General features: G+C 67.4%; 56 protein-coding genes. 26 read left to right on the forward strand and 30 right to left on the reverse strand.

Annotation, left to right across the window (positions count from 1 at the left end; genetic code table 11):
• The first annotated feature begins 2 nt into the window (after positions 1–2).
• Both coaBC and dut read left to right on the forward strand, forming a co-directional pair.
• A complete protein-coding gene (coaBC, locus tag VFY73_RS14295; RefSeq protein ID WP_329719831.1) occupies positions 3–1187 on the forward strand; it encodes a bifunctional phosphopantothenoylcysteine decarboxylase/phosphopantothenate--cysteine ligase CoaBC in 1185 nt (394 codons plus the stop codon).
• Entirely contained in the window at positions 1184–1636 is a 453-nt protein-coding gene (gene dut / locus VFY73_RS14300) for a dUTP diphosphatase (RefSeq protein ID WP_329719833.1), read from the forward strand. Before coaBC ends, dut begins: the two co-directional genes overlap by 4 nt.
• Before the next feature lie 116 nt (positions 1637–1752).
• On the opposite strand, the gene VFY73_RS14305 is transcribed toward dut, so the two are convergent.
• Entirely contained in the window at positions 1753–2274 is a 522-nt protein-coding gene (locus VFY73_RS14305; RefSeq protein WP_329719835.1) for a peptidylprolyl isomerase, read from the reverse strand.
• Between the two features lie 51 nt (positions 2275–2325).
• Here VFY73_RS14305 and VFY73_RS14310 point away from each other — a divergent pair, with 51 nt between their 5' ends.
• The 3 genes from VFY73_RS14310 to VFY73_RS14320 all read left to right on the forward strand — a co-directional run bounded on the left by VFY73_RS14310 (position 2326) and on the right by VFY73_RS14320 (position 4325).
• Positions 2326–3459 carry a cupin domain-containing protein gene (locus tag VFY73_RS14310; RefSeq protein ID WP_329719837.1) on the forward strand — a complete coding sequence of 378 codons (1134 nt, stop codon included), beginning with the start codon at positions 2326–2328 and terminating at the stop codon, positions 3457–3459.
• Positions 3443–3958, forward strand: a complete 516-nt coding sequence (locus VFY73_RS14315) for a hypothetical protein (RefSeq protein ID WP_329719839.1) — start codon at positions 3443–3445, stop codon at positions 3956–3958. Before VFY73_RS14310 ends, VFY73_RS14315 begins: the two co-directional genes overlap by 17 nt.
• Positions 3959–4124: 166 nt before the next feature.
• Positions 4125–4325, forward strand: coding sequence for a hypothetical protein (locus tag VFY73_RS14320; protein WP_329719841.1), 201 nt, complete (start codon positions 4125–4127; stop codon positions 4323–4325).
• 193 nt (positions 4326–4518) lie between these two features.
• On the opposite strand, the gene bamC is transcribed toward VFY73_RS14320, so the two are convergent.
• The 5 genes from bamC to VFY73_RS14345 form a co-directional block, all read right to left on the reverse strand.
• Positions 4519–5673, reverse strand: a complete 1155-nt coding sequence (gene bamC / locus VFY73_RS14325) for an outer membrane protein assembly factor BamC (protein WP_329719843.1) — start codon at positions 5671–5673, stop codon at positions 4519–4521.
• Between the two features lie 120 nt (positions 5674–5793).
• Positions 5794–6675, reverse strand: coding sequence for a 4-hydroxy-tetrahydrodipicolinate synthase (gene dapA, locus VFY73_RS14330; RefSeq protein WP_329719845.1), 882 nt, complete (start codon positions 6673–6675; stop codon positions 5794–5796).
• 25 nt (positions 6676–6700) lie between these two features.
• Complete coding sequence (locus VFY73_RS14335) at positions 6701–7267, reverse strand: class I SAM-dependent methyltransferase (RefSeq protein WP_329719847.1); 567 nt, start codon at positions 7265–7267, stop codon at positions 6701–6703.
• Between the two features lie 11 nt (positions 7268–7278).
• Positions 7279–7419 carry a hypothetical protein gene (locus VFY73_RS14340; protein ID WP_329719849.1) on the reverse strand — a complete coding sequence of 47 codons (141 nt, stop codon included), beginning with the start codon at positions 7417–7419 and terminating at the stop codon, positions 7279–7281.
• Entirely contained in the window at positions 7416–8648 is a 1233-nt protein-coding gene (locus VFY73_RS14345; protein ID WP_329719851.1) for an MFS transporter, read from the reverse strand. The genes VFY73_RS14340 and VFY73_RS14345 overlap by 4 nt, the downstream gene beginning before the upstream one ends.
• 92 nt (positions 8649–8740) lie before the next feature.
• Here VFY73_RS14345 and VFY73_RS14350 point away from each other — a divergent pair, with 92 nt between their 5' ends.
• From VFY73_RS14350 to parC, 5 genes are all read left to right on the forward strand, one after another.
• On the forward strand, positions 8741–9997 hold the full coding sequence (locus tag VFY73_RS14350; RefSeq protein WP_329719853.1) for a D-amino acid dehydrogenase: 1257 nt from the start codon (positions 8741–8743) through the stop codon (positions 9995–9997).
• Between the two features lie 128 nt (positions 9998–10125).
• On the forward strand, positions 10126–12096 hold the full coding sequence (locus VFY73_RS14355) for a DNA topoisomerase IV subunit B (RefSeq protein WP_329719855.1): 1971 nt from the start codon (positions 10126–10128) through the stop codon (positions 12094–12096).
• Between the two features lie 205 nt (positions 12097–12301).
• Positions 12302–12847, forward strand: a complete 546-nt coding sequence (locus VFY73_RS14360; RefSeq protein ID WP_329719857.1) for a GNAT family protein — start codon at positions 12302–12304, stop codon at positions 12845–12847.
• A 146-nt stretch (positions 12848–12993) separates the two neighbouring features.
• Positions 12994–13692 (forward strand): lytic transglycosylase domain-containing protein, encoded by a 699-nt coding sequence (locus VFY73_RS14365; RefSeq protein WP_329719859.1) that lies wholly within the window; start codon positions 12994–12996, stop codon positions 13690–13692.
• Between the two features lie 57 nt (positions 13693–13749).
• On the forward strand, positions 13750–16071 hold the full coding sequence (gene parC, locus VFY73_RS14370) for a DNA topoisomerase IV subunit A (RefSeq protein WP_329719861.1): 2322 nt from the start codon (positions 13750–13752) through the stop codon (positions 16069–16071).
• A 24-nt stretch (positions 16072–16095) separates the two neighbouring features.
• Here parC and VFY73_RS14375 read toward each other — a convergent pair whose 3' ends face one another.
• The 5 genes from VFY73_RS14375 to VFY73_RS14395 all read right to left on the reverse strand — a co-directional run bounded on the left by VFY73_RS14375 (position 16096) and on the right by VFY73_RS14395 (position 18978).
• Positions 16096–16572 carry a DUF2269 domain-containing protein gene (locus VFY73_RS14375; protein ID WP_329719863.1) on the reverse strand — a complete coding sequence of 159 codons (477 nt, stop codon included), beginning with the start codon at positions 16570–16572 and terminating at the stop codon, positions 16096–16098.
• Positions 16551–17477: an NAD-dependent epimerase/dehydratase family protein gene (locus VFY73_RS14380; RefSeq protein ID WP_329719865.1), complete on the reverse strand. Its 927-nt coding sequence runs from the start codon at positions 17475–17477 to the stop codon at positions 16551–16553. Before VFY73_RS14380 ends, VFY73_RS14375 begins: the two co-directional genes overlap by 22 nt.
• Positions 17474–17860 (reverse strand): hypothetical protein, encoded by a 387-nt coding sequence (locus VFY73_RS14385; protein ID WP_329719867.1) that lies wholly within the window; start codon positions 17858–17860, stop codon positions 17474–17476. The genes VFY73_RS14380 and VFY73_RS14385 overlap by 4 nt, the downstream gene beginning before the upstream one ends.
• A gap of 20 nt (positions 17861–17880) precedes the next feature.
• Positions 17881–18336 carry a DUF393 domain-containing protein gene (locus VFY73_RS14390; protein ID WP_329719868.1) on the reverse strand — a complete coding sequence of 152 codons (456 nt, stop codon included), beginning with the start codon at positions 18334–18336 and terminating at the stop codon, positions 17881–17883.
• Between the two features lie 66 nt (positions 18337–18402).
• On the reverse strand, positions 18403–18978 hold the full coding sequence (locus VFY73_RS14395) for a GbsR/MarR family transcriptional regulator (RefSeq protein ID WP_329719870.1): 576 nt from the start codon (positions 18976–18978) through the stop codon (positions 18403–18405).
• A gap of 623 nt (positions 18979–19601) precedes the next feature.
• Here VFY73_RS14395 and VFY73_RS14400 point away from each other — a divergent pair.
• The 3 genes from VFY73_RS14400 (at position 19602) to VFY73_RS14410 (ending at position 24503) form a co-directional block, all read left to right on the forward strand.
• On the forward strand, positions 19602–21437 hold the full coding sequence (locus VFY73_RS14400; protein ID WP_329719872.1) for an FAD-dependent oxidoreductase: 1836 nt from the start codon (positions 19602–19604) through the stop codon (positions 21435–21437).
• A gap of 166 nt (positions 21438–21603) precedes the next feature.
• The gene (locus VFY73_RS14405; RefSeq protein ID WP_329719874.1) at positions 21604–23451 is read left to right on the forward strand and encodes a 2-oxoacid:acceptor oxidoreductase subunit alpha; all 1848 of its coding nucleotides are present in this window, start codon (positions 21604–21606) and stop codon (positions 23449–23451) included.
• Positions 23448–24503, forward strand: coding sequence for a 2-oxoacid:ferredoxin oxidoreductase subunit beta (locus VFY73_RS14410; RefSeq protein WP_329719876.1), 1056 nt, complete (start codon positions 23448–23450; stop codon positions 24501–24503). The genes VFY73_RS14405 and VFY73_RS14410 overlap by 4 nt, the downstream gene beginning before the upstream one ends.
• Before the next feature lie 25 nt (positions 24504–24528).
• Here the strand turns inward: VFY73_RS14410 and VFY73_RS14415 are convergent, their stop codons facing one another.
• From VFY73_RS14415 to lexA, 7 genes are all read right to left on the reverse strand, one after another.
• The gene (locus VFY73_RS14415; RefSeq protein ID WP_329719878.1) at positions 24529–24999 is read right to left on the reverse strand and encodes a nuclear transport factor 2 family protein; all 471 of its coding nucleotides are present in this window, start codon (positions 24997–24999) and stop codon (positions 24529–24531) included.
• A gap of 39 nt (positions 25000–25038) precedes the next feature.
• Positions 25039–25500 (reverse strand): nuclear transport factor 2 family protein, encoded by a 462-nt coding sequence (locus VFY73_RS14420; protein WP_329719880.1) that lies wholly within the window; start codon positions 25498–25500, stop codon positions 25039–25041.
• Between the two features lie 91 nt (positions 25501–25591).
• Positions 25592–26134 carry a DUF1697 domain-containing protein gene (locus tag VFY73_RS14425; RefSeq protein WP_329719882.1) on the reverse strand — a complete coding sequence of 181 codons (543 nt, stop codon included), beginning with the start codon at positions 26132–26134 and terminating at the stop codon, positions 25592–25594.
• 136 nt (positions 26135–26270) lie between these two features.
• Positions 26271–26552, reverse strand: coding sequence for a hypothetical protein (locus VFY73_RS14430; RefSeq protein ID WP_414654460.1), 282 nt, complete (start codon positions 26550–26552; stop codon positions 26271–26273).
• Complete coding sequence (locus VFY73_RS14435) at positions 26549–27145, reverse strand: hypothetical protein (protein WP_329719884.1); 597 nt, start codon at positions 27143–27145, stop codon at positions 26549–26551. The genes VFY73_RS14430 and VFY73_RS14435 overlap by 4 nt, the downstream gene beginning before the upstream one ends.
• Before the next feature lie 376 nt (positions 27146–27521).
• A complete protein-coding gene (locus tag VFY73_RS14440; RefSeq protein ID WP_329719886.1) occupies positions 27522–27863 on the reverse strand; it encodes a helix-hairpin-helix domain-containing protein in 342 nt (113 codons plus the stop codon).
• Between the two features lie 11 nt (positions 27864–27874).
• Complete coding sequence (gene lexA / locus VFY73_RS14445; RefSeq protein WP_329719888.1) at positions 27875–28552, reverse strand: transcriptional repressor LexA; 678 nt, start codon at positions 28550–28552, stop codon at positions 27875–27877.
• A gap of 103 nt (positions 28553–28655) precedes the next feature.
• On the opposite strand from lexA, the gene VFY73_RS14450 reads away from it, so the two are divergent.
• Entirely contained in the window at positions 28656–29618 is a 963-nt protein-coding gene (locus VFY73_RS14450) for an asparaginase (protein ID WP_329719890.1), read from the forward strand.
• Between the two features lie 22 nt (positions 29619–29640).
• On the opposite strand, the gene VFY73_RS14455 is transcribed toward VFY73_RS14450, so the two are convergent.
• The 7 genes from VFY73_RS14455 to VFY73_RS14485 form a co-directional block, all read right to left on the reverse strand.
• The gene (locus tag VFY73_RS14455) at positions 29641–30999 is read right to left on the reverse strand and encodes an esterase-like activity of phytase family protein (protein WP_329719892.1); all 1359 of its coding nucleotides are present in this window, start codon (positions 30997–30999) and stop codon (positions 29641–29643) included.
• A 103-nt stretch (positions 31000–31102) separates the two neighbouring features.
• Positions 31103–31528, reverse strand: a complete 426-nt coding sequence (locus tag VFY73_RS14460) for an organic hydroperoxide resistance protein (protein ID WP_329719894.1) — start codon at positions 31526–31528, stop codon at positions 31103–31105.
• A 43-nt stretch (positions 31529–31571) separates the two neighbouring features.
• Positions 31572–32045, reverse strand: coding sequence for a MarR family transcriptional regulator (locus VFY73_RS14465; protein ID WP_329719896.1), 474 nt, complete (start codon positions 32043–32045; stop codon positions 31572–31574).
• A 128-nt stretch (positions 32046–32173) separates the two neighbouring features.
• Positions 32174–32599 carry a hypothetical protein gene (locus tag VFY73_RS14470; protein ID WP_329719898.1) on the reverse strand — a complete coding sequence of 142 codons (426 nt, stop codon included), beginning with the start codon at positions 32597–32599 and terminating at the stop codon, positions 32174–32176.
• Between the two features lie 94 nt (positions 32600–32693).
• A complete protein-coding gene (locus VFY73_RS14475; RefSeq protein ID WP_329719900.1) occupies positions 32694–32981 on the reverse strand; it encodes a hypothetical protein in 288 nt (95 codons plus the stop codon).
• Positions 32982–32988: 7 nt separating this feature from the next.
• The gene (locus VFY73_RS14480; protein WP_414654461.1) at positions 32989–34227 is read right to left on the reverse strand and encodes a CaiB/BaiF CoA transferase family protein; all 1239 of its coding nucleotides are present in this window, start codon (positions 34225–34227) and stop codon (positions 32989–32991) included.
• Entirely contained in the window at positions 34228–35208 is a 981-nt protein-coding gene (locus VFY73_RS14485; protein WP_329719902.1) for a hydroxymethylglutaryl-CoA lyase, read from the reverse strand.
• 65 nt (positions 35209–35273) lie between these two features.
• Between VFY73_RS14485 and VFY73_RS14490 the strand changes: the two genes are divergently transcribed.
• From VFY73_RS14490 to VFY73_RS14500, 3 genes are all read left to right on the forward strand, one after another.
• Positions 35274–36008, forward strand: coding sequence for an IclR family transcriptional regulator (locus VFY73_RS14490; RefSeq protein WP_329719904.1), 735 nt, complete (start codon positions 35274–35276; stop codon positions 36006–36008).
• Between the two features lie 75 nt (positions 36009–36083).
• The gene (locus VFY73_RS14495; RefSeq protein WP_329719906.1) at positions 36084–36599 is read left to right on the forward strand and encodes a DUF1269 domain-containing protein; all 516 of its coding nucleotides are present in this window, start codon (positions 36084–36086) and stop codon (positions 36597–36599) included.
• Positions 36600–36844: 245 nt separating this feature from the next.
• Positions 36845–37642, forward strand: a complete 798-nt coding sequence (locus VFY73_RS14500; RefSeq protein ID WP_329719908.1) for a beta/gamma crystallin-related protein — start codon at positions 36845–36847, stop codon at positions 37640–37642.
• Between the two features lie 80 nt (positions 37643–37722).
• Here the strand turns inward: VFY73_RS14500 and VFY73_RS14505 are convergent, their stop codons facing one another.
• A complete protein-coding gene (locus VFY73_RS14505; protein ID WP_329719910.1) occupies positions 37723–38211 on the reverse strand; it encodes a disulfide bond formation protein B in 489 nt (162 codons plus the stop codon).
• Between the two features lie 11 nt (positions 38212–38222).
• A complete protein-coding gene (locus tag VFY73_RS14510) occupies positions 38223–38687 on the reverse strand; it encodes a RidA family protein (protein WP_329719912.1) in 465 nt (154 codons plus the stop codon).
• 60 nt (positions 38688–38747) lie between these two features.
• On the opposite strand from VFY73_RS14510, the gene VFY73_RS14515 reads away from it, so the two are divergent.
• The 7 genes from VFY73_RS14515 to VFY73_RS14540 all read left to right on the forward strand — a co-directional run bounded on the left by VFY73_RS14515 (position 38748) and on the right by VFY73_RS14540 (position 51422).
• Positions 38748–41192, forward strand: a complete 2445-nt coding sequence (locus VFY73_RS14515) for a DNA internalization-related competence protein ComEC/Rec2 (RefSeq protein WP_329719914.1) — start codon at positions 38748–38750, stop codon at positions 41190–41192.
• Between the two features lie 16 nt (positions 41193–41208).
• On the forward strand, positions 41209–42726 hold the full coding sequence (locus tag VFY73_RS14520; RefSeq protein WP_329719916.1) for a circularly permuted type 2 ATP-grasp protein: 1518 nt from the start codon (positions 41209–41211) through the stop codon (positions 42724–42726).
• A gap of 15 nt (positions 42727–42741) precedes the next feature.
• Positions 42742–42888 carry an alpha-E domain-containing protein gene (locus tag VFY73_RS30450; protein WP_414654462.1) on the forward strand — a complete coding sequence of 49 codons (147 nt, stop codon included), beginning with the start codon at positions 42742–42744 and terminating at the stop codon, positions 42886–42888.
• Positions 42888–43847 carry an alpha-E domain-containing protein gene (locus VFY73_RS14525; protein WP_329719918.1) on the forward strand — a complete coding sequence of 320 codons (960 nt, stop codon included), beginning with the start codon at positions 42888–42890 and terminating at the stop codon, positions 43845–43847. The genes VFY73_RS30450 and VFY73_RS14525 overlap by 1 nt, the downstream gene beginning before the upstream one ends.
• A 248-nt stretch (positions 43848–44095) precedes the next feature.
• On the forward strand, positions 44096–47596 hold the full coding sequence (locus VFY73_RS14530) for a transglutaminase family protein (protein ID WP_329719920.1): 3501 nt from the start codon (positions 44096–44098) through the stop codon (positions 47594–47596).
• A 119-nt stretch (positions 47597–47715) separates the two neighbouring features.
• Positions 47716–50391: a circularly permuted type 2 ATP-grasp protein gene (locus VFY73_RS14535; protein WP_329719922.1), complete on the forward strand. Its 2676-nt coding sequence runs from the start codon at positions 47716–47718 to the stop codon at positions 50389–50391.
• 23 nt (positions 50392–50414) lie between these two features.
• Positions 50415–51422 (forward strand): transglutaminase family protein, encoded by a 1008-nt coding sequence (locus VFY73_RS14540; RefSeq protein ID WP_329719924.1) that lies wholly within the window; start codon positions 50415–50417, stop codon positions 51420–51422.
• Between the two features lie 128 nt (positions 51423–51550).
• Here the strand turns inward: VFY73_RS14540 and VFY73_RS14545 are convergent, their stop codons facing one another.
• The gene (locus VFY73_RS14545; RefSeq protein WP_329719926.1) at positions 51551–52486 is read right to left on the reverse strand and encodes a hypothetical protein; all 936 of its coding nucleotides are present in this window, start codon (positions 52484–52486) and stop codon (positions 51551–51553) included.
• A 336-nt stretch (positions 52487–52822) separates the two neighbouring features.
• Complete coding sequence (locus VFY73_RS14550) at positions 52823–54022, reverse strand: choice-of-anchor tandem repeat GloVer-containing protein (RefSeq protein ID WP_329719928.1); 1200 nt, start codon at positions 54020–54022, stop codon at positions 52823–52825.
• 78 nt (positions 54023–54100) lie between these two features.
• Between VFY73_RS14550 and VFY73_RS14555 the strand changes: the two genes are divergently transcribed.
• Positions 54101–54595 carry a DUF2059 domain-containing protein gene (locus tag VFY73_RS14555; RefSeq protein ID WP_329719930.1) on the forward strand — a complete coding sequence of 165 codons (495 nt, stop codon included), beginning with the start codon at positions 54101–54103 and terminating at the stop codon, positions 54593–54595.
• Positions 54596–54709: 114 nt separating this feature from the next.
• On the opposite strand, the gene VFY73_RS14560 is transcribed toward VFY73_RS14555, so the two are convergent.
• Entirely contained in the window at positions 54710–55093 is a 384-nt protein-coding gene (locus VFY73_RS14560; protein ID WP_329719932.1) for a hypothetical protein, read from the reverse strand.
• A gap of 48 nt (positions 55094–55141) precedes the next feature.
• Here VFY73_RS14560 and VFY73_RS14565 point away from each other — a divergent pair, with 48 nt between their 5' ends.
• Positions 55142–55522, forward strand: coding sequence for a hypothetical protein (locus tag VFY73_RS14565; RefSeq protein ID WP_329719934.1), 381 nt, complete (start codon positions 55142–55144; stop codon positions 55520–55522).
• Positions 55523–55936: the final 414 nt, after the last annotated feature.

Here is a 55936-nt window from a genome sequence, read left to right on the forward strand (position 1 = left end):
CGGTGCAGGTGGTGATGACCGAGGCCGCCGAGGTCTTCATCACCGCGGTGACGCTTCAGGCCTTGTCGAATCGGCCCGTCTATACCAGCCAGTGGGATACGCGCGAGCCGAACAACATGGCCCACATCAACCTCACTCGACAGCGCCCCCCGGCCGACGCGGTGCGTCGGCTGCCCCCCGAGGGGGGCGAGAAAGCTAGGGGCGGCCCGTCGCTTTCTCAAGAGGCCGATGCGGTGCTGGTGGCGCCGGCGAGCGCCGATTTCATGGCCAAGCTGGTGCAAGGGCGCGCGGACGACTTGCTGTCGCTGATGTGCCTGGCGCGGCCGATCGAACGCTGCCCGCTACTGATCGCGCCAGCGATGAACCGCGAGATGTGGGCCCACCCGGCCACACAGCGCAACGCGGCGCAACTGCGGGCCGACGGCACCACGTTGCTGGGCCCGGACGCTGGCGACCAGGCTTGCGGCGAGATCGGTGATGGCCGCATGCTCGAGCCAGAGACGCTGGCCGAGGAGCTGATCGCCTTCTTCCAGCCCAAGCGGCTGGCCGGCAAGCGGGTGCTGATCACTGCGGGTCCGACCTTCGAGGCGATCGACCCGGTGCGCGGCATCACCAATCGGTCCAGCGGCAAGATGGGCTTTGCGCTCGCCCGTGCCGCGCGCGAGGCGGGGGCCCAGGTCACGCTGGTGGCCGGCCCGGTCGCGCTGCCGACGCCGCGCGGCGTGATGCGTACCGACGTGCAAAGCGCGCAGCAGATGCAAGATGCGGTGCTGCCGGTGGCCGGTGCGCACGACGTGTTCATCGCCACCGCAGCGGTCGCCGACTGGCGGCCTGCGGCGCCACATGAACACAAGATCAAGAAGGACGGCAGCGGCCGCCCTCCGGCCATCGAGATGGTCGAGAACCCCGACATCCTGGCCGCTGTCGCGCGGTTGCCGAAGCCGCCTTACTGCGTCGGCTTTGCGGCCGAGAGCCATGATCTGCTGGTCCATGCGCAGGCCAAGCGGTTGCGCAAAGGCGTGCCGTTGATCGCCGGCAACCTGGGGCCGGCCACCTTCGGCCAGGACGACAACACGCTGCTGCTGGTGGACGCGCAGGGCCACCGTGAACTGCCAACAGCCAGCAAGCTGCAACTCGCGCGCGAGCTGGTGCGCGAGATCGCCGAACGACTCAAGACTTTCAAGTGAACACGACCATCGACATCAAGGTGCTGGACGAGCGCATGGCCAGCCAGCTGCCGGCCTATGCGACCCCCGGCAGCGCGGGCCTGGACCTACGGGCCTGTCTCGACGACGCGGTCGAATTGGCCCCCGGCCAGACTGCGCTGATCCCGACGGGCCTCGCGATCCACATCGAAGACGCCGGGCTGGCGGCGATGATCCTGCCGCGCTCGGGCCTGGGCCACAAGCACGGCATCGTGCTGGGCAATCTGGTCGGCCTGATCGACAGCGACTACCAGGGCCAACTGATGGTCAGCTGCTGGAACCGCGGCCAGACCGCCTTCACCATCCAGCCGATGGAGCGCATCGCGCAGATGGTCATCGTGCCGGTCGTGCAGGCCACCTTCCGCCGCGTTGACAGCTTCGAAGAGACTGACCGCGGCGAAGGCGGCTTCGGCTCCAGCGGCAGAAGTTGACCTAACAGGCGCGCGCAGCGCAGCTCATCAGTGGCGTGCACGGATCCGGCTCCGCCGGTCCGCTGCGCGAGCCCCTTTGGGGGGCAGCCCGCCGGAGCGGGCGTGGGGGCCTCAATTCAGTGCAGTGGTTCGTCGGGCGGTGCGCCGTTCAGCACCGACAGCGGCGAATCGCCCACCGTGCCCGCGCCCACTTCGGCCTCGGTCGCCTCACGCACGTCCATCACCTTGAGCTGGATGCGCAGCGCCATACCGGCGAGCGGGTGGTTGGCGTCCAGCACGACGTGCGAGGGATAGACCTCGGTGACTGTGTAGACCAGGTCGTCGGGCATGCCCTCGGTGGTGGCGCCTTCGGGCAGGCCCTCGATCTGCATGCCGGGCTCGATGGCGTCGGGGAACAACGTTCGCTCTTCATAGCAGACCAGGTCGGCGTCGTAGTCGCCGAACGCCTGCTCGGGCTCGAGGTGCAGCTGGGCTTCGAAGCCCACCGACTGGTCGGCCAACGCCTCTTCGACCTTGGGCAGCAGATCGTCGCCGCCATAAAGAAACTCGACCGGCTCGTTGAGCTCGTCGATGAGCTGGCCCTGAGCGTCCGACAGCGTCCAGATCAACGTGACGACGCAGGGAGAAGTGATATCCATCGAAGAATGATCGCACATGGCGTGCCGGGTTCGGCAAGCGACAATCCTTCGATGGATGTAGACCAGAAACTCACGCTGCTCGGTGACCTGTCGCCGCAGCAGTTCATGCGCCGATATTGGCAAAAGAAGCCCTGCCTGATCCGCCAGGCGGTGCCTGATGTGCAAGCGCCGATCGCACGCGCCGAGCTGTTCGGGTTGGCCGGCCGCGACGATGTCGAATCGCGATTGGTGTCGAGCGGGAAGGGCGGCTGGAAGCTGCGCCACGGCCCGTTCAACCGCCGCCAACTGCCCCCGCTGAGCCAAGCAGGTTGGACGTTGCTGGTGCAAGGGTTGGACCTGCATGTGCCCGCGGCGCACGAGTTGCTGTCGCGCTTTCGCTTCGTGCCCGAGGCGCGGCTGGACGACCTGATGATCAGCTACGCCAGCGATGGCGGCGGCGTCGGCCCGCACCTTGATTCGTACGACGTCTTTCTGCTCCAGGTCCATGGCCGGCGGCGTTGGCGCGTCGGGCCGGTGAGAGACTCAAGCCTGGTCGATGGCGTGCCGGTCAAGCTGTTGGCGAACTTCGAGCTCACCGACGAGTGGCTGCTGGAGCCGGGCGACATGTTGTATGTGCCGCCAGGTTGGGGCCACGACGGGGTCGCCGTCGGCGCCGATTGCATGACCTGCTCGATCGGCTTTCGCACGCCCATGCCGACCGAATTGGCGCGCGAGGTGCTGCAGCGCATGACCGATGCGCTCGAACCGCTCGCCGACGAGCGTCACTACAAAGACCCGGCCGGTAGCGCAACGGCCACGCCGGGTCGCATCCCTGAAGCACTGCAGACTTTCGCGGCCAAGGCGGTGATCGATGCGCTGAATGACGCCAACAGCCTGGCGTGTGCTTTGGGCGAGTCGCTGACCGAACCCAAGTCCATCGTCTGGTTCGATGGCGGCGGCGCGCTGCCTGACGGGCAGGGTGTTCGCCTGGATGCGCGCACGCGCATGATGTACGACACTCGGCATGTCTTCATCAATGGCGAATCCTTCCAGGCCTCGGGCCGCGACGCCAGGCTGATGCAGTCGCTGGCCGACATGCGGCATCTCGATGCGCGCTCGGTGGCCAAGCTCAGCGGACCCGCGCGCGAGTTGTTGGAGGACTGGGTGGAAGCCGGTTGGGCCCATGGCGATGAACAGCAGCACTGACGATCAACGCAAGCACTTTCCGGCAGGGCCGATTGCGGCGCGGGCCGAGTTTCAGGCGGCCGTGCGCGGCTTCATCCTGAATGCATCGACCGCTGGCGTGCGGCACCTGTGGTGGGTGTCACCCGACTATGCGGACTGGCCGCTTGACGAGCCGGAACTGATCGATGCCTTGACGCATTGGGCTCGCACGCCGGGTGCGCACATCACCTGGATCGGGCATGACTTCGAGCGTGTGCGGCGGGCCATGCCGCGCTTGACACGCTGGCGTCAGAACTTCTCGCATGTGCTCTCGTGCCGCTCGCCGCAAGAGATGGCGGGGCCCGACATGCCGACGCTGTTGCTGGCCGATCACCTGGCCGTGCTGAGGTTGCTGGACCTCGAACGGATGCGCGGTTACGTGCGCGTCGACGGCCCCGATGTGCAGCGCGCGCACGAGGAGGTCGATGTAATTTTGCAACGATCGTCCGAGGCCTTCCCCGCCGTCACACTGGGACTCTAGGGATCCCCCCTAGCGTGGCTATAATGTAAGGCTAGGCACAGAAGACTTCAGCTTGAGTGTCTCGAGCGCTCGAGTGTTTTCTGGTCTGTCTCGAGGAGGAGGCGCGCACGAACAGCGAGCTTCCAAAATTACCGGTAATTGTTCGAATCATAGTTTGAGGACATTCATGAACAAGTCGCTCCTGTTGGCTTCCCTCGTCGCTGTTGCTGCTCTGGTCGCTTGCGGCAAGAAGGAAGAGGCTCCCGCTCCGGTGGTCGCTCCGGCCCCGGTCGCTACCTCGGCTGTGGAAGCCGCTTCGGCCGCCATGCCCGCCGCTTCGGAAGTGCCGGCTGCTGCCGCGCCCGCTTCGGAAGCCGCCAGCAAGTAATTGGAGCCAGCACCCGGGCTTTGCGGCCGGGGTTCTGCAAACAACAAAGCCGCCCTCGGGCGGCTTTGTTGTTTGTGGAGAGTTCTTCCTGGGTGCGCGTCGCGCCGCCGCCAATCAAGTGGCGTGCGCGGGGCCGGCTTGGCCGGTCCGCTGCGCGGCCTGCAAGGCAGCCCCCGAGAGGGGGCGCGGGAACTCACAATTTCAGCTCGTCTGCGAGCAGCGACACGATCTTCTGCGCGTTGGCCGAGTTGTCGGGCTCACCCTTGTAGTTCAGCACCGTGACCTGCGTGCCATTGCCCTCAGCCTTGACCTGGATGCGGTAACGGTTCAACGCCTTGGCGGCCTGGTCGTCGCCGCTGAACCAGCGGGTGAAGAAGTTGGGCTCGTCTTTCGCTGCTTCCTTGGTGTCGACGAAGCGCACGAAGTACAGGCCCTGGTTGCGGTCGCGGTCTTCGACGGTGAAACCGCCGCGGTCCAACGCCAGGCCGATGCGGCGCCAGGCGCGTTCCAGGGCGTCGTCCACTTCCAGCGTGGCGCCGGGCTTGCCGCTGACCACGCGGGCCTTCGGCGCCGGGGCTGTGCCGCTGGCGGCGGCAACTTCGGCGCGCGCCACCTCGTCCTTGGCGCCCAGGCTGATCATCAGCCGGGTCAGCATCTCACGTTCGAGTTGCGGGTCAGCCGGGCGGGCAGACCATTTCACTTCTTCGCTGGCGTTGCGGCCCATCACCTTTTCTTCGATGCCGTGGTGGGCGATGTAGATCTCGGTGCCGTTGGTGCCGCGCTCCATGCGCATCATGAAGCGATCACGCTCGCCGGTGTCGAACAGGCCGCTGACGACCGAGCCGATCGTGCGGCGGACGATGTCGTTCGGCAGCTTGGCGCGGTTCTCGGCCCAGCCTGTTTCGAGCGTCCCGGCTTCGGCGTCTTCGCGCGCAATCGTGAAACCGCGGTCCAGCCAGAACTGGCGAACCCTGGGCCACAGCTGGTCGGGCGTTTGCGGGCTGACGATCCAGCGCTGGTCGCCGGCGCGCTCCAGGTGCACGTCGCCCGCCTTCTGGATCGCGACCGACGGTGCGCCAGCATCGACCGCAGGGCGTGCCGTGCCGCTGGCCAGGGCCGATGCGCTGACCGAGCCGCTTTGGGGCAGGTAGCGGCCATCGCGTGCCAGCGGGGTCAGGTCGGGCGGCACTTCGAGCGTCGGCGTCTTGGTGGCGCCACTGCGGTAATCCAGCGAGTCGTTGCCGGGCGTGGTGTCGCTCAGCAGGGAACAGCCGCCCAGGCCGAAAGCCAGCAGGAGCACACCGGCACGCAGCGGCGTGATCACGAAGTCAGGTTTCTTGCAATGCATGTCGTGTCGCCAGCCACCGCGCGCAGCGGCTGTTCCAGAGGTTTTCGGTTTGAGGGGAGCGGGCGAGTGTCCTGTCCCGCAAGTAACTGTCATTGCGACGGGCGGGACAGGCCACCAGGATCAGACAAGGCCACATTCGCGCAGCGCGCTGCCCACCAGAGCCTGGCCGGCCCCGGTGAGTTCCGTCAGCGGCAGGCGGACGTCGGCGCGGCAGCGGCCCATTTGGGACAGCGCCCATTTGGCGGGCGCCGGGCTGGGTTCGCAGAACAGCTGGCGATGCAGTGCCAGCAGGCCAAGGTGAATCTCGCGGGCGCGCTTCACATCGCCCGCGATCGCAGCCATGCACATCTCGTGCATCTGGCGCGGGGCTACGTTGGCGGTGACGCTGACATTGCCTTGACCACCCAGCAGCATCAAGGCCACCGCGGTGCCGTCGTCGCCTGAATAGACCGAGAAGCCCTTCGGCACATGCTTGATCAGCCACGCGGCGCGCTCGATGTTGCCGGTGGCTTCTTTGATGCCGATGATGCGGGGCAGCTGGGCCAGGCGCAGCACGGTGTCGTGCTGCATATCGGCCACCGTGCGCCCCGGCACGTTGTAAAGCACCATCGGGATGTCCACCGCCTCGGAGATCGCTTTGAAGTGGCGGTAGATGCCTTCCTGCGAAGGCTTGTTGTAGTAGGGCACGACCTGCAGCGTGCAATCGGCGCCGACCTCTTTCGCATAGCGCGACAGGTTGATCGCCTCGGCGGTCGAGTTTGCGCCCGCGCCAGCCATGATGGGCACGCGGCCGGCCGCGTGCTCGACGGCAACGCGGATGATCTCGCAGTGCTCCTCCACCGACACGGTGGCCGATTCACCGGTGGTGCCGACCACGCCAATGCAGTCGGTGCCTTCGGCAATGTGCCAGTCGATCAGGGCGCGCAACGCGGCGTAGTCGACGCTGCCGTCCTCGTGCATCGGCGTCACCAGGGCGACGATGCTGCCAACAATCGGTTTCATCAGGGTTCCTTGCAACCGGCCGATTTTAGCCACCTGGCGGGCGGCTCCCGGCCAGCAGCGGCGCGGCAGCCTCGCGGCCCGCGCCGGGGCGCTGGGCGACCATGCGCTGCACGATGCGCGGCGGGTCGGCCAACTGGCCACTTTCGTAGGCCACCACGCGCAGGCCCAGCCCGTCGCCGACGCGCAGCAGCTCACCGGGTTGCAACAGAAAGTCAGGCCGCGACGGCCGGCCCAGCCGCTCATGGCCGGCGGCAAAGGTTTCGTAAAGCAGCCACCCGCCAGGCGCCACCACCGCGCCGATCGCCGGCCAGAGCGGGCGCCAGAGGTAGTTGGTGACCAGCACGGCATCGAACGAACGTCCGGCCAAGGGCCAGGGGCCGCCTTCGATGTCGGCGACGATCACCTCGGCCACCGGACGCAAGGGCTCGACCGCCGCAGCGTCGCGGTCGACCGCCGTCACCCGAAAACCTTGGCTGGCCAACCAGTGCACATGACGACCGCTGCCGCAAGCCAGGTCCAGCACCGTGCCACCGGCCGGCAGCAGCGGGGCCCAGCGGAGCAGCCAGTCGCTGGGCTGGCCGGTACCGTGCATCGTCGGTGCGCTCAAAAGCAGGCCCAGACCCGGTTCGCCAGGTCGACCACCGTGTGCGGGCTCTGGTAGGCCATGAACACCAGCGCCAGCAGCAGCCCGGCGCCCGCCAACGCGGCGCGACGTAGCCAAGGGCGACAACGGTCAGGGTTCATGCGGCAACGGGCTCCAACGGGGCGGCCCGCACGATCGGCGTTTCGCGCACCGGCAGGTTGGCCAGGGCCGCGAACACGCCCAGCGCGATCGCCAGGTACCAGACGATGTCGTAGCTGCCGGTGGTGTCGTACAGCCGGCCACCCAGCCACACGCCCATGAACGAGCCGACCTGGTGGCTGAAAAAGACCAGGCCGCCGAGCATCGACATGTACTGCACGCCGAAGATCTGCGCGACCACTGCGTTGGTTGGCGGCACCGTCGACAGCCACAGGAAACCCATCACCGACGCGAAGACGTAGACGCTGGCCGGACTGATCGGCACCGCCAGGAACGCGACGATGGCCACCGAGCGCGCCAGGTAGATGGCCGACAGGATGTGCCGCTTGGCCAGGCGCTGGCCGAGCACCCCGGCGGTGTAGGTGCCGAAGACATTGAACAGGCCGATCAGCGCCAGCGCGGTGGTCGCCACATCGGGCGTCATGCCCTTGTCCTTCAGGTAACTCGGCATGTGCACGCCGATGAAAACGACCTGGAAGCCGCAGACGAAATAGCCGGCCATCAGCCAGCGGAAGCTCGGGTAGGCCATCGCCTCTTTCAGCGCGGCGCCGATGCTTTGTTGCGGGCCGCTGTGGGTGGCCTGGACCGGTTCGCGCAGGCCGATGGCCAGCGGCACGATCGCCAGCGACAGGCAGCCGAGGATGAACAAGGCGCTTTGCCAGCCCCAGGCGCCGATCAGCCAGTTCTCCACCGGCACCATCAGGAATTGGCCGAACGAGCCGGCCGCGGCCGCCACGCCCATCGCCCACGAGCGCTTCTCAGGCGCCACGTTGCGGCCGATCACGCCGTAGACCACCGCGTAGGTGGTGCCCGACTGGGCCATGCCCAGCAGCAACCCGGTGGAGCCGGTGAAGGCCAGGCCCGAGGTCGACAAGGCCATGCCGACCAGGCCCGCCGCATAGAGCAACGAGCCGACCGCCAACACCCGAAAGGCGCCAAACTTGTCGGCCAGCATTCCCGCAAACGGCCCAGCCACGCCCCACGCGATGTTCTGGATCGCGATCGCGAACGCAAAGGTTTCGCGCGACCAGCCCCGGTCCATCGTGATCGGCGCCAGCCACAGCCCGAAGCCGTGGCGGATGCCCATCGAGAGCGTGACGATCGCGGCGCCGCACAGCAGCACCTGGGTCATGGACAGCGTGGGCCGCTGTGAGTTAGGGTGGGTAGGCATCGGAGCAATTTAGCGGAAGAATCATCGCCACATGCAGTGTGGGCGGATGCGGGCCTGCAGATGCGGATTGCAGTTTTGCGAGGAGGGTGGGCATGGCGAGCGTGTTGGTGCTGGGCAGCGGCGTGATCGGGACGAGCATCGCCTACTACGTGGCCAAGGCCGGGCACCAGGTGACAGTGGTCGACCGTCAACCCGGCCCGGCACTGGAAACGAGCTTCGCCAACGCCGGCGAGGTCTCACCCGGTTACTCATCACCCTGGGCCGGGCCCGGCGTGCCACTGAAGGCCATTCAGTGGATGGTGATGCGGCACAGCCCGCTGGTGATCTGGCCCTTGCTGGACCCGGCCATGTGGCGCTGGGGCTTTCGCATGCTGGCCAACTGCACCGAGAAGGCCTATGCGCTGAACAAGAGCCGGATGGTGCCGATCGCCGAATACAGCCGCGACTGCTTGAAGGCCTTGCGTGCCGAGACCGGCATCACCTACGACGACCGTGCCCTCGGCACGCTGCAGCTGTTTCGCACGCAGAAGCAGCTCGACGGCACCGCCAAGGACATCGAGATCCTGAAGGCTTACGGGGTGCCCTACGAGGTGCTGGACAAACCCGGCTTCCTCCAGGTAGAGCCCGCGCTGAAGCTGACGCAAGAGAAGTTCGTCGGCGCGCTGCGCCTGCCGGGCGACGAAACCGGCGACTGCCAGCTATTCACGACCCGGCTCGCCGAGATGGCCAAGGCGCTGGGCGTGCGCTTTCATTTCGGCACCCGGATCGACTGCATCGAACACGACGGCCGGCAGGTGACCGGCGTGCACACCAGTGCCGGCACCCTGGTGGCGGACCGTTATGTGGCCGCGCTCGGCAGCTTCACGCCGCAGATGGTGGCGCCGCTGGGCCTGGACCTGCCGGTCTACCCGATCAAGGGTTACTCGATCACGGTGCCGATCACCGACCCGAAGGGTGCGCCCGAATCGACCGTGATGGACGAAACCCACAAGGTGGCGGTGACGCGGCTGGGCGACCGCATCCGTGTCGGCGGCACGGCCGAAATTGCCGGTTTCAGCCTGGCCTTGCGAGAGGCTCGGCGCGAAACGCTGACCCACGTGGTGACCGACCTCTTCCCCACCGGCGGCGATGTGTCGAAAGCCAGCTTCTGGTGCGGCCTGCGCCCGATGACGCCCGACGGCACGCCGCTGGTCGGCCCGACCAAGGTGCCGAACCTGCTGCTGGCCACCGGCCATGGCACGCTGGGCTGGACGATGGCGGCCGGCACCGGCCGCGTCATCGCTGACCTCGTGTCGGGCCGAAAGCCCGAGATTTCGCTCGACGGCCTGACGCTGGATCGCTACCGCTGAAGAGGTCGGCCTCCGGCCGGCTGGAAGGCGGCCTGTCGCTCGGCCGACGGCAGCTTTACACGCCCTGACCGCCGGCAGGGGGCTTTGGCCGGGGGGTGGCCGACCCGCCTCCCTAGAATCACGCCCCTATGGCTCAGACACCCGTGAACTACGGTGAGGCGTCGATCCGCGTGCTGAAGGGCTTGGAGCCCGTCAAGCAGCGGCCCGGCATGTACACCCGCACCGACAACCCCTTGCACATCGTGCAAGAAGTGATCGACAACGCCGCCGACGAGGCGCTCGCCGGCTTTGGCAAACGCATCGCCGTCACCCAGCACACCGACGGCTCGGTCAGCATCGACGACGATGGTCGCGGCATCCCCTTCGGCCTGCACCCGGAAGAAAAGGTGCCGGTGGTCGAGATTGTCTTCACCCGGCTGCACGCTGGCGGCAAGTTCGACAAGGGCTCCGGTGGCGCCTACAGCTTCTCCGGCGGTCTGCACGGCGTGGGCGTCAGCGTGACCAACGCGCTGGCCAAGCGGCTGCAGGTGGCGGTGTGGCGCGAGGGCCAGTGCGCGAGCCTGGCCTTCTCTGGCGGCGATGTGATCGAGCCGCTGACGACGCGCAAGTCGGTATCGGGTGAGCGCAAGCAAGGTACCTCGGTGCGCGTCTGGCCCGATGCCAAGTACTTCGAAAGCGCCGAGCTGCCGCGCCACGAGCTGATGCACCTGCTGCGCAGCAAGGCGGTGCTGATGCCCGGCGTGACTGTCACGCTGACGAGCGAGAAGACCGGTGAGACGCAGACCTGGGCCTACAAGGGCGGCCTGCGCGACTACCTGCAGCAGTCGCTGCCGGCGGATCCGATGATCCCGCTGTTCGAGGGCGAGCACTACGCCGACAAAGGCGAGACCGAGAACTTCGCCGAAGGCGAGGGCGCGGCCTGGTGCGTGGCCTTCACCGAAGAAGGCAACCTGCTGCGCGAAAGCTACGTCAACCTGATCCCCACGGTCGCTGGCGGCACGCACGAGGCGGGCTTGAAGGACGGCCTGTTCGGCGCGATCAAGGGCTTCATCGAGATGCACTCGCTGCTGCCCAAGGGCGTCAAGCTGATGCCCGAGGACGTGTTCTCGCGCGCGAGCTTCGTGCTCTCCGCCAAGGTGCTGGACCCGCAGTTCCAGGGCCAGACCAAGGAACGCCTGAACAGCCGCGATGCGCTGCGGCTCGTCTCCGCCTACGTCAAGCCGGCGCTGGAGTTGTGGCTTTCGCAGCATGTCGATTGGGGCAAGAAGCTGGCTGAGCTGGTGATCAAGCAGGCGCAGACGCGCCAGCGCGCAAGCCAGAAGGTCGAGAAGCGCAAGGGATCGGGCGTGGCGGTCCTGCCCGGCAAGCTGACCGATTGCGAAAGCCGCGACCTGAACCTGAACGAGCTGTTCCTGGTCGAGGGCGACTCGGCCGGCGGCTCGGCCAAGATGGGCCGGAACAAGGAAACCCAGGCCATCCTGCCGCTGCGAGGCAAGGTGCTGAACGCCTGGGAGGTCGAGCGCGACCTGCTGTTCAAGAACAACGAGATTCACGACATTTCGGTGGCGGTCGGGGTCGATCCGCACGGGCCGAACGATTCGCCCGATCTCTCGGGCTTGCGCTACGGCAAGGTGTGCATCCTGTCGGACGCGGACGTCGACGGCTCACACATCCAGGTGCTGCTGCTCACGCTGTTCTACCGCCATTTCCCGAAGCTGATCGAGACGGGTCACATCTACGTCGCCAAGCCGCCGCTGTACCGAGTCGATGCACCGACGCGCGGCAAGAAGCCAGCAGCCAAGCTCTATGTGCTGGACGACGGCGAACTCGACGCTGCGCTCGACAAACTGCGCAAGGAAGGCGCACGCGAGAACAGCTGGGCCATCAGCCGCTTCAAGGGCCTGGGCGAAATGAACGCCGAGCAGCTGTGGGACACCACGCTGAACCCCGACACCCGCCGGCTGCTGCGCGTGGGCTACGGCGCACTCGACAGCGCAGCCACCACCGAATCGCTGACCAAGCTGATGGGCAAGGGTGAAGCCCAGGCAAGACGCGAGCTGATGGAGCTCCACGGCGACACCGTCGAGGTGGACATTTGAGCCCCCACGCTCCCTTCCGGTCGCTGCCTTGCAGGCCGCGCCGGGCCAGAGGCCCGGCCCCTCGCCAGGCACGAACAGTCCTCAGGACTGTTCGTGTCCGGGCTCGGCCCCCCAGGGGGGCTCGCGCAGTGGACCGGCAAAGCCGGATCCACGCACGCCACTTGAAGCGGGCGGCGCTGCTGCGCGCCCGTTGGGTGGGCCTGACATGGTGAGTCGTGTGTTGCTGCGGCCGACGATGGTGTCGGACCTGGATGCTGTCGTCGCGATCGAGCGTGACCAGCAGAACTTGCCGTTCATCACGCCGTGGGACCGCACGCAGCACGAGGGCGCGATCCGCTTTCCCGACTTTCGCCATTTCATCGTCGAGGCGGGCGACAGCCATGACCGGCTCGGCTTCGTGATCCTGCAAGGTTGCCGCAACCAGCACCGCAGTGTCGAGCTCAAGCGCATCGTGCTGCAGACCAAGGGCCAGGGCCTGGGCCGGGCTTGCGTGCGGCGCCTGAAGTCGATGGCCTTCAGCGACCTGGGGGCGCACCGTTTCTGGCTCGATGTGAAGTCGCTCAACACCCGTGCGCTGGCGCTCTACGAGAGCGAAGGTTTCGTCACCGAGGGCCGCCTGCGCGAAAGCGTGCGGGTGGAGATCGACGGCGCCGACGGCTACGACACGCTGGTCGTGATGAGCCTGCTGGACCGCGAATACCAGGCCCGGCGTGCAATGGGGCTGGAAGCACCGCTGGAAGGGTTGACATGAAGCCCCCACGCTCCCTGCCGGTCGCTGCCTTGCAGGCCGTGCAGGGCCAGCGGCCCAGCCCCTCGGCCCCCCAGGGGGACACTTGCAGCAGACCGGCAAAGCCGGATCCGCGCAAGCGACTTGCTTGGGTTGCGGCGCTGCTCGCGATGATTGCTGCCGCGCCCGTTTGTGCCGCTGGCGGCGGCGAGGTTTGGGGTTATGTCGATGGCGCCGGCGTGGCGCACGTCGCCGACCACGCGGTGGACTCGCGCTACGCGCTGGTGCTGCGAGGCCGCGAGGCGAGCGAGACCGACCGGGTTCCTGGCAAGACGATGACGCGCAGCAAACTGCTGACCTGGCTGGAGTTCGCGCCCGAGGTCAAGGCGGCGCAGCCTTGGTTGCGCGAGGCCGAGCTAGCCACCGGCGTCGACGCCGAATTGCTGAAGGCCGTGATCACCGTCGAATCGGGCTACAAGGGCGACAGCGTGTCGCCCAAGGGGGCGGTCGGCCTGATGCAGATCACGCCAGCGACGGCCGAGCGTTACCTGACGCGCGCGGAAGCGGCAGCGCGGCCGGTGGACGAGCACCTGCGAGATGCGCGCAGCAACATCTTGATCGGCGCGCGGATGCTCGCCGACCTGTCGCGCCGCTTCGGCGGCATGCACCTGGCGCTGGCCGCGTGGAATGCCGGCGAGGGCCGGGTGCGGCGAAGCGGCGGCCAACTGCCCGAAATCGCCGAAACACGCTCGCACGTGCACATGGTGCTGGAGCTGTATTGGGCGCTGCTGCAGCAGCGCCAGCTGGGCCGGGCGCGTGAGCTGCGCCTGACCGGGCCGGTGGCCAGCGCGGAGCCGGGCACGCACTGACCCGCAGCGTCGCGCCGCCGCTGCCGGCACTGAATTGATCTTCCGAGAAACATGACGATGGAACAGACTCCCTTGACCTTTACGCCCGATGGCGGCGATGGTGGTGGCGACGCGATCACGCTGGCCCACTACGCCGAGCGCGCCTACCTCGAATACGCGCTCAGCGTCGTCAAGGGACGGGCGTTGCCCGATGTGTGCGACGGCTCGAAGCCGGTGCAGCGACGCATCCTCTACGCGATGGACCGCCTGGGCCTGGGCTTCACCACCGCCAGCGGCCCGAAGCCGGTCAAGTGCGCCAAGGTCGTTGGCGACGTGCTCGGCAAGTACCACCCGCACAGCGACCAGGCCGCCTACGACGCGCTGGTGCGCATGGCGCAGAACTTCAGCCTGCGCTACCCGTTGATCGACGGCCAAGGCAACTTCGGCAGCCGCGATGGCGACGGCGCCGCGGCGATGCGATACACCGAAGCGCGTCTCGCCCCGATCGCGCGCCTGCTGCTCGACGAGATCGACGAAGGCACGGTCGACTTCATGCCGAACTACGACGGCAGCGAAGAAGAGCCACGCCTGATGCCGGCACGCCTGCCGTTCTCGCTGCTCAATGGTGCGTCGGGCATCGCGGTGGGTCTGGCCACCGAGATCCCGAGCCACAACCTGCGCGAGGTTGCCGCGGCCGCTGTCGCGCTGATCCGCAACGAGAAGCTCAGCGACGATGAGCTGCACACGCTGATCCCGGGGCCCGATTTCCCGGGCGGGGGCCAGATCATCTCCAGCGCGGCCGAGATCCGCGCCGCCTACGCCAGCGGCCGCGGCTCGCTGAAGGTGCGCGCCTGCTGGAAGATCGAGGACCTCGCCCGCGGCCAGTGGCAGCTGGTGGTCACCGAGTTGCCGCCGGGCAGCAGCTCGCAGAAGGTGCAGGAAGAGATCGAGGAGCTGATCAACCCGAAGGTCAAGGCCGGCAAGAAGACGCTGACGGCGGAGCAGACGCAGCTCAAGGGTGTCATGCAGGCCATGCTCGACACTGTGCGCGACGAGTCCAGCAAGGACGCGCCGGTGCGCCTCGTCATCGAGCCCAAGAGCCGGACGGTCGGGCAGCAGGAGCTGATCAACACGCTGCTCGCGCACACCAGCCTCGAATCGAGCGTGACGGTGAACCTGACGATGGTCGGCATCGACGGCCGGCCGACGCAGAAGAGCCTGCGGCAGATGCTCGTCGAGTGGATCGCCTTCCGCCAGACGACGGTGCAACGCCGCTCGCAGCACCGGCTGCAAAAGGTGCTTGACCGTATCCACATCCTCGAAGGCCGGCAACTGGTGCTGCTGAACATCGACGAGGTCATCCACATCATCCGCAATGCGGACGAGCCGAAGGCCGCGCTGATCGAGCGCTTCAAGCTCAGCACCGCCCAAGCCGAAGACATCCTCGACATCCGTCTGCGCCAACTGGCGCGGCTGGAGGCGATCAAGATCGAGCAGGAGTTGAAAGGCCTGCGCGAAGAGCGCAACAAGCTCGAAGAGATCCTCGGCAGCCCGGCGGCGCTGCGCCGCACGATGATCAAGGAGATCGAGACCGACGCGAAGCAGTACGGCGACGAGCGCCGCACGCTGATCCAGGAAGAAAAGCGCGCGGTCGCCGAAGTGAAGATCGTCGACGAGCCGGTGACGGTGATCGTCAGCCTGAAGGGCTGGGTGCGGGCACTCAAGGGCCACGAGATCGACCCGGCGACGCAGAGCTTCAAGGCCGGTGATGCGCTGTACGGCGCGTTCCCATGCCGCTCGGTCGACACGCTCTATGTGTTCGGCACCAATGGTCGCGTCTACAACGTGGCGGTGGCCAGCCTGCCGGGCGGCCGCGGTGACGGCCAGCCGGTCACCTCGCTGATCGATCTGGAAGCCGGCTCGCAACCCGCGCACTACTTTGCCGGCGCGGCCGAGACGACGCTGCTGCTGGCCAACACCGGCGGTTTCGGCCTGCTGGCACGCTGCGCCGACCTGGCCACGCGCCAGCGCGGCGGCAAGAGCTTCCTCACGCTGGAAGACAAGGAGCATGTGCTGCCGCCTTCTGCCGTCGGCCAGACGCATGGCCAGGTGGCCTGCCTGTCGCTCAGCGGCCGGCTGCTGGTCTATCCGTTGAGCGAGCTGAAGCTGCAGTCCAAGGGCGGCCGTGGCCTGACGCTGATGGATGTGGACGCGAAGGACCCGCTGCTGTCGGTGACGACCTGCGGTGAGACGCTACGCGTGCTCGGCACCGGCCGCGGCGGCAAGGCGAAGGACGAGCTGCTCAAGGGCGCCTCGCTCGCCGGCCACATCGGAAAGCGGGCGCGCAAGGGTCACAAAGTCGAAGGCATCGTCAAGCCGATGCGGGTGATCGCGGGCTGACCGGAGAGCTTTTCGGGCTCTGAGTCATCCCCACAGCGCCGGCTTGGCCACCATCAGGTAGAACACGCCGAGCATCGCGGCGAAGGCTGGATAGCCCAGCAGCTCCCACTGGCGCGCGCAGCGGGCGAAGGCCGGTGGCAGCGCGCTGCCTTGTGCGGCAGCGGCCTCGGCCATCTGCGCCATGCGCCATTGCAGCCACAGCACCGGCAGCCAGCAGGCGCCGGCCAGCGCGAACAGTGCGATCGAGGTGGCCAGCCAGGGTGTGCCGAGCGGCCAGCCGGCCAGGTGCGCCAACGCGATGCCCGACAGGGGCTGGAAGATCGCAGCCGGCGTGGTGAACCAGGTGTCGGCCCGCACGACCAGGCGGTTCACCACCGCCTGTGCCTGCAGGTTGCCGCCGCGGTTGACGAAGAAGCAGTAGAAGGCCGTGCCGAAGCCGGTGCCGACCAGCAGCACGCTCGACAGGACGTGCAGCCATTTCAGGATGAGGTAGGCGGACATGCCGGTGTTCCTGTCGGTTCGGCCATGGGGCTCGACGACCCGTTGAACTGCGATGGGTCCATGGCTTCGCGGCCCAGTACCGCACGGAACGGGCCGGGGTCGGCCGTGTTGTCGATCGACAGCAGCGCCAGCGTCTGGGTGCCCCAGGGCGTGATCGGCAGTGCGTCACCGAGGCGGGCCGACAGGCTTGTCCACTGCGCCGGTATTGCCCAAATGCGCGCCGGTGCCCGGCCTCTTTGTGCGCGCAGTTCGCCGATGAAGGCGGCGAGTGTCAGGGCACGGGGCCCCGTCACGTTGATGGTGCCGAGGCCTGACGACGGGTCGGTGACCAGCCGGGCCACACCCTCGGCCAGATCGCTCACATGGATTGGCTGGATCCTGGCGTTGACGGCGGCGGCTGGCAGAGGCAGCACCGGCAACTGCGACAGCCTGTCGAACAGCTGGCTGCTGGCGCCGCCCGGCCCGTAGACCACGCTGGGCCGCAGCACCACGCCGTCGAGCTCGCCGCGGGTGCTACGCTCCAGCAACTGGCGCTCGGTGACGAGCTTGGTGTGGGCATAGGTTGTCGAGCCGCCATCGATGCCGAGGGCTGACACATGCACGACGCGCCGGACGCCGGCCTGGGCGCACGCAGCGAACAGCGCCATCGGGGTCAGCAGATGAATGGCGCCCATCGGCCGTCGAGACGAATCGCGCAGCACACCGACGGCGTTGACCACCGCATCGATATCGGCCAACCGGGGCAGCCAGGTGCTGGGCTTCGTGTCGCGGGCGAAATCCACTTGTAGTTCGCCAGGGCCTGGCTGGCTCGAGACGGTGCCCAGTACCTCGTGCCCGGCCGTGCGCAGCGCCGCGGCGATGTGCCGGCCGATGAAGCCACGTGCGCCGCAGACCAGGATCTTCATGAGGCGCTCCCGGCAGTGACCGCAGTAGCCGGCGCTGCCGGCAGCGGCTTCTTCGGCAGCAGCAGCGGCGCGACCTGGCGCCAGACGCGGCTGGCGATGAAGGCGACGGTGATGAAGACGCCGGCCAGCACCAGCCACAGCGTGCGGCGCAGTGCGTCGACCGGGTCCACCGTGTCTTCGAAGCGGCCGAAGCTCAGCAGCAGCACCAGCGTGCCGCTGACGGCCAGCAGGTAGGCCGAGCGGACCCAGAACTCGGCGCCGCCCTCTGCATCGCAAAGGCCGCGCAGCACCTTGACGAGGATTGGCTCGAGGTAGCGCACGGCAACGATGGGCAAGAGGCTAGCGAGCGTCAGCGAGAGGGTGAAGGTGGTGAGAGGGCTCATGGACATCTCCTTGGTTGATTTCAGCGCGTGCAGGTGTCGCCGGGCGTGCAGCGTTGCTGCGCCGCCCGTTGCGCGGCGCGGCGCGTGGCCGTTTCAAACAGCAGCCGGCTGACGACCCGTGGCACCTTGTGTCGGTTGCGGGCGAGCACCGGGTAGAGCCGGTCGGCCAGGCTGCCGAACACGGGCCAGCGCGTCGGCTCGACGACCCAGCCGAGCCCGACGGCGCGGTAGGCGTGGAGGAACACCTCGACCCCGCGCAGCACGCGGCCGTCCGCCGTCTGGGCGTGGATCAGCTCGAGCAAGTCTTCCAGCGTCGTGCCGGGCGGCGGGTTGTCGAAATCGGGCGCCGACACATCGACGAAGCGCAGCTTGCCTTCGGTGTTGCGCAGCATCAGGTTGGTCATCTCGCCGTTGCACAGCGCGCAGGCCGACTCGTAGTACAGCGTCAGCGGGTAGAGGCCGGGGCTGGTGGTCATGTTCTATTCTTCTGAAATTTCGGTATTGACAGAAGTATGTGGGCAAAAAAAGGGGGGCGGGCAGGCTCAGAAGAGAGGCGGCGGCAGGTTCGTCGGCTCGGGGGGCACGACGCCTGGCTCCGGATTGCGCAGGAACTTCTGCACCTTGGCGCCCAGGCCCAGCACCTTCTCCAGCGTGGCGGGGGTGAGCCTGAGCATCTCGTCGGACCAGGCGCCGAGCGCTTCCATGAAGCGTTGCGTCTCGCGAAGGCGGTCCTGCACGTCCGGCGGCTCCTGCTGGAACGAGGGCTGCGACACCAGCTCGTGAAGCAATCGGGACGTCGGGTCGAACTCCCGCTCCTTGCGCTCACGCACGATGGTGCGGAACAGCTCCCACACGTCGTGCGAGGTTTCGAAGTAGTCCCGCCGGTCGCCCAGCACCTGGGTGACGCGGATCAGGTTCCAGTTCTGCAGCTCCTTCAGGCTTGTGCTGACGTTGGAGCGCGCGGCGGCGAGTGTGTCGCTGATCTCCTCGGCGTTGAGCGGCTTGCCGTGGAAGAAGAGCAGCGCGTGGATCTGCGCCACCGTGCGGTTGACGCCCCAGGCAGAGCCCATTTCGCCCCAGTGGACGACGAAGCGGCGGCCGGTTTCGCTGAGTTCCATGGCCGTCAGCGTATCTCTTCTTTAATTTCTGTCAATAGAGAAATTGACGACTCCTATGTGCGGCTGTCGTTGTAACGGCGGGCGATGGAGTGACGCCCAGGCTCTCGTTGGACGTTCACCTGAACGTCACCCCATCGCCCGCTGCCATCCACAGTGGCCTGCGAAGGCGCGCCAGTGGCAGGGGTTGCTGGGGTCGAACGCGCTGCCGTGCCACCAAAGGTGGCGGCGAGGAGAGGGTGTGCACTACGCCACCATTCGCCGGTGACCGGGGGCGTTTGCGTGCTCCCCGGTTCGCTGGGCCGCTCGGGTGCATGTAGCGTGCGCGGGTCGCCTATCACGGAGGGAGAACCGAATGACGACTTCGATCAATCCTTAGGCCGCGCCAATGCCGTGGTGGCTGACACGCATCCCGGCAGCGAAGAGGTGGGGAAGCTGAACCCTGTGCCTCGGCACGGTGCTGCCGGTGATCTTCGTGGTCGGCATCCTGGCTGCCATCGCATTGCCGGCCTACGGACGTTCGCACGGGCAGGAGTAGACTGGGCCGACCCAAGGTGATCGGGGTGCGGCGACAGCGGCAGAGATCCTGGCGCGCGCAGCCACTCCGGCTTCAGGAGACTGCGCCCGTGCAACCCACCAACGTGGCGGATCCGGCCTACTTCCACAAGGTCGTCGATTGCCAGTGGGCATGTCCTGCCCACACGCCCGTGCCGGAGTACATCCGGCTGATCGCCCAGGGTCGTTACGACGACGCCTACATGGTCAACTGGGTGTCCAACGTCTTCCCGGGCATCCTGGGGCGAACGTGCGACAGGCCTTGCGAGCCGGCCTGTCGAAGAGGGCGTGTCGAAGAGCGCAACGCCGAGAAGCCCGAGCCGGTGGCGATCTGCCGGCTCAAGCGGGTGGCGGCCGATTTCAAGGGCGCCGAGGTGCGAGCCCGCATGCCGCGCCCGGAGGCACGCAACGGCAAGCGTGTCGCTTGTGTTGGTGCGGGTCCAGCCTCTTTGACGGTGGCGCGCGACTTGGCCACCCAGGGCTACGAAGTCACCGTGTTCGATGGCGATGCCAAGCCGGGCGGCTTCATGCGCACGCAGGTGCCGCGCTTTCGCCTGCCCGAGACGGTGATCGACGAAGAGTGCGGCTACATCCTGGGGCTGGGCGTCGAGTTCCGCAGCGGCCAGTACATCGGGTCGATGAAGGCGCTGCTGGCCGAGGGCTGGGATGCGATCTTCGTCGGGTCGGGCGCCCCGCGCGGGCGCGATCTGAAGATCCCCGGCCGCGACGAGGCGAAGGAGCAGATCCACATCGGCATCGACTGGCTGTCCTCCGTCTCGTTCGGCCACGTCACGAAGGTGGCGCCGCGGGTGATCGTGCTCGGTGGCGGCAACACCGCGATGGACTGCTGCCGCTCGGCGCGCCGCATGGGCGCGAGCGACGTGAAGGTGATCGTGCGCAGCGGCTTCGAGGAGATGAAGGCCTCGCCGTGGGAGAAGGAAGACGCGATGCACGAGGGCATCCCGATCCTCAACTACCACGTGCCGAAATCGTTCGAGATCGAGGATGGCAAGCTCACCGGCATGCGCTTCGAGATCGTCGAGGCGCGTTACGACGCGAAGGGCCGGCGCGAGCTGGTGCCGACCGGCCAGCCGGATGTCGTGCTGCCCTGCGACGAGGTGCTGATCGCCGTCGGCCAGGAAAACGCCTTCCCGTGGATCGAGCCGGACTGCGGCATCGCCTTCGACAAGTGGGGCTTGCCGGAGCTCGGCGCCGACACGATGCAGTCCAGCCTGCCGCATGTCTTCTTCGGCGGCGATGCGGCGTTCGGCCCGAAGAACATCATCACCGCGGTCGCCCACGGCCACGAGGCGGCGGTGTCTATCGACAAGTTCCTGCACGGTGAACCGGTGACCGAGCGGCCACCGCCGCACGTGAACCTGATGTCGCAGAAGATGGGCATCCACGAGTGGAGCTACGACAACGCGATCACCAACGACCTGCGTTCGAAGGTGCCGTGGACGGCGGCCGAGAAGGCGCTGGCTAGCATCAGGGTCGAGGTCGAGCTGGGCTTCGACGCAGCCACGGCGTTCAAGGAGGCGCAGCGCTGCCTGAACTGCGACGTGCAGACGGTGTTCACGCCCAAGGCCTGCATCGAGTGCGACTCGTGCGTGGACATCTGCCCGATGGACTGCATCAGCTTCACCACCAACGGCGAAGAGGCCGACCTGCGCGGCCGGCTGCAGGCGCCGGCGCCGAACACGGCGCAAGACCTGTACGTGAGCCCGCCGTTGAAGACCGCGCGCGTGATGGTGAAAGACGAGGACGTCTGCCTGCACTGCGGGCTGTGCGCCGAGCGATGTCCGACCGGCGCGTGGGACATGCAGAAGTTCCTGCTGCAGACGACGCAGGCCGGTGCCGCGTGCCGCAGCCACGGCGGCCGCCAGGTGGGGGTGCATTCGAAATGAAGTCGGTCGAGCGCTGGGCCGCTCCCGAGCCGACCGGCATCCCCGCGGGGGCTTCACCCGGACTTGGGACGTCCAGTGGACGGCCCATGCCTGGTGATGGGCTGAACCCTTGGGGTCAGCGCGGCCTGCAAGGCCGGTCGATGTACTCATCGAACGAGGGGCACACATGAATCGCGTGGAAGCCGTCAACGACTTCGTCGTCAAGTTCGCCAACGTCAACGGCTCGGGTTCGGCCTCGGCCAACGAGCTGTTCGCCAAGGCGATCCTGCGCATGGGCGTGCCCGTCAGCCCGCGCAACATCTTCCCGAGCAACATCCAGGGCCTGCCGACCTGGTACGAGGTGCGTGTCAGCGAAGCGGGCTGGTTAGGCCGCCGCGGGGGAGTGGACCTGATGGTTGCGATGAATCCGCAGACCTGGGCGCAGGACGTGGCCGAGGTCGAGCCGGGCGGCTATCTGTTCTACGACAGCACCCGGCCGATTCCCGAGAGCGCCTTTCGTAAGGACATCACGGTGATCGGCATGCCGGTCACCGCGATCTGCAATGCCACCTACGAGGACTCGCGCCAGCGCCAGCTGTTCAAGAACATCATGGTGCTCGGTGCGCTGTCGGCGCTGATGGACATTGACGCGGCGGTGATCGAGAAGCTGTTCTCCGAGCAGTACCGCGGCAAGGAGAAGTTGCTGGAGTCGAACGTGCGCGCGCTGCATGCGGGGCGCGAATTCGCACGCGATCACCTGAGTGCGCCGCGCGGGCCCGGGCTGGGTTTGCGCGTGCGGCGGGCCGAGGCTGTGGGCGACCGCATCTTCGTCGACGGCAACAGCGCAGCAGCGCTGGGCTGTGTGTATGGCGGCGCGACCGTCTGTGCCTGGTACCCGATCACGCCGTCATCGTCGGTGGCCGAGGCTTTCCAGAAGTACTGCGAGAAGTACCGCGTCGATCCGGAAACCGGTGAGCACCGCTATGCGATCGTGCAGGCCGAAGACGAGATCGCCTCGATCGGCATGGTCACCGGTGCGGGCTGGAACGGCGCGCGCGCCTTCACGGCCACTTCGGGCCCGGGCGTGTCGCTGATGACCGAGTTCATCGGCCTGGCCTACTTCGCCGAGATCCCGGTCACGATCATCAACGTGCAGCGCGGCGGCCCGTCCACCGGCATGCCCACGCGCACGCAGCAGGCGGACATTCTCTCGTGTGCGTATGCGTCGCACGGGGACACCAAGCACGTACTGCTGTTCCCCCAGGATCCGGCCGAATGCTTCGAGTTCGCCGCCGCCTCGCTGGACCTGGCCGATCGGCTGCAGACACCGGTCTTCCTGATGACGGATCTCGACATCGGCATGAACCAGCGCCTGGCTGCACCGTTGGCCTGGGACGATTCGCGGCGCTACGACCGCGGCAAGGTGATGACGGCCGACGAGCTGGAAGCCGGCAGGGAATTCGCCCGCTACAAGGACGTGGACGGCGACGGCATCCCGTGGCGCACGCTGCCGGGGACGCATCCGTCGAAAGGCGCCTACTTCACCCGCGGCACCACGCGCGACCCGTATGCGCGCTACTCCGAAGCCGGGCCGGACTACGTCTACAACGTGCAGCGCTTGCTGAAGAAGTTCGCCACGGCGGCGACGCTGGTGCCTGCGCCGGCCGTTCGCGAAGCCCAGCAGAAGACGCGGCTGGGTGTGCTGTACTTCGGCTCGACCGCCCCGGCGATGGACGAGGCGCTGCACACGCTGGCGGGCCAGCACATTCACCTGGATGCGATGCGGCTGCGCGCGTTCCCGTTCCCAGCCAGCGTGGCGGAGTTCATCGCGGCGCACGAGCAGGTCTTCGTCGTCGAGCAGAACCGCGATGGCCAGATGCGGCGCCTGCTGATCGACGAGCTGGAGATCGACCCGAAGCGGCTGCCGCCGGTGCTGCACTACGACGGCACGCCGATCACCGCGCGCTTCATCACGCAGGCGATCACCGAACGGGTGTTGAAGCTGGCGGTTGCGCCGCAGGGAGCCAAGCTGTGACCTACCTCGCCAAACCGAAGCTCCATCACCCTTCGCTGCAGCGCAATGCCGTCGGCTACACGCGGCGCGACTACGAGGGCAAGGTCTCGACACTGTGTGCCGGATGCGGGCACGACGCGGTCTCGGCCGCGATCGTGCAGGCCGCGTGGGAGCTGGACATCGCGCCGCACCGCGTGGCCAAGCTCTCGGGCATCGGCTGCTCGAGCAAGACGCCCGACTATTTCCTCGGCGCGAGCCACGGCTTCAACACCGTGCACGGCCGCATGCCGAGCGTGCTCACCGGCGCGAATCTCGCGAACCGCGAGTTGCTGTACCTCGGCATCTCGGGTGACGGTGATTCGGCCTCGATCGGCCTCGGCCAGTTCGCCCACGCAATGCGGCGTGGCGTGCGCATGGTCTACATCGTCGAGAACAACGGCGTCTACGGCCTGACCAAGGGCCAGTTCTCGGCCACCGCCGACCGCGGCTCCACCTCGAAGAAGGGCGTGCCGAACCCCGACGCGCCGGTCGATATGGTCGGCATGGCGCTGCAGCTCGGGGCGACCTACGTGGCGCGCAGCTTCTCGGGCGATAAGACGCAGATGGTGCCGTTGATCAAGGGCGCGATCACGCACGGTGGCGCGGCCTTCATCGACATCATCAGCCCCTGCGTGACCTTCAACAACCACCTGGGCAGCACACGCTCGTACGACTACGTGCGCGAGCACAACGAGGCGGTCAGCCGCATCGACTTTCTCGACCCCGCGCCGGAGCAGATCGCCGAGCCTTCACCGGGTGAAGCGATCGACCTGCCGCAGCCCGATGGCAGCACGCTGCGCTTGCGCAAGCTGCACGCTGACTACGACCCGACCGACCGGGCGCGGGCGATGGAGTACCTGATGGCCCAGCATGCGAAGGGCGAGATCGTGTCGGGGCTGCTCTATGTCGATCCCGAAGCCGGTGACCTGCACCAGGCCCTCAAGACCACGGTGCGGCCACTCAACGCGCTGGGTGAAGCCGATCTCTGCCCGGGCGCCGCGGCGTTGGTGAAGCTGAACGCCGGCCTGCGTTGATGCCACCGGCTCCGAGGTGCCTGGCTCAGGGCTTGGCCAGGCGCGTGATCTGCACGCTGACGATCTTCCACGCGCCGCCTTGCTTGGCGTAGATGTCGATGTAGCGGTAGTGGGTGCTGAAGGGCTTGCCATCCCAGCTGCCGGTCATCTTGGTGCGGCCGCTGATCAGCGCGGTGTCGCCGTACTGGCGCACTTCGAAGTCTTCGACCGTGTAAGGATCGATCTTCAGTTTCGGCGACATCAGGCTCTCGACAAATGAGGCCTTGTTTTCGATGTCGGCGTCGCCGTCGATCTGGCGGAAGTCCTCGGCCATGTTCGTCTCGATTGCCGCGCGGTCCTTGCGCACGATCGCGGCGTCCCAGTCGTTGGCCTGGCGGGTCAGTTGGGCGAGGTCGGCGGCGTTCGGCGCGGCGGCGAGGGCCGGCTGGGCCAGCGCGAGCGTGAAAGCGCCGCAGATCGAAGCCAGCAGGGCCGGGCGGCGAAGCGAGATCGTCATGGAATGAAGAACGAATGGGTTGAAGGTGTCAGTGGAACTTCAGGGTTCGACAATCGGCGTCGATTGGCCCGAGACACACCACCAGACTCCCTCGCGCTTGACGAACACGTGGCTGAAACGCGAGGTGAAGGTGATGTCGCCGGTCGGCGCTCGGGCCACCAGCCGGCCGATGAAGATGGCGGTCTCGCCGAGGTCGAGCACTTTGATTTCGTCGGTGCTGAACTTCTGGGCCGAGCTGCCCTTGGCGAACATCTGGAACAGCTGTGTCCGGTCGATCACGCGGCCGTTGCCGTCCACGGCGACGAACTCGGGCGCGTAGATACGGCCCAGGGTGCCGAAGTCCCGGATGCGGATCGCCTCGCGCCGTTGGTCTTCGACGGCACGCAGCACCTCTTCGGTGGTGGCGGCGCGCAGCGCGGCCGGCAGCGCGAGCGTGACGACGAACGGCAGCGCGATGAGCGCGCGACGCAGCGGGGATGCGGTAAGGGCTCTGAGCGTCATGGCAGCACTCCGAGGTCTGGAGAGTTGCGGACTATAGAGCCGGCGTGGGGCTCGTGGCGCACCGAAGGGCGTGTGCGCCCCCCCGGCCGCCTCAGCCGTGCTTGTCGAGCAGGCGGACGACCGTGTTCCAGTTGCGCGAAGTGGCTGGCAGCTGCAGCAGCTTTTCCAGCAAGCCGTTCGGGTTGCCGACGGTGTTGCCGTTCTTCTGGACCGTGCTGAACACTTCGGCGCCGGTGCTGGCGAAGATGTGGCAATCGCCGCGCGGCGTGGCGATCGGCAGGTCTTCCGGAGCGAGCCGGGCCTTCGGATGCAGGAAGGTGATGCAGCGGGCGTAGACGCTGCCTTCGTCGACATGGTCGAACGGGGCGTCTTTCGCGAGGCCTGCCAGCTGCTTGACGGTGCGCAGGAACGCGGGCTCGACCAGCCCGCACTCGCCGTGCATCGTCTCGCTCGCGGTGACCAGCAGCTTCTTGGCTGCCGCCGCCGACGGCGCCTCGAAGACGATCGTGCCGTTGGTCAGGAAAGACGACGCCGTGGGCGCGCCGGCTTCGAGGAACGCGGCTTCGAACTGTGCCTTGCTGGGGCACTTGGGCCGACCGAGGTTCAGGTTGCGGAAGAAGGCGACGTGCTTCATGAAGATCAGGGCGAGGCGGGGGACGCGTCGATTCTGCCGCGTTGGCCACTGGCATCAGCGGGATCAACGGGGCGAGGGCAGAACGAAGATGCGTGGCGGCCGGCCGGTGGCCACGCAGCGACGATGCGCCCCAAGTTCAGTCGAACTTCCGCTCGTAGTTGTCTCTCACGTGGCGTGAGATAAATGTGCTCAGCCCCTGGCCGAGCGATGCCAGCTGTTTCATCAGCTCCACCGCTTCGGCGCCGGCGCTGCGTTCGGTGTACTCGTACTTCGTCCCGTCCTGGAACTGCACGACGATGGAATGCGCGTGGCTCTCGTAGGCCACGACGCCGGATTCGCCGCTGAGGTTCCGATAGCGCTTCACGTCGATCCCGTTCTCATGGGCCGGCGCCGATGGCGACGCCGTCAGCTCCTTCAAGGCGGGAGCAATCCATGCGCCTTGATGACGGCAGCCACCTTTTCCGGTTCACGCAACACGGTCTTGTAGATCCAGGTGTAGTGATCCGTTGTCCAGAACTGGATGACTTGCTGTGCCTTCGACTCACCGAGGAGGGACCGGATCGCCTGGTGCTCCAGATAGGCGACGACCAGGTGCTCGTAGTTGCCATCTTCGTCCGCCGATCCTTCGGGGAAGCCCACGGGAACGCGGGGATAGATCGCCCGCAGCGCCGCCGCGGCGGCGTTCATTTGCTTCTCACGGGCGGACAGGAACCAGTGGAGCTGCTCGTGGACATAGGTCGACAGCAAGAGGTTGTCATCGTCCAGATGACGCGCATGCAATGTGAGGATGGGATGGCTGTGCGGAATGTCATCTTCATTGATCACGACGGTTCGTGTGAAGGCCCATCGCGACGCATCGTGGCTGCGCAGCAAGCGGTCGAGCTGCGCCGCGGCTTGCTGCTCACGTGCGCTCTTGTGCGCCGTGCTGATCGAAATGGCGTGGTCCGCTCGACTGGATTGGCAAAACAGCAACAGTCCCGCGAGCGCCAATCGTTGAATGATGAAAAGCATGGCTTGACGATGAGTCGACAAATGAGGGACGACCAATGTAGGGCTGCGTTCATTCACCCGCCTCCCCCGATAGGGGGCTTCAATGCGCGCACGCAAGCATCGTGATGGTGGATGAACGTTGGACGGATGGGCGCATACCGTCATCCATCAGAAGCTGGGTCTCACGTGAACGCGATGCGCTCGGCCCGCGCCCACTCATCCTGGATCAAGCCGCGAGAAGGCTACGCGGCTGGCGGCGTCGCAATGCCAGACGAAGGCGTTGCCGCCGCGCTCAAAGCATCCAACCCTGCCGAAGACGACGGGCAGCGCGGGGCAGGCAGACCACGCTGGCGACCGCGGAACTACCAGCTGATCCCGTCGGCGTGGCCTGTGGCTGTCAGCCGAGCGCCCGTTCGTGGACCTGCCCGTGCAACTGCTTGCGCTCGGCGGTGTAGGCCCACCAGGGCTTCGGGGCGGCGCCGTTCATGAAATCGACGATGGCCATGAAGGTGTCCAGCACGCAAGGGTCTTGGCGGTGGCCGGTGGCACGCTCCAGCTCGCGGTACAACGTGAAGGCGTCTCGGCCGCGCAGGTCGGCCGGGTGGTGCAGGCCGAGCAGGCGCAAGTCGCCGGCCATCGCCGGGCCGACGTTGGGCAATTGCTCCAGCGTTTGGCACTCGGCCGCCGACGCGGCCTTCGGGGCCTTGATGTGCCGAACCGGTGACAAGGTGGGGCCCATGGTGGCTGCCCTCAGAACAGCATGTGCTGCCGAACCAGGCCGACGGCGATGCCCTCGATGGCGAACTCCACTTCGCCAGGGGCGATGACGATCGGCTCGAAGTCCGGGTTCTCGGGCAGCAACTCGATCGCCTGTCGCGTGCGGTGCAGGCGCTTGACGGTCACCTCGTCGTCGAGCCGGGCGACGACGATCTGGCCGTTGCGCGCCTCGGCCGTCTTTTGCACCGCGAGCAAGTCGCCGTCCATGATGCCGGCGTCGCGCATGCTCATGCCCTTGACCTTCAGCAGGTAGTCGGGCCGGCGCGGGAACAGGCTGGCTTCGAGTACGTAGGTCTGGTCGATGTTTTCTTGCGCGAGGATCGGGTTGCCGGCGGCGACGCGGCCGACCAGCGGGAGCGTCAGTTGGGCCAGGCCCGGCAATGGCAGCGAGAATTGCTTGCCGCGGGCCTCGTTCAGGGCTCGCAGTGTGCCGGACTGCAAGCGGATGCCGCGCGAGGTGCCCCCGACCAGCTCGATCACGCCCTTGCGCGCCAGTGCCTGCAAGTGCTCTTCAGCTGCGTTGGGGGAGCGAAAGCCCAGCTCGGCAGCGATTTCGGCACGGGTGGGAGGAGCGCCAGTGCGCTCGATCGTGGTTTGCACCAGATCGAGAATCTGCTGCTGGCGGGCGGTGAGCTTGGGGCTTTCGATCATGGCAGCGGGTGCCGTACCGCGCCCGTCAGTGCAAGCACTAGCGCGCGAACCGTACGGCTGAGGTTGCATCCAGTATCTGTATTTTTATCCAGACATGCAAGAAATGCAAAACAAATCGCAAACGAGCCCGGCGGGGCCGGTGATCGTGATCCTCGGCACCGGTGGCACGATCGCCGGCTCGGGCGATGACGTGGGTTACACCGCGGGCCAGATCGGCGTACCGCAGCTCGTGGCCGCCGTGCCGGCGTTGGCCAGCCGTTCGCTCGAGGCCGAGCAGGTCGCGCAGGTCGACAGCAAGGACATGAGCCACGAGATCTGGCAGGTGCTGGCGATGCGGGTGCAGCACCATCTGGCCCGGCCCGAGGTGGGCGGGATCGTCATCACCCATGGCACCGACACGCTGGAAGAGACTGCCTATTTCCTGCACCGCGTGCTGTCGCCTGCCAAGCCGGTGGTGTTCGCAGCGGCGATGCGTCCGGCCACGTCGCTGCAGTCGGACGGGCCGCAAAACCTGCTGGATGCGGTGACGGTGGCGGGCCACCCTTCGGCCAGCGGCGTGCTGGCGACACTGAACGGGCGCGTGCATGGCCCTGTCGAGGTACGCAAGGCGCTGCCGTTTGCGCTCGATGCGTTCAGCTCGGGCGAGGCGGGGCCGATCGCCCTGATCCAGGAGGGGCAACTGCGCCTGCTGCGGCCGTGGCCGGTGTGTGAAGCGCTGGGCATGGGGCGCGTGACGCATGCTCCCGCCGCATGGCCGCCGGTCGATGTCGTTGTCAGCCATGCGGGCGCGAGCGGCCGGGTGGTCGATGCGCTGGTGGCATCCGGCACGCGCGGGCTGGTGATCGAAGGCACCAGCAACGGCACGGTGCACGCGTCGTTGCTCGAGGCCATCGAGCGCGCGCAAGCGGCTGGCGTATCGGTGCTGCGTTCAACGCGCTGTGCCGGTGCTGCGGTGGTCGGCGCGCCGGGCGGTGCATTGCCATCGGCGGGCGAGCTGTCGCCAGCCAAGGCCCGTGTCGAGCTGCTGCTGCAACTGCTCGGTCAGTTGGGGGCCCCGCCGGCCTGAACCGGGCGGCGGGCGCAGCGGCTCAGTCCTGCTGCTTGAACTTCTGCGGCTCGTACACCGAGCCGCCCAGGTCGGCGTCGTCGAAGGCGAAGACGTAGAACTGGTTCGGGTTGGCCAGGCCGCCCGGCGCGATCGCCAGGAAGTCGTTGTCGTTGGCGACGTACAGCGTGTGCTTGGCAACGCCGTCGATTACCACGTCTTCGCCGAAGGCCATACCTTCGAGCTTGGCGGGGATCAACGCGTCGCTGATGCCGGCGGCGTTCATCACCGCGCGCAGGTCGGCGAACAGTGTCTTCGCGGGCGCCTTGGCCAGCAGCGCGGTCGCGCCTTCCAGATGACTCACGTCCTCGGCGCCCGCCAGGTCGACCTTCCAGACCTGCTTGACCACCGCGACCGAGTTATCGCCCAGGCCCTTGCCGTCTCGCTCGAGCACCAGGAACTCGTGGCTGTTCAACGCCAGGATCTCGCTCGAGTTGTAGGCCTTGTTCAGTGCCGGGATGAAGTTGTCGTAGGCGTACTGGCTGACCGCCCCGGTGGCGATGTCGATCTTGACGATGCGGTTTGCGCGGCCGCCGTCGCCGCCGTCCTGGGTCAAGGGGCTTTGCATGAAGCCGAACAGGGTCCGGCCGTCCGGTGAAATGGCCAAGCCTTCCATGCCCTTGTTGGCCACCCGGCCGCGGGTGTTGCTGCCGATCTCGTCGGCACCCAATGCCGACTTGGTGGCGACTGAGAAGGTCGCCTCAGGCAAGGTGAATACACGCGTGCGTTTGCCGGTCTCGCGGTTGAACTCGTAGACGTAGGGGCCGTACTCGTCCGACACGTAGACGTGCCTGCCGTTGCGCGACACGCGGATCGCCTCGGGGTCCAGGCGTGCGTCCATCGGGCTCAGCGAGCTGGTGTCGCCGTCGAAGTTGTCCGATCGGCCGCTGAAGTACCGGAAGCCCTTGTGGTTGTTCGGCGGCACGGCCGGGCCGTAGGCCAGCGCCGTGCGCGAGTGCAGCAGCGTCGTGCCGGTCAGCTGCGGCGTCAACGTGAAGGGCAGAGCGCCGTCGGCCACTGGCGACAAGGCCAGCGTCAGCGTGTCGAAGCGCGGCACCCAGCTGGTGGTGTTGTCGATGAAGTCGTTCCAGGTCGTGGCGTTCGGGCCGCGGTCGGGGATGGCGACGAAGGTGTTGCCGCCGGCCCAGGCCAGGCCGGATCCGAGGCCACCCAGCAAGTTCGCAGGCACGCCGTTTTCTAGCGTATGGGTCAGGCCAGACAGGTCGCTGCCATCACCGGGCAGGCTGCCCTTGGCAATCAGTGTGACGGCGGCGTGGGCGGGCGCAAATGCGGCAGCGCAGGCGAGCGCCAGCGCGCTGATGACGATGTTCTTGTGCAGCATGAAAAAAGCTCCTCGGGTCGATACAACCCGAGGAGCTTCGTGTGGGCCGGTGACGCCGTCATGACCCGTGCATGACGGGCCGGTGACAGCGTTCGGTTGGCCCTTAGACCACCGTCAGCGTGACGTCGATGTTGCCGCGGGTGGCGTTCGAGTACGGGCAGACCTTGTGCGCGGCGGCGACCAGCGCCTCGGCAGCGCCACGCTCCATGCCCGGCACGGTGATGGCCATCGCCACCTGGATGCCGAAGCCGCCGGTGATGGGGCCGATGCCCACGTCGGCGGTGATCGACACGTCGGCCGGCAGGGCGATCTTCTGGCCCGCGGCAACGGCCTTCATCGCGCCGATGAAGCAGGCCGAGTAACCGGCCGCAAACAGCTGCTCGGGGTTGGTGCCGCGACCGCCGTCGCCGCCCAGTTCTTTCGGCGTGCTCAGGTTGAGCTCAAGCCGGCCGTCGTCGGACTTGGAGGTGCCGGCGCGGCCGCCGGTGGAGGTGGCGTGGGCGGTGTACAGAACCTTGTCGAGAGCCATGATGTCTTCCTTTGGTGTGGGATCAGGGTGGGGGATCAGGTGCTCAGGCCGCGGCCTGGGCGATGTTGTCGCGCAGCGACTTCAAACGCTGCGTGAGAGCGGAAACCTCATCGAGCTGGCAATCGGTGGCGCACAGCACGTGTTGCGGGATGGCCTGGGCGCGGGTCTTCAGCGCGCGGCCTTCGGGGGTCAACTGGATCAGCACGCGACGCTCGTCGGCCGCATCGCGCAGGCGCTGCACCAGGCCGGCGGCCTCCAGGCGCTTGAGCAGCGGCGTCAGCGTGCCCGAGTCCAGCGTCAGCCGCTCGCCGATGGCGCTGACGGGTTGGCCGTCTTCCTCCCACAGCACCAGCATCACCAGGTACTGCGGGTAGGTCAGGCCCAGTGGCGCCAGCAGTGGCTTGTAGAGCTTGGTCATCGCGAGCGACGCCGAATACAACGCGAAGCACAGCTGCATGTCCAGCGCCAGCCAGGATGGGCCTGTGTTGGTCTTGCGGGGCTTGCTGCTGTTCGTCATGGTTGAAACTATAGCGGGCAATTTAATTGCACACAATTCAAATGGTTTTTGACGGTGCACGTTGGCTGTGCTGGGCCTTGCTGGGCTGGCGGTCCGGCGCCCGCGCGGTGGCGGCCATGCAGCGGCGGCTACCGCAAGACCTTCAGCACGCGCTGGTCGTCTTCACTCAGGTAGCACTGCACGCTGACCTGCCCCTGCTCGCGGCCCTTCGCGTCGAGGCGTGTCAGCGTGACGGCGTACAGGTGTGCAGCGATCGGTTGCTTGGCGTACTGGATCACCTCGGTGCCTGCCGATGCCACGCTGTCGATGCGGGCAGTGCCACCGCCCACGCTCAGCGACGCGATCACCTGTTGTGCGCAGACTTGGCCCGGTGAGCCGCTGGCCGAGGTGGGCGCCGCCGCGCCGGGTACGCGAACGGCGGCAGCGTCCGCGCCGCAAGGCGTCTGGCTGAAGGTGTTGCCGCAGCGGTAGAGCTTCTGGGCGCTGGCCGAGGTCGGCAAGAAGGCCGGCAGCAGGGCGAGCAAAAGGCAAATGCCGTGGCGTGCGCTTGTCATGATCCATCCTCCCCCTCTGGTGCCGGGCAGCATAGCGCCGGCGCCGCGGCTGGCCGCTCCCCACGATGGGGGAGGGCTACGCAAAGCGTGGAGGTCAGATGTCGAGGGTGTAGACGACCGCGGCCGCGCGTTCAGCCTTGCTGTGGCCTTCCAGGGCATGGTCCCACTCGGGCGCGTCGGCACCCCCGCCGGGCTTCAGGCGCTGGGTCATCACGGCGACCTCTTCCGAGCCGGCGTCGAATTCGGCCGCGAGTTCGCGTGCCTCGGTGAAGAGCTGCGCGACGGTGCTGCCCCCGGAGTCGATCAGCAGCAGGTAGCGCGCAGGCTTGCGATGCGAGTTGGCCGGATGCTTGCCGTGCGCCTCGATGCCAAAGCTGTCCATGGGCCGATCATGCCACGCCCGATTCGGGCGAAGGCAGGCGCACCACATTCGCCGCCTGCAACGCAGCGATCTCGCCATCGAGATAACCCAGGCCGTGCAGTAGCGCGCGGCTGTGCTCGCCCAGTGCCGGCGGCGGCTGGCGAAGCGGCAGGCGTTCGCCGTCGAGTGTCAGCGGCAGCAGTGCGGTGCGGGTGTCGATCGCACGGCCGGCACCGCTGCCATCGGCCGGGATCGTCACCGGCGCCAGCCCGCCGGTGGACAGCAGGTGCGGGTCGTCGAACAGGTCTTGCGGCTTGGTGATCGGCGCGTACGGCAGGCCGACGCGCTCGAAGCGCGCGCCCAGCTCGGGGGCGTCGAAATCGACGAAGCGCTCGCGCAGCACCGGCAACAGCCACTCGCGGGCGCGCACGCGGTCGTTGTTGCTCGCCAGCCGCTCGTCGGCCAGCAGGTCATCGAAGCCGAACTCTCGGCACATCAGCGCCCACTGGGTGTCGCTGACGGCGGCCAGGAAGATCTGTTCGTCGTCCTTGACCGTGAACACGTCGTACACGCCCCAGGCCGAGATGCGGCTGGGCATCGGTGCGGCGGGCTGGCCGGTCACGGCGTACTGCAGCATGTGCTGCGCGACGAGGAAAACGTTGTTCTCGAACAGTGCGCTCTGCACCTGCTGGCCACGGCCCGTCCGCTCACGCTGCTGCAGCGCTGCCAGCACGCCGATCGCGCCGAACATGCCACCCATGATGTCGTTGACGCTGCTGCCCGCGCGCAAGGGCCTGCCTTCGGGCCCGGTCATGTAGGCCAGGCCACCCATCATCTGCACCACCTCGTCCAGCGCCGTGCGATGGTCGTATGGGCCGGGCAGGAAGCCCTTGTGCGAGACGTAGACGAGCCGTGGGTTCAAGGCAGACAGCGCGGCGTAGCCGAAGCCCAGCTTGTCCATCGTGCCGCCCTTGAAGTTCTCGCTGAACACGTCGGCGCCGGCAGCCAGCTTCAGCACGATCTCGCGACCGCGCGCGTCCTTCACGTCGACTGCCAGGCTCTGCTTGTTGCGGTTGAACATGCCGAAGAAGCCCGCGCCCGAGCCGAGCAGCCGGCGCGTGTTGTCGCCCGACAGCGGCTCGATCTTGACCACCTCGGCGCCCAAGTCGGCCAGGATCAGGCCGCAGGTCGGGCCCATCACCATGTGGGTGAACTCGACGACGCGCGTGCCGGCGAGTGGCAGGGTCTTTTCGTCGGGGATGCTCATTCAGGCGAGTCTCTCGGTGGTGGGCAGCAAGGCCTCGCGGGCGGGGAGGCGCCCGTCAGCATAGGTGAAGCCTTTGGGCAGGCCGGCCTCCGGCGTCATGCCGTAGAGCGCCTCGCCCGGCAGGCCTTGGACCAGCGCGGCGCGGGCGGCGGTCAGGCGTTCCAGATCGACGCCAGTGTCCACCCCCATCGCCTCGAACATGAGCACCAGGTCCTCGGTCACGACATTGCCCGAGGCCCCCGGCGCATACGGGCAGCCCCCGATGCCGCCTTGCGATGCGTCGAAGGTGCGTACGCCCACGTCATATGCCGCCAGGCAGTTGGCCAGCCCCAGGCCGCGCGTGTTGTGCAGGTGGGCGGCGCCTGCATGCTCGCCGATGGCCGCACGCAGGCGCAGGAACAGCCGCCGCACCTGTGCCGGATTGGCCATGCCGGTGGTGTCGGACAGGCCGGCTTCGTCGACACCCGCGCGCAGCAGCGCCTCGGCCAGCCGCAACACATCGTCTTCGGGCACCGGGCCTTGGAGCGTGCAGCCGAAGGCGGTCGAGATGCCGGCTTCGACCATCACGCCAGGCGAGCGCTCTTTGCACAACGCGACGATGGCGCGCACCTCGTCGACCATCTGCTCGGGCGTCTTGCGCACGTTGGCCAGCGAGTGCGCCGCGCTGGCCGATACCGGCACCGTCAGCTTGTGCACGCCGGCGGCGAGTGCGGCCTCGGCGCCGCGCAGGTTGGGCACCAGCGCCATCACCGTCAGCTCCGGCAGGCGCGAGGCATGGCGGACGACCTCGGCCACGTCGGCCATTTGCGGCAGCCGCCTGGCCGGCACGAACGAGCCGACCTCGATCTCGCGCAAGCCGGCGCCATGCAGCGCGTCGATCCAGGCCAGCTTGGCGGCGGTGGGCATGGTGCGAGCCACGCTTTGCAGACCATCGCGAGGGGCGACCTCGCTGATGAGCACGGAAGGAGGCGCGGTTGACATGGATGAAATGTGTTCTATAAGATAGAACGTGATTCTGCTGAATGAAATGATAAGCCGAGCCCACGATGCCGCGCAAGGCCGCCCAACCCGCTGTTGCCGATGAAGACGCCGCGCCCGGCGGTGCCGCTTCGGTCGACCGGGCGCTGAGCCTGTTGACGGCGTTTCGGGCCGGCGATTCGGCGCTGTCGCTGGCCGAGCTGGCCCAGCGTACGCGGCTTTACAAGAGCACCGCGCTGCGGTTGCTGGCCTCGCTGGAGCATGCCCGGCTGCTTCAGCGCGCGCCGGACGGCCGCTACGCATTGGGCACCGAGGTTGCGCGCCTGCAGTCGATCCATGCCGCGTCGTTCTCACTCGAAGCGCAGGTGTTGCCGGCGCTGCAGGCGCTGGTCGAGGCGACACAGGAAAGCGCGGCCTTCCACGTCCGCCAGGGGGAGCAGCGGCTGTGTCTGTATCGGGTTGATTCACCGCAGCTGCTGCGCGACCATATTCGCGCCGGTGACGTGCTGCCGCTGGAGCGCGGTGCCGGCGGCCGGGTGCTGCTGGCCTTTGGCCCGGGCGGTGGTGCGCGCGGCAAGGTCTACGAACAGATTCGCCGCGACGGCGTCTTTGCCACCAGCGGCGACAGGGTGCCTGGCCTCACCGGCATCTCGGCTCCGGTGTGGGGGGCCTCGGGCGAATTGCTGGGCGCGTTGACGTTGACGCTGCCTGACGCGCGCGCCAAACCTGGCCATTCACAGGCCGTGCGACAGGCGGCTCGGCGGCTCTCACAACGTTTAGGCGCCGTCACCCCTGTGGATTGACAGGTTTTCGCATCAGGCGTAAACCTGCAGCACCGCGCCCACATCCTTGTGTCTTCGGGCGGGTGAGGAGGCCGTATGCGTAGACGCCTGTATGTGGTGTTGCCTGACGTGGCCAGTGCACGCCAGACCGCCAACGATCTGTTGCTGGCTCGTATCGAGGACCGGCACATGCACTTCCTGGGCCGACGAGACGTGTCGCTCGGCGAGTTGCACGAAGCCAGTTTCCTGCAGAAGACCGATGTGCGACACGCCTTCTTCCTGGGTGCAGGCTTGGGCGTGGTCGGTGGCGCCGTCCTCGGCGTGATCCTGAAGATGACCGACTTCGGCAATGGCTACAACTTCGATGTCGGCACGCTGATCATTTGCACGGTCGTCGGCCTGATGCTCGGTGCCTGGGCCTCCACGCTGATCGGCGTGTCCACGCCCAGCGTGGCGCTCAAGCCCTTCGAAGAAGAGCTCGAAGCCGGCAAGATCCTGTTGATGGTCGATGTTCCGCACTCGCGTGTCGAGGAAATCCAGGCCTTGCTGGAAAGACGTCACCCCGAGGCAGAACGCAAGGGCATCGATCTCACCATGCCGGCCTTCCCCTGAAGACACCGGTGCCCGCTTCGGCGGGCGCCTTCGTTTTGGGGTCTCGCCGGACCCTGCGCAGAAATCGCCACGCAGGGCTTCACACCTGCCGCTGACGTGTAGGACTGCGGCTACATCGCACGGCGAATGCGTCCGGCATTCGCCGCGTTCGCCCGTCGCCATGCTGTGCAAAGCACTTGCCCAGACCCTTGGAGGGATCAGGCAAGGCTTTGACCAGCCCTTTGATCAAATCAATGGAGAAGGCGATGAAGAACTCCCTGAAGACCGCGGTGGCGTTGACGGTTACTGCCATCCTGGCCGGCCATGCGGCGGCCGAGGTCACGTTCTACCAGCGTGATTCGTTCGGCGGGCGCGCCTTCACGACCTACAGTCCGATCAGCAACCTGGCCCGCTACGGCTTGAACGACCGCGCATCGTCGGTCATCGTCGATCGACAGCGCTACGAGGTCTGTGAAGACGCCGGCTACCGCGGTCACTGCGTGATCCTGCGGCCGGGCAGCTACCCCTCGCTGGCGGCGATGGGCTTGAACAACCAGGTCAGCTCGGTGCGGCCGATCGCCTGGAACGTGCGGGTCGACGATCATCGCTACGCGCCCCCACCGGTTCTGCTGGTCGACTACCGCCGTCGCGGCAGTGAGCGCCTGTACGAGGCGAACGTGGTGGCAGTGCGCGCCGTGGTCGGCCCGCCGGAACAGCGCTGCTGGATCGAGCGCGAGCGCGTGCCCGATGGGCCGAACGTCGGCGGCGCCGTGGTCGGCGCGGTGATCGGCGGCATCCTCGGCCACCAGATCGGCGCAGGCAGCGGGCGTGACGCGGCCACGGTAGGCGGTGCAGTCGCCGGGGCTGCCATCGGCGCGAATGTCGATGATGGCCGCCCGAACACCACCCGCGTGCAACGCTGCGCCAATGTGCGAGGCGACGAGCGGCCCGACTACTGGGACGTGATCTACACCTTCCGAGGGGCCGAACACCACGTTCAGATGGAGCGCCCGCCGGGCCGCACGGTGACGGTCAACCAGTATGGCGAGCCGCGCGCGAACTGAGCGCCGCAGCAGGGATACGATGAATGAAGACGGGGCGGCCCGCGAGCCGCCCCGTCGTCATGTCAGGCCCGGACCAGCGTTCAGATGCGCGTGACGCGCATCACCTGCACGCAACCCAGCGCGCACAGCAAGAAGGCGAACAGGCTCCAGAACGCGTACGGGATGCCCAGCAGCGTGATCGACGCTTCGGCGCAAGAGGCCATCGGCGCGAAGACTTCGGGCGCGCGGTCATACAGACCCAGCGCCTGCATGATGCGGTCTGCCAGCGTCAGGTTGCAGCTGTCGCTCTTGGCCGCGACGAAGTGCTGCCACAGCGCGCTGGCGATGCCGCACACGGCGAGCATCAGGCCGCCGGCGGCGATCACGCGGCGGATGCCGCTCGAGCGCAACACCAGCCCCAGCACCGCAAACGCCCCGATGAGCAGGAAGATCAGGCGCTGCAGCGTGCACCAGGGACAGGGCTGCATGTCGAAGTGGTACTGCGACACGAGCGCCAGGCCCACCGAGCCGAAAGACAGCAGCGCGATCAGGCCCAGCAGAGGGACCGGGCGGCTCAGCAGACCATCCATGGGTGATGTCCTCAGGGCTTCAGCTCGGCGATTAGCTCGATCTCGACGCATGCGCCGAGGGGGATCTGGGCGACGCCGAAGGCGCTGCGCGCGTGGGCACCGGCTTGCGGGCCGAACACCTCGCCGATCAGCTCGGAGCAGCCGTTGGTGACCAGGTGCTGCTCGGTGAAGGTCGGGGCCGAGTTGACCAGGCTCATCACCTTGACGATGCGGGCCACGCGGTCCAGGTCGCCGCCGCAGGCAGCCTTCAGCGTGCCCATCAGGTCGATCGCGATCGCGCGGGCGGCCGCCTTGCCCTCTTCAGTGCCCATCGTCAGGCCCAACTGGCCGACGTGGGGCTTGCCGTCTTTCTTGGCGATGTGGCCGGAGATGAACACGAGGTTGCCCGTCTGGACGAAAGGCACGTAGGCGGCGGCGGGGATGGCCACGGGCGGCAGCTCGATGCCAAGCTCAGCCAGGCGGGCGGCAACAGACATGGGTTTCTCCGGTAAGAAAATGATTCGGCGGGCATCCTACACTGGGGCATGCAGGGGGGCGTGATCGTGGCGGTGGCGCTGGCCTGGTTGGCCGGCTGCGCCCTGCAACTGCAGCAGGCCGAATTGTGGGCGCAGGGCGTTTACCTGGCGCAGGGCCTGGCGGCAGCGCTGGTGCTTGCCGTATCAGCCTGGCGCGCCGGCCGGCACGGTGGCGGCTTGGCGCTGTTGCTGGCTGCCTGCGTCGCGACCGGGGCATTGGCGTGGGCCCAGGCAGGCTTGCGCGGGGGCGCCCGAGTCGCCCTGACGCTGCCGGCCGCACTCGAAGGTCGCGACCTGATCGTCAGCGGCCGCATCATCCGGCTGCCGCAGGTCGACGCCGAGGGCCTGCATTTCCTCTTCGCGCCCGACGCTGCGCGCAGCGCGGACAACCAGGCCGTCACGCTGCCGCCGCGCCTGTGGCTGGCCTGGCCGCGCGACGGGGCGGGGCCGCCACCGCGCGTGTTGGCCGGTGAGCGCTGGCAGTTGCCGCTGCGGCTGAAGCGCCCGCACGGCGTGCTGAACCCCGAAGGCTTCGATGCCGAGCTGTGGTTGTTCGAGCAAGGCATCGGCGCCGTCGGCAGCGTACGCGCCGCGGCGCCGACCGACCCGCAGCGCCTTGACCATCCACGCTGGTGGCGGCCGGACGAACAGCTCGACGCCGCCCGCCAGCGTTGGCGCGACGCGGCGCTGCTGCAAGGCGGCGGGCCCGACGTGGCCGGCGTGCTGGCCGCGCTGACGGTGGGCGACCAATCCGCCATCGACTCGCCCGGCTGGGCACTGTTCCGGCAGACCGGCGTGGCGCACCTGATGAGCATCAGCGGCTTGCACATCACGCTGTTCGCCTGGCTGGCGGGTGGGCTGATCGGCCGCCTCTGGCGCCAGAGCCATCACCTGATGCTGGCCTGGCCAACACCGTACGCGGCGCGCTGGGGCGGTGTGCTGCTGGCCACCGGCTACGCGTTGGTCGCCGGTTGGGGTGTGCCGGCCCAGCGCACGGTCTGGATGCTGGCACTGACGGTTGGGCTGCAGCAACTCGGCCTGCATTGGCCGCCGCTGCTGGTGTGTCTGCTGGCGGGGGCCGCGGTGGTGGCGCTGGACCCATGGGCCCTGCTGCAGCCTGGTTTCTGGCTCTCGTTCGTCGCGGTGGCGCTGCTGATCGCCAGTCACCCACCCCAGGTCGAGGCCGGGCCATCACCGAGCCGGCGCGAACAGGTCATCGCGCTGTTGCGCAGCGCACTGCGCCAGCAGATCGTCGCCACCCTCGCGCTGGCCCCGCTGACGCTGTTGCTGTTCCAGCAGATCTCGCTGATCGGCTTTGTCGCCAACCTGGTGGCGGTGCCGTGGATCACGTTGGTGGTCACTCCGCTCGCGCTGGCGGGCCTGGTGTTGCCGCCGCTGTGGTGGCTGGCCGGCTGGGCGCTGCAGCCCTTGCTCACCGTGCTGGGCTGGCTGGGCCAGGTGCCGATGGCGGTGTGGACGGTGCCGGCTGCGCCCGCGTGGGCCGCAGCACTGGGCCTGCTCGGCGGCGCGCTGCTGGTGCTGCCGCTGCCCTGGCGCGCGCGCCTGGCCGGGTTGCCGCTGCTGTTGCCGTTGTTATGGCCTGCGATCCAACGCCCGGCCCCTGGCCACTTCGAGCTGCTGGCGGCCGATGTGGGGCAGGGCAGTGCGATCCTCGTGCGCACCGCCACCCATTTGATGCTGCACGACACTGGCCCGCGCTACGGCCAGGACAACGATGCCGGCCAGCGCGTGCTGCTGCCGCTGCTGCGTGCACGTGGCGAAACGCGAATCGACAGCCTGGTGGTCAGCCACCGCGATACCGACCATGTCGGCGGCGCGCCGGCGATCCTGGCTGCCCTGCCGGTGGGCGAGCTGCGTACCGGTCTGGAGCCGAACCACCCGCTGCGCGAGTCGACCGGGCCCGGCGACCGGCCGGTACCGCATGTCGATTGCGAAGCCGGCCAAACCTGGCAGTGGGACGGCGTGCGATTCGAGGTGCTGCATCCACCCGCCCACACCTGGCAACACGGCCTGAAGCCCAACGCGATGAGCTGCGTCGTCCGGGTGCAAGACGCCTCGGGCCATAGCGTGCTACTGACTGGCGACATCGAAACCGAGCAGGAGAAGGCCCTGGTCGAGCGCCTGGGGCCGAGGCTGAAGAGCGACATCCTGCTGGTGCCGCACCACGGTAGCCAGACGTCGTCGACGGCCGCCTTCCTGGCCGCCGTGCAGCCGAAGGTGGCGGTGGCCCAGGTCGGCTACCGCAGTCGTTTCGGCCACCCGCACCCGGCGGTGCTGGCGCGTTACGCGGCCGCAGGCATCCCGGTGGTGCGAACCGACCATTGCGGTGCTTGGATCCAGCAAGACGCTGGTGCATGGTGCACAAGGTTCGTGCGCAGGCGATACTGGCACTGGCAAGCCCCTGCGTTGTCGCCCGCGGGTGGTGCGGTTGTTGCTAGTCCTTGAGCCCAGGAGAGCTTGAATGACGAGACCCAGCTTCGACGAGATGCATGCGACCAGCGACACCGTTCGCGAGCACTACCGAACCTACAGCCGCTGGCTGGCCGATCAGCCGCGCGACATGATGAAAAGCCGGCGCGAGGAAGCCGAGGTCATCTTCCGCCGCGTCGGCATCACCTTCGCCGTCTATGGCGACAAGGACGACGGCGAGGGCACCGAACGCCTGATCCCCTTCGACCTGATTCCCCGCGTGATCCCCGCGCACGAATGGCGCGAGATGGAAAAAGGCCTGCGCCAGCGGGTCACCGCGTTGAACCGCTTCATCCACGACGTCTACCACGGCCAAGAGATCCTCAAGGCCGGCCTGGTGCCTGAAGAGCAGATCCTGAAGAACGCGCAGTTCCGCCCCGAGATGATGGGGGTGGACGTGCCGCAGAACGTCTACTCGCACATCGCCGGCATCGACATCGTGCGTGCCGCCAACCCCGACGGCTCGGGCAGCTACTACGTGCTGGAGGACAACCTGCGCGTGCCCAGCGGCGTCAGCTACATGCTCGAAGACCGCAAGATGATGATGCGGCTGTTCCCCGAGCTGTTCAGCGAGCACCGCATCGCGCCGGTCGCCCACTACCCCGACCTGCTGCTGGAAACACTGCGCAGCGTCGCCCCCCAGGGCGTGAACGAGCCGACGGTCGTCGTGCTGACGCCCGGCATGTACAACTCGGCCTACTTCGAGCACGCCTTCCTCGCGCAGCAGATGGGTGTCGAGCTGGTCGAGGGGCAAGACCTGTTCGTCAAGGACAAGTACGTCTTCATGCGCACGACGCAAGGCCCGAAACGGGTCGACGTGATCTACCGCCGCATCGATGACGATTTCATCGACCCCAAGGTCTTCCGTCCGAATTCGACCTTAGGCTGCGCCGGCCTGGTCGAAGCTTACAAGGCCGGCAACGTGACGCTCAGCAACGCCGTCGGCACGGGCATCGCCGACGACAAGTCGATCTACCCGTATGTGCCGAAGATGATCGAGTTCTACCTCGGCGAGAAGCCGATCCTGAACAACGTGCCGACGCACCTGTGCCGCGAACCGGACGATCTGAAGTACGTGCTCGACCACCTGCCCGACCTGGTGGTGAAGGAAGTGCACGGGGCCGGCGGCTACGGCATGCTCGTGGGCCCGGCGGCCACCAAGGACGAGATCGCCAGGTTCCGCGAGCACCTCGTCGCCAACCCCAGCAACTACATCGCCCAGCCGACGCTGAGCCTGTCCACCTGCCCGACGTTTGTCGAATCGGGCATCGCCCCGCGCCACATCGACCTGCGGCCCTTCGTGCTCTCGGGTACCGAGGTGCAGACGGTGCCCGGCGGGTTGACGCGCGTCGCGCTGAAGGAAGGCTCGCTGGTTGTCAATTCGTCCCAGGGCGGTGGCACGAAGGACACGTGGGTGCTGGAAGACGGCCCGAGCTGGCAGAGCCAGAGCCAAGGTCACCAGACCCAGGTCCAAAGCCAGCGCGGCCAAAGCCAGAGCCAACGCGCCTGAACGGGAGGACGAGACATGCTTTCACGCACAGCAGACCACCTGTTCTGGATGGCCCGTTACATGGAGCGGGCTGGTCAAGCGCAAAGCGCTTGCGGCGAAGCCACAACACTGCGGCACGCGTCAGCGTGCACGGGGTTTTCGGCCATGGGGGAGGACGAATAATGCTTTCGCGAACCGCCGACCACCTGTTCTGGATGGCCCGTTACATGGAGCGGGCCGAAAACACAGCTCGCATGCTCGACGTGAATTACCAGACCGCGTTGCTGCCGCAATCCGTCGGGGTTGCCGAGCAGGGCTGGCAAGGCCTGTTGAGCATCAGCGAGCTGACCTACGACTACACCACCCGCTATGGTGCGATCAACCCGCGCCAGGTGATGTCGTTCATGGTGAAGGACGAGCGCAACCCCTCGTCGATCCTGAGCTGCCTGCGCGCCGCGCGCGAGAACGCCCGTGCGGTGCGTGGCACGCTGACCACCGAGGTGTGGGAGACGACGAACCAGACCTGGCTCGAGTTCAACCGCCTGCTGGCCGACGGCACGTTGACGCGTGACCCGGCCAGCCTGTTTGAGTGGGTCAAGTTCCGCTCGCACCTGAGCCGCGGCGTCACGGTCGGCACGATGTTGCAGGATGAAGCCTTCCACTTCCTGCGCATCGGCTCGTTCCTCGAGCGTGCCGACAATACCGCGCGCCTGCTCGACGTGAAGTTCCACGCGGTGCAGAGCGACTTCTACGGTGCCGCCGAAGAGAAGGACAACGAGTACGACTTCTACCACTGGTCGGCGATCCTGCGTTCGGTCTCCGGCTTCGAGATCTACCGCAAGGTCTACCGCAATGTCATCACGCCCGAGAAAGTGGCCGAGCTGCTGATCCTGCGGCACGACATGCCGCGTTCGCTCGCGGCTTGCATGCATGAGGTGGTCACCAACCTGAAGCTGGTCGCCAACGAACAGTCGGCCGACACCCAACGCCGCGCCGGCCGCCTGCGGGCCGACCTGGACTATGGCCGCATCGACGAGATCCTCGCCACCGGCCTGCACGCCTACCTGACCCAGTTCCTGGACCGCGTGGGCGACCTCGGCGCAGGCATCAGCCGCGACTTCCTCGTTGCTGCCGTCCACTGACCGTGTACGTGCATCCCGTTCGGATGGGGGGTTCCTCGCCCGTTCGGGCCGAGCGTGTCGAAGCCAAGAAACGTCTGCGGAACCAGGACGATCGGATGTCCTTGGACAAGCCCGGGCCCTTCGACGGGCTCAGGACGAACGGGTGGTGTGAGGTGGTCTGTACCAAACACCGTTCGGGCTGAGCTTGTCGAAGCCCAGGCCAACGCTCCGCGCGAACGGGAGCGATGAAACACTGAAAAGGATGGCCCGTGTCGATCCATGTCGCGCTGAAGCATGTCACCCACTACAAGTACGACCGCCGCGTCGGCCTGTCGCCGCAGATCGTCCGTCTGCGGCCCGCGCCGCACTGCCGCACGAAGATCCTGTCGTACTCGCTGACGATCGAGCCCGACGAGCACTTCATCAACTGGCAGCAGGACCCGTTCGCCAACTACCTGGCGCGGTTGGTCTTTCCCGAGAAGACAACCGAGTTCAAGGTCACGGTGGACCTGGTGGCCGAGATGTCGGTCTACAACCCGTTCGACTTCTTTCTGGAGCCGGGGGCCGAGACCTTCCCCTTCAGCTATGACGACGCGTTGGCGCAAGAGCTGGCGCCGTACCTCGTCACCGAGCCGCTGACCCCTGCGTTCGCCAAGTTCGTCGACAGCATCGACCGCAGCGAAACCCGCACGATCGACTTCCTGGTCGGCCTGAACCAGCGGCTGCAGCACGGTATCCGCTACCTGATCCGCATGGAGCCTGGCGTGCAGACGCCGGAGCAGACGCTGGTCAATGCCAGCGGCTCGTGCCGCGACACCGGCTGGTTGCTGGTGCAGACGCTGCGCCACCTGGGCCTGGCCGCGCGCTTCGTCTCGGGCTACCTGATTCAGCTGAGGTCGGACGTGAAGGCGCTCGACGGCCCGAGCGGCACCGAGGTCGATTTCACCGACCTGCACGCCTGGTGCGAGGTCTACCTGCCCGGCGCCGGATGGATCGGCTTCGACCCGACCTCGGGCCTGCTGGCCGGTGAAGGCCACATCCCGCTGGCCTGCACGCCACAGCCCTCCAGCGCAGCGCCGGTCAGCGGCGCGGTGGACCAGAGCGAGGTCACCTTCGGCCATGAGATGGCGATCAGCCGCATCTGGGAGTCGCCGCGCGTCACCAAGCCTTACACCGAAGATCAGTGGACGCAGGTGCTGCAGCTCGGCGAGCAGGTCGACGACGAGCTGCAAGCCGGCGATGTGCGCCTGACGATGGGCGGCGAGCCGACCTTTGTCTCGGTGCACGACCGCGACGGCGCCGAATGGAACACCGATGCACTTGGCCCGACCAAGCGCATGTTCGCGCAAGACCTGGTGCACCGCCTGCGCGCCGAATACGGCCAAGGCGGCTTCTTGCACTTTGGCCAGGGCAAGTGGTACCCGGGCGAGCAACTGCCGCGCTGGGCCTTGTCGATCTGCTGGCGGGCAGATGGCCAGCCCTGCTGGCACGACCCGGGCCTCTTCGCCGACGAGCGCGAACCGCACGCCTACACCAGCGAAGACGCCAAGCGCTTCATCACCGGGCTGACCGACCGCCTGGGGCTGGACGCGCAGTACGTGCAGACCGGCTACGAAGACACCTGGTACTACCTGTGGCGCGAGCGCAGGCTGCCGGTCAACGTCGACCCGTTCAACGCCAAGCTCGACGACGAGCTGGAACGCGTCCGTCTGCGCCGCATCTTCAGCCAAGGGCTGGAGCACGAGGTCGGCTATGTGTTGCCGTTGAAGCGCAGCGAAGGGCCACAACTCAGCGGCAACAAGTGGGTCACCGGCCCCTGGTTCTTCCGCGACGAGCGCATGTACCTGCACCCTGGCGATTCGCCGATGGGCTACCGGCTGCCGCTCGATTCACTGCCCTGGGTGGCGAAGAGCGACTACCCGTACCTGCACGAGCAAGACCCGTTTGCACCACGCGGCCAGCTGCCGGGCCCGGCCACACTGCGCGCACAGTACGGTGGTGGGTACGCGCCGCACAGCGAAGGCGGCGGGTTTGCCGAAGGGGGCGTCGTCGCCTTGCAAGCGCTGCGCGGTGTGCCGGGCGAAGGCGTGGGCCAGGCGGCAAGCCGCGGCGCACCGGTTGGCGGTGCTTCCGGCCCCGCCGCCTCTGGCAGCCCCGACGCTGTCGACACCACATTCCCTGCTCGCCAGCAATCCGCCCACTGGATCACCCGCACCGCGCTGTGCGTCGAAGCGCGCGACCCGCGCCGCGCCAATGGCCCCAAGGCCGAGAACACCGGCAAAGCCACCGGCGTGCTCTACGTCTTCATGCCGCCGCTGCAGGCGCTGGAAGACTATCTGGAGCTGCTCGCCGCGGTCGAAGCCACGGCCGCTGCGCAGCGCGTGAAGATCATCCTCGAAGGCTACCCGCCGCCGCGTGACCCGCGGCTGAAGCTGCTGCAGGTCACGCCCGACCCGGGGGTGATCGAGGTCAACATCCACCCCGCGCACAGCTGGCGCCAGCTGGTGCAGCAGACCGAGTTTCTCTACGACGCTGCGTTCCAGTCTCGCCTGTCGACCGAGAAGTTCATGCTCGACGGCCGCCACACCGGCACCGGCGGCGGCAACCACTTCGTGCTGGGCGGCGCCACGCCGGCCGATTCGCCCTTCTTGCGCCGGCCCGACCTGCTGGCCTCGCTGCTGGCCTACTGGCACAACCACCCCTCCTTGAGCTACCTGTTCTCGGGCCTGTTCATCGGCCCGACCAGCCAGGCGCCGCGCGTCGACGAAGCCCGCAACGACCAGCTGCGCGAGCTGGAGATCGCGCTCGGCGAGATTGAGCGTGCCAGCCAGACCCACGGCAGCCGCATGCCTCCGTGGTTGGTGGACCGCACGCTACGCAACGTGCTGGTCGATGTGACTGGCAACACCCACCGCAGCGAGTTCTGCATCGACAAGCTCTACTCGCCGGATTCGGCGACGGGCCGCCTGGGCTTGCTGGAGCTGCGCGCCTTCGAGATGCCTCCGCATGCGCGCATGAGCATCGTGCAGCAGCTGCTGTTGCGCTCGCTGGTCGCCCGCTTCTGGAAGACACCCTACAAGGCCGCGCTGGTGCGCTGGGGCACCGAGCTGCACGACCGCTTCCTGCTGCCCAGCTTCCTGAAGATGGATTTCGACGACGTGCTCGAAGACATGGCCGCCGCCGGCTACGCCTTCGACACCGCGTGGTTCGCACCGCACTTCGAGTTCCGCTTCCCGAAGATCGGCGAGTTGACGGCGCGCGGCGTGCACATGACGCTGCGCAACGCGCTGGAGCCGTGGCACGTGATGGGCGAAGAGGGCGCGGCCGGCACGACGGTGCGTTACGTCGATTCGTCGCTGGAGCGCATCGAGTTGCATGTCAGCGGCCTGGTCGACCCGCGCCACCGCGTAGCGGTGAACGGCATCGCCGTGCCGCTGCAGCCCACCGGCCGTGTTGGCGAGTTCGTGGCCGGCGTGCGCTACCGCGCGTGGGAACTGCCTTCGGCGCTGCACCCCACCATCGGCGCCCATGTGCCGCTGACGATCGACCTCGTCGACACCTGGATGAACCGCTCGCTCGGCGGCTGCCAGTACCACGTGGCCCACCCGGGTGGGCGCAACTACGCCACCTTCCCGGTCAACGCCTTCGAGGCGGAGAGCCGTCGCCTCTCGCGCTTTTTCCCGATGGGGCACACGGCAGGCACGCGCCAGGTGCCCCCGCCGCAACGCAGCCTGGAGTTCCCGTTCACGCTCGACCTGCGGCGCGTTTGATGTCCGCCGAAACGGCTTGTCGCCGCCATGCTTGCCACCGCACCCTGCGCGCCCTGGGGGCGCCATGAATAGGCGGCCCCAGGGCGCGCAGGCATGATGCGGGCTCACACTGCGTTGTCATGTCCACCACGAGCCTGCCCCCCGGCGCCGAGCCGCCCCGCCAATCCAGCCTGCTGTCTGACGAGCTGCCCGAGCCTGCCGTGCTGGCCGCGGCCGCCGCGCAACAAGGCACCGAGGGCCATTACGACGAGCTGCACGGCCGGCTGAACGAGCCTGGCACCACACGGGCCGCCCGCGTGCAGCTGGCCCCGCTGTGGCGCCAGTTCTTCGACGCCAGCGGCACTACAGGCTGGCAAGACCTGGCCACCCGCGCCCAGCGCGTGCAGCGCCGCGTGCAGGAAGACGGCGCCACCTACAACGTCTATTCGGAAGGCCACAAGGAAGCGGCTCGCCAATGGCCGCTGGAGCTGCTGCCGGTGCTGATCGGCGCCGAAGAATGGGCCAGTATCGAGGCCGGCGTGGCCCAGCGCGCCCGCTTGCTGAACGCGGCCATGGCCGATGTCTACGGCGAACGCCGCCTGTTGGATGAAGGCCTGCTGCCGCCTTCGCTGGTGCTGGGCCACCCGCAGTACCTGCGCCCCTTGCACGGTGTCAAGCCACGCGGCGGCGTGCACCTGCACGTCGCCGCCTTCGAGCTGACGCGCGGCCCCGATGGCGGCTGGTGGGTGCTGGGCCAACGCACGCAAGCGCCGTCCGGCCTGGGCTATTTGCTGGAGAACCGGCTGATCATCGCCCAGCAGTTCCCCGAGGCCTTTCGCGACCTGCGCGTGCAGCGCGTGGCGGCCAGCTTCCAGACGCTGCTGCAAGGCCTGCTGCGCCTGAGCCCTGCCGGTGAGCGCTCACGCGTCGTGTTGCTGACGCCCGGTCCGCACAACGAGACCTACTTCGAGCAGGTCTTTCTCGCGCGCTACCTGGGCTTGACGCTGGTGGAAGGCGGCGATCTCACCGTGCGCGGCAACCGCCTGTACCTGAAGACGCTGCACGGGCTGGAGCGTGTGCATGTGCTGCTGCGCCGCGTCGACGATGACTATCTGGACCCACTGGAGCTGCGCCCTGATTCGGCGTTAGGCGTTCCCGGCCTGCTGCAGGCCATGCGCGCGGGCGAGGTGGTGGTCGCCAACTCGCCCGGTGCCGGCTGGCTCGAAAGCCCGGGCCTGGCCGCCTTCTGGCCCGGCGTGGCCGAGAGGCTGCTGGGCGAAGAACTGCTGCTGCCCGCCACCACCAACTGGTGGTGCGGCGAAGAGGCGGTGTGGAAGCGACTGTCACCGAAGCTGGCCGACTTTGTCGTGGCGCCCACCTTCCCGAGCAACAACGCCACCGCCGGCGGCTTTGGCAGCGGCGCGCCCACCACCGGCTTCGCACCGCTGGTGACCGCTGCGTTGGCGCCTGGCGCCCGCGCCACGCTGCAACATCGCATCGACGCCGACCCGGCCGCCCACACGCTGCAGGCCCGCGTGCGCCCGAGCGAGACGCCCGTTTGGCGTGAAGGCGCGTTGGAGCCGCGCGCCACCGTGTTGCGCGTGTTCGCGCTGAGCGACGGTGCCGGCGGCTGGCGCGTGTTGCCCGGCGGCCTGGCGCGTGTGAGCCACCGGCGCGATGGCGCACACGACCCGTGGCTGAGCATGCAGCGCGGCAGCGCCAGCGCCGACACCTGGGTGCAGACCGAAGGCGAGGTCGACGCCACCAGCCTGCTGCCCAAGCCGCTGACCGCGGCCGACTTGGCCGGCTGGCACCGCACGGTGACCAGCCGCTCGGCCGAAAACCTCTTCTGGCTCGGCCGCTACACCGAGCGCGCCGAAAACACCGTACGCCTGGCCCGCCTGACGCTGGAGGCGCTGACCGGCTCGTTCATCTACGGCGCCTCGCCCGCCGTGCTGCGCGTGCTGGACGCACTGGCCCGCCGCCATGGCCTGGTGGGCGCGGGCGTGCCGTCACCCGAGCAGAGCCTGCGCGTGTTCGAACGCTCGCTGGTCTATGCCATGGGCGACGCCGAATCCAGCCAGAGCGTGGCCTACAACCTGGTGGCGCTGCGCGGCTGTGCCCAGGCGCTGCGCGAGCGCCTGTCGCAAGAGCACTGGAAGCTGATCCACGAGGTGGGTGACCATTTCCAGCAGCACTACGAGCAGGTGATGCAGAGCGCGGCCAACGAGCCCTTGGCCGACGCGCTGGGCGTGCTGGGGCGCGTGACCACGCACCTGGCCGCGATCACCGGCGCGCAGACCGACCGCATGACGCGCGACGACGGCTGGCGCCTGCTCAGCGTCGGCCGCCAGATCGAGCGGCTCGATTTCCTGGCCCACGCGCTGGCCACTGGCTTCGAGCACGGCCTGCACAAGCGTGACGACGGCTTTGCGCTGCTGCTGGGCATCTTCGACTCCACCATCACCTACCGCGCGCAGTTCCAGGCCCGGCGCGAGGTGCCGCCGCTGCTGCACCTGCTGGTGCACGACACCGACAACCCACGCTCGCTGGCCTGGGTGGCGCGCACGATGCGCGACCGCTTCGTCAAGCTGGCCCGCCACGAGCCGCTGTGGGCCCACGAGATGGCGCAGACGCTGCCGCGCCCCGAAGACTGGCCGCTGGAGTTGATGGCCGCGCCCGACGACGCCGGCAGCCATGGCCCGCTGGTGGCTGCGCTGCGCGATTGCAGCGTGCAGGCGCAAGGCCTGTCGGATGCACTGGGCCGGCGCTTGTTCTCGCACGTCAGCACGGTCGACCGTGCCGTGTGGCAGTGAGCGCGACCGCAGCGAACCACCCGATGACCATTCCCGACGCTGCCAACGAAGCGCTGCCCAACCCCGGCACGGCGACGACGCCGGTGGCGCCTGAATCCGACGGCCGCATCTGGCTCAAGGTGCGCCACGACACCGCCTACGACTACGATGCGCCGGTCGAGCTGGCCCACCACATGGCCCACCTGGCCCCGCGCGACACGGCGCTGCAGCAAGTGCGCGGCTGGCGCCTGGTCGTCGACCCACCGCCCGACGAATGGCTGCAAGGCCGCCCGACCGACGCGAGCGGTGTGCCCGAAGGCCAGCGCAGCGTCGACAGCTGGGGCAACACCCGCGTCGCCTTCAGCCACGCCCGCGTGCACGAGCGCCTGCAGGTGCACAGCACCTTCGAAGCCGGCTTGCTGCCGCAGCCCGAGCCCGACCCCGCCAACAGCCCACCGTGGGAAGAGGTGGCCCAGGCGCTGCGCTACCACGCCGGTGCGGTGCGATCAGAGGCGGTGGAGTTCAGCCTGCCCTCGGCCTACGCCCCGCGCGACGCCGGCCTGTCCGCACTGGGCCACGAGGCCTTCACGCCAGGCGCAAGCGTGGTCGCCGGCGCATTGGCGCTGATGCAACTGATCCACGAGCGATTCACCTACGAGCCTAACGCCACGAGTGTGGCCACCCGCGCGCCCGAGGCGTTGGCCGAGCTGCGCGGCGTCTGCCAAGACTTCGCCCACGTGATGATCGGCGCCTGCCGATCCCTCGGCCTGGCGGCCCGCTACGTCAGCGGCTACCTGCTCACCAAGCCCGCACCCGGCCAACCCAAACTCGTCGGCGCCGACGCCTCACACGCCTGGGTCCAGGTCTGGTGCCCGACCCAAGGCTGGGTCGCCCTCGACCCCACGAACGCCGTGCCCGCCGGCACCGACCACGTCACCTTGGCGTGGGGGCGGGACTATGCGGATGTGGCGCCGTTGAGGGGCGTGATCAGGGGCGGGGGCAAGGCGCAGCCGATGGTGGGGGTGACGGTGGAGCCGGTCGCCCAAGGCTGAAGGTGCGAATGAGGTCCGAAGCCGTTGAGCTGAGCAATAGAGCTATCCTCATCGCGGGCGAAGGTGTCGCATTCGCTGCGCAGCGGGTTGTCGCTGCGCGCGAATGCGCAAGCTATCAAGGCCGAACGTCAGTTGTTCCGGTGGCGAATCGCGCCGCGGAATGCAGGCTGGTTGCTGTCACAGTGGTATTCAAAGTTGGCACCAAGGCTCGCCACGTCGCCGTCCTTGCCGACGGTGATCGATGAGATCGTCAGGCTGCCGGTGGAACTGCTGCAGCCGGTGCCGTTGCCCGTGATACTGAGACCGGCCAGAGTCTGCGTTGGCGAATCGCTGGTGGCATAGGTGCCTGGCTGAAGGGTTTGACCAGTCGGCGGCGAGATGATTGCCATCCAGGTTTCGCGATTGCCGGAGACGTTGTACTGAACCCAGTTAGGCTTTCCGCTCAGCCTGAGAAAAGAGGCTGCGCCAGTGAAGCTGGCAGACCGCCCATTGGCAAGGCGGTCACCCGGATCGCTCGTAAAGCTGAACGACCGCGGCGGAGCTTTGTAGTGAACAACGCCACGCATGGCGGGGCCGTTCTCGTAGCAGCGTTGCACGAAGTTGGCGTCCAGCATCGTCACATTGTTGCTTTCGTCAAACTGGACTTGGTCAACGATGAACGAGCCCCAGACCTGGTTGCAGGCACCGAAGCCATAGCCGTACACATCCAAGCCTGGCACGCGGCCAATCCGGAAGCTCGCGCGTTCCGCGAGCGGATACGTGCCAGGGTGAAGGCGCACGCCGGGAAAGGAGGCCATCTGGATCGTCCAGTCGTCGCCAGCCTTCGTGGTGACATTCATCGTCAAGTTCGAGCTACCACCGGTCAGCACGAATTTCGCATCCGGCTCTTTGTAGACGCGGGATTGGCCGCCTCCGACCGCTCCGGGTTCGCTGTCGAAACTGAAGGACGTGTCAATCGCGAAAAGCGAGTTGTCTGCATGAGCCGGTACCCCGAAGGCGCCTAGCGAAATCAGCAAAGCGCCGGCAAGTCGCCGCGCGGTAGATGGGTGTGCCTGTGTAGTCACGAGTTGCTCCCTCCATAGGAATTGTGAGGACGCGACTCTACATCGAGCAAGGGGTAGGGGCATGTGGGCAAGAGCGCAGGCACAAGGCCCAAGCGACCGTTTGGTCTTGTGAACGAAGAAACGGTCGGGGCTGCCTATCTGACCCACGAGCTTGGGGGCACTGATTATTTTTCTTCAGCCTGCCCTCGGCCTAGGCTCCGCGCGACGCCGGCCTGGCCGCGCTGGGCCACGAGGCTTTCACGCCCGGCGTGAGCGTGGTCGCAGGCGCGCTGGCCCTGATGCAGCTGATCCACGAGCGCTTCACCTACGAATCTAACGCCATCAGCTCACATCAAGTCACTGCTGCGTCTCCGGCAGCAGCTTCCTGATGCGGAAGAGCGATCCCGGGCGGCTGCCGGTGGCGCCGTAGAGATAGCCATGCGCCTTGGCGAGGCCGCCTCTGGCATTGGACCCGATGGCGTCGCCGTCGGAGAACGCGTGCATGATCGTCATCTGGCCGTCGCGGCCGAGGGCGAAGAGCGTGCCGTTCTTGTAGGCCCCGTCATACTGCGTCGTTCCATAGAGCAAGCCGTCTCTTCCTTCGGTCAATGGGCCGGCGGGCGAATAGCCAGCGACGCCGAAGCTCTGGAACGCGTAGACCAGCGAAGTCTCTCCGGACGGCGTCATGCGATAGAGGGTGCCGTGATTGCCGGATCCGCCGCGCTCCGCCGCGCCGTAGAAGTTGCCGTCCTTCGCGAGTATCAACTCACTCGAGGCCCAGCTGCCGAAGGACTCCTCCATCGAGTGGAGGACCTGATAGCCCGTCCCGTCCGTCTGCACCTTGAACAGCACGCCGCCGTCTTCGCTGCCGCCACGGTTGGTCACGCCGTAGACGGATTTGCCATCGGCCGACAAAGTGACCCCGTTGAGCGGATAGCCGCCGTCGCCGTTCGCACGGGTGAAGTGGTGCAAGGTCTTGAACCCTTTCAGCGGATCCCACCGGAACACCGTCCCCCAGCCGGCGCTACCGCCGGAAGTCGCGGTGCCGTAGTACGAACCATCGGCCCCTTGCACCAACCCGCTGGTTGACCCGCATCCGTCCGTGGTCCCCTTGAACTTGTACATGATCGCGAACGAGTCGCCGGTGGTGCTCAGCCGGAAAATCGCGCCGCAACCATTCGCGCCGCTCTTGAGCACGCCGTACATCAGCCCGTTTTCCGAGATCGCGACCCGGCGCATGGGCTCGCTACCTTCCGTCAGCGAATTGAATGCATGCAGCACGGTGAAGCTGCCGTACCTGTCGAAGGCATAGACCGTCCCGCCGCCCAGCGGCCCTTCGAGCGAATTCACGCCGTAGAAGCGATCGTTGGCGCCATGCTGCAAGGCAGGGGCGGCGCCGTAGCCGTCGGTCGAGCTGGTGAACGCGTGCAGAAGCCTGGCGGGCTTGTTTGCCGCCTGGGCATCGAAGGCCGGCAACGAGCCGATTGCGACAACCGCCAGAACGGCGGAGACTCGTACGGAGCGCGCGAACGTGCGCGCATTGAAGATCTGGGACATGGCCCTCCCTCTCAGGTCATTGTTGGAGAAAGGCCGATCTTGCGGTGGTTGCGCCCGCGCCTCAGGAGGTGGGAAATCATGAGAAAGCTCTTGCTTGTGTTGCTCACAGCGATCAGCACAGCGGCCATGGCTCAACAGCCGACGCCGCAAACGCTGGATCGCTTCCTGAACGCCTATCAGTTCGAGCCGATTCGGGAGTCCTGGGCCTTCAAGCTGGATCGCGATGCCAAGGCCGAGATCGCCAAGTGGTCAGCGATACCGGCAATGACGCCTCAGCTTCGTTCGGCGGTCGACCAGTACCAAGCCGCGGCATCGGCCGAGCTTCAACGTCAAATGTCGTCAGCGAACCTTCGACCGCGGTACGCAGTCATCTTCGGAACGGACTTCACCGAGCAGGAGATGCTGGAGATCACCCGGTTCTACGAATCTCCGGCTGGCAAGGCGTCCGTGGCGAAGCGCCCTCAGCTCGCGGCGCTCATTCAGCAGCAACTGGCCGCCATCGCGGCCGAGATGGATGCCAATCTCAACGGCGCGCGTCTGCAACTCGAAGAAGCGGCTCGCAAGTCGAAATAGCGCGATGCTCGGCCGCTCATGGTGGGCGCGTGACGGTACACCGTCAGCGGACGAGAGCAGGGCGCAGTCGATGGTGGGGGATGACGGTGGCGCCGGTGGGTTAGCTGCGCCGGTTCAGTCGTACGTCATGTACTCAGTCTTCGACACCACGCGACCCTGCTGATCTACCTCGACATCGCAGTTGGCGCGGTCCATCCAGGCACCAGGAAACATGAACCTGTGCCCTGGAAAGTCTGCCGACTCGTAGTGCCAGACACTGACCTTGCCATTTGAGCCCGGGTATTCGCGGTCGAATGCGGTCACGATGGGCCCGAGGTCCGCACCGATCTGGACGTTGTCGCAGAACGTGTGCGCCCGCCATTCGGCGATCGGGTTGGCCACGACAGTCCATGTAATGCACGAAGCGGGCAGGGCGAGCACGCCAAGAATGGCGAGCCATACGCCGAATCGTCGCTTTGACTTCGCGGATGGATTCGTCAACTGATCTTGTGCATTCACCCTGGGTGAGGCCTTGGCTGTTTCAACCGTGATCCTAACGCGACGAACGTGGCCACCCGCGCCTCGAAGCCTTCTTCGACCACCGGTTCCGCCGACTTCACAGGGTGCCTGACCCCTTGCCCAATCCCGAAAAAACGGCTGCAACGCGTTCTGTGCGGTCGAGAAGCCGGCGATCGGCAGCGCGATGGCGGTGAGCGCATCACGGTAACGCTGCGCATCGTGCCGGACGAGTTCGAGCCGCATGCGCTGCTGGCCGTTGAAGATGCGGGCGGCGAGCGCCTGGCCGAGGTTCGCGTGAGCGCCGGGCTCAAGTTCGACGCCGCCAGCGCCGAGGTCTGGGCCGAGCGGCCATCGCCGGCCGGGTCGAGGGCGGCGGCTGGCTCCGCCTATGTTCGGCAGCGCACAGACAACATGGGCCTCGTCGCGTAAAAACTGCGATGTCGATCACTATCGAAGGCCCTTCGAATGTCCAATTGCATTGCTGCACACAAGCACCGCACCAGGCTGCACGTCCTGCGTGATCGTCTCAAGCGAGCCTTGCGCGACGAAAAGCGCGGCCTGCTAGGCGCTGCGGAACGCGTTGCTGCCCATAGAGCGAAGCGGTCGGCATACCGCGCCGCGAACCCTTGAGCCGCTCAGGCATGAGCGGTTTGCGCGCGGCGCCTAGGCTCGAGGTGTAGCAGCGCGGGGCAAAGCAGCGCGGGGGTCAGATACCGTCTTGGAAGTCAAGCTTAGGCATGGCGATCCGCGGGTCGAACGGCACTCCTGAGCGAAGCACCCCGTAGATCAGCATGGCCAACTTGTGCATGCACGCACCCACCACGGCCTTGGGCGCCAGGCCAG

Source organism: Ideonella sp. (assembly GCF_036277275.1).
GTDB lineage: Bacteria > Pseudomonadota > Gammaproteobacteria > Burkholderiales > Burkholderiaceae_C > Ideonella.

Coding starts and splice junctions, on each gene's coding strand:
- VFY73_RS14460 (WP_329719894.1), bottom strand. CDS start 31,528: ATGGCTCTCGACAAGGTTCTGTACACCGCCCACGCCACCTCCACCGGC.
- VFY73_RS14315 (WP_329719839.1), top strand. CDS start 3,443: ATGAACAGCAGCACTGACGATCAACGCAAGCACTTTCCGGCAGGGCCG.
- VFY73_RS14375 (WP_329719863.1), bottom strand. CDS start 16,572: ATGTCCGCCTACCTCATCCTGAAATGGCTGCACGTCCTGTCGAGCGTG.
- VFY73_RS14490 (WP_329719904.1), top strand. CDS start 35,274: ATGCCGCGCAAGGCCGCCCAACCCGCTGTTGCCGATGAAGACGCCGCG.
- VFY73_RS14360 (WP_329719857.1), top strand. CDS start 12,302: ATGGTGAGTCGTGTGTTGCTGCGGCCGACGATGGTGTCGGACCTGGAT.
- VFY73_RS14365 (WP_329719859.1), top strand. CDS start 12,994: ATGATTGCTGCCGCGCCCGTTTGTGCCGCTGGCGGCGGCGAGGTTTGG.
- VFY73_RS14380 (WP_329719865.1), bottom strand. CDS start 17,477: ATGAAGATCCTGGTCTGCGGCGCACGTGGCTTCATCGGCCGGCACATC.
- VFY73_RS14505 (WP_329719910.1), bottom strand. CDS start 38,211: ATGGATGGTCTGCTGAGCCGCCCGGTCCCTCTGCTGGGCCTGATCGCG.
- VFY73_RS14420 (WP_329719880.1), bottom strand. CDS start 25,500: ATGACGCTCAGAGCCCTTACCGCATCCCCGCTGCGTCGCGCGCTCATC.
- VFY73_RS14525 (WP_329719918.1), top strand. CDS start 42,888: ATGCTTTCGCGAACCGCCGACCACCTGTTCTGGATGGCCCGTTACATG.
- VFY73_RS14310 (WP_329719837.1), top strand. CDS start 2,326: ATGGATGTAGACCAGAAACTCACGCTGCTCGGTGACCTGTCGCCGCAG.
- VFY73_RS30450 (WP_414654462.1), top strand. CDS start 42,742: ATGCTTTCACGCACAGCAGACCACCTGTTCTGGATGGCCCGTTACATG.
- VFY73_RS14335 (WP_329719847.1), bottom strand. CDS start 7,267: ATGCACGGTACCGGCCAGCCCAGCGACTGGCTGCTCCGCTGGGCCCCG.
- VFY73_RS14485 (WP_329719902.1), bottom strand. CDS start 35,208: ATGTCAACCGCGCCTCCTTCCGTGCTCATCAGCGAGGTCGCCCCTCGC.
- VFY73_RS14390 (WP_329719868.1), bottom strand. CDS start 18,336: ATGACCACCAGCCCCGGCCTCTACCCGCTGACGCTGTACTACGAGTCG.
- VFY73_RS14345 (WP_329719851.1), bottom strand. CDS start 8,648: ATGCCTACCCACCCTAACTCACAGCGGCCCACGCTGTCCATGACCCAG.
- VFY73_RS14405 (WP_329719874.1), top strand. CDS start 21,604: ATGAATCGCGTGGAAGCCGTCAACGACTTCGTCGTCAAGTTCGCCAAC.
- VFY73_RS14480 (WP_414654461.1), bottom strand. CDS start 34,227: ATGAGCATCCCCGACGAAAAGACCCTGCCACTCGCCGGCACGCGCGTC.
- VFY73_RS14510 (WP_329719912.1), bottom strand. CDS start 38,687: ATGTCTGTTGCCGCCCGCCTGGCTGAGCTTGGCATCGAGCTGCCGCCC.
- VFY73_RS14465 (WP_329719896.1), bottom strand. CDS start 32,045: ATGACGAACAGCAGCAAGCCCCGCAAGACCAACACAGGCCCATCCTGG.
- VFY73_RS14305 (WP_329719835.1), bottom strand. CDS start 2,274: ATGGATATCACTTCTCCCTGCGTCGTCACGTTGATCTGGACGCTGTCG.
- VFY73_RS14550 (WP_329719928.1), bottom strand. CDS start 54,022: ATGTCCCAGATCTTCAATGCGCGCACGTTCGCGCGCTCCGTACGAGTC.
- VFY73_RS14435 (WP_329719884.1), bottom strand. CDS start 27,145: ATGCTTTTCATCATTCAACGATTGGCGCTCGCGGGACTGTTGCTGTTT.
- VFY73_RS14555 (WP_329719930.1), top strand. CDS start 54,101: ATGAGAAAGCTCTTGCTTGTGTTGCTCACAGCGATCAGCACAGCGGCC.
- VFY73_RS14500 (WP_329719908.1), top strand. CDS start 36,845: ATGAAGAACTCCCTGAAGACCGCGGTGGCGTTGACGGTTACTGCCATC.
- VFY73_RS14340 (WP_329719849.1), bottom strand. CDS start 7,419: ATGAACCCTGACCGTTGTCGCCCTTGGCTACGTCGCGCCGCGTTGGCG.
- dapA (WP_329719845.1), bottom strand. CDS start 6,675: ATGAAACCGATTGTTGGCAGCATCGTCGCCCTGGTGACGCCGATGCAC.
- VFY73_RS14355 (WP_329719855.1), top strand. CDS start 10,126: ATGGCTCAGACACCCGTGAACTACGGTGAGGCGTCGATCCGCGTGCTG.
- VFY73_RS14495 (WP_329719906.1), top strand. CDS start 36,084: ATGCGTAGACGCCTGTATGTGGTGTTGCCTGACGTGGCCAGTGCACGC.
- parC (WP_329719861.1), top strand. CDS start 13,750: ATGGAACAGACTCCCTTGACCTTTACGCCCGATGGCGGCGATGGTGGT.
- VFY73_RS14425 (WP_329719882.1), bottom strand. CDS start 26,134: ATGAAGCACGTCGCCTTCTTCCGCAACCTGAACCTCGGTCGGCCCAAG.
- VFY73_RS14470 (WP_329719898.1), bottom strand. CDS start 32,599: ATGACAAGCGCACGCCACGGCATTTGCCTTTTGCTCGCCCTGCTGCCG.
- VFY73_RS14350 (WP_329719853.1), top strand. CDS start 8,741: ATGGCGAGCGTGTTGGTGCTGGGCAGCGGCGTGATCGGGACGAGCATC.
- VFY73_RS14455 (WP_329719892.1), bottom strand. CDS start 30,999: ATGCTGCACAAGAACATCGTCATCAGCGCGCTGGCGCTCGCCTGCGCT.
- VFY73_RS14535 (WP_329719922.1), top strand. CDS start 47,716: ATGTCCACCACGAGCCTGCCCCCCGGCGCCGAGCCGCCCCGCCAATCC.
- lexA (WP_329719888.1), bottom strand. CDS start 28,552: ATGATCGAAAGCCCCAAGCTCACCGCCCGCCAGCAGCAGATTCTCGAT.
- VFY73_RS14385 (WP_329719867.1), bottom strand. CDS start 17,860: ATGAGCCCTCTCACCACCTTCACCCTCTCGCTGACGCTCGCTAGCCTC.
- VFY73_RS14450 (WP_329719890.1), top strand. CDS start 28,656: ATGCAAAACAAATCGCAAACGAGCCCGGCGGGGCCGGTGATCGTGATC.
- VFY73_RS14475 (WP_329719900.1), bottom strand. CDS start 32,981: ATGGACAGCTTTGGCATCGAGGCGCACGGCAAGCATCCGGCCAACTCG.
- bamC (WP_329719843.1), bottom strand. CDS start 5,673: ATGCATTGCAAGAAACCTGACTTCGTGATCACGCCGCTGCGTGCCGGT.
- VFY73_RS14440 (WP_329719886.1), bottom strand. CDS start 27,863: ATGGGCCCCACCTTGTCACCGGTTCGGCACATCAAGGCCCCGAAGGCC.
- VFY73_RS14415 (WP_329719878.1), bottom strand. CDS start 24,999: ATGACGATCTCGCTTCGCCGCCCGGCCCTGCTGGCTTCGATCTGCGGC.
- VFY73_RS14320 (WP_329719841.1), top strand. CDS start 4,125: ATGAACAAGTCGCTCCTGTTGGCTTCCCTCGTCGCTGTTGCTGCTCTG.
- VFY73_RS14395 (WP_329719870.1), bottom strand. CDS start 18,978: ATGGAACTCAGCGAAACCGGCCGCCGCTTCGTCGTCCACTGGGGCGAA.
- VFY73_RS14520 (WP_329719916.1), top strand. CDS start 41,209: ATGACGAGACCCAGCTTCGACGAGATGCATGCGACCAGCGACACCGTT.
- VFY73_RS14540 (WP_329719924.1), top strand. CDS start 50,415: ATGACCATTCCCGACGCTGCCAACGAAGCGCTGCCCAACCCCGGCACG.